This window comes from Capnocytophaga stomatis, assembly GCF_002302635.1.
GTDB classification, from domain to species: domain Bacteria; phylum Bacteroidota; class Bacteroidia; order Flavobacteriales; family Flavobacteriaceae; genus Capnocytophaga; species Capnocytophaga stomatis.
Genome location: NZ_CP022387.1, coordinates 576,715 through 634,385, shown reverse-complemented (window position 1 = coordinate 634,385; position 57,671 = coordinate 576,715). Strand labels below are relative to the sequence as shown.

44 protein-coding genes, 3 tRNA genes and 1 pseudogene (2 of these 48 only partly in view) are annotated in these 57,671 nt (G+C 35.9%); 18 read left to right on the top strand and 30 right to left on the bottom strand.

Going from position 1 to position 57,671, the window contains the following annotated elements; genetic code table 11:
- A protein-coding gene (locus tag CGC58_RS02810; RefSeq protein ID WP_095895023.1) for a hypothetical protein crosses the window boundary here: on the bottom strand, window positions 1-228 show its 5' portion. The gene continues 78 nt to the left of window position 1, outside the view; only the first 228 of its 306 coding nucleotides appear in the window; the start codon lies at window positions 226-228; its stop codon lies off the left edge, out of view.
- Between the two features lie 187 nt (window positions 229-415).
- On the opposite strand from CGC58_RS02810, the gene CGC58_RS02805 reads away from it, so the two are divergent.
- The gene (locus CGC58_RS02805; protein WP_095897084.1) at window positions 416-1,198 is read left to right on the top strand and encodes an endonuclease I family protein; all 783 of its coding nucleotides are present in this window, start codon (window positions 416-418) and stop codon (window positions 1,196-1,198) included.
- Window positions 1,199-1,252: 54 nt separating this feature from the next.
- Here the strand turns inward: CGC58_RS02805 and ftsY are convergent, their stop codons facing one another.
- The 5 genes from ftsY to CGC58_RS02780 all read right to left on the bottom strand — a co-directional run bounded on the left by ftsY (window position 1,253) and on the right by CGC58_RS02780 (window position 3,947).
- The gene (gene ftsY, locus CGC58_RS02800; RefSeq protein ID WP_095895022.1) at window positions 1,253-2,218 is read right to left on the bottom strand and encodes a signal recognition particle-docking protein FtsY; all 966 of its coding nucleotides are present in this window, start codon (window positions 2,216-2,218) and stop codon (window positions 1,253-1,255) included.
- A gap of 185 nt (window positions 2,219-2,403) precedes the next feature.
- Complete coding sequence (locus tag CGC58_RS02795) at window positions 2,404-2,556, bottom strand: DUF4295 domain-containing protein (protein ID WP_095895021.1); 153 nt, start codon at window positions 2,554-2,556, stop codon at window positions 2,404-2,406.
- A gap of 8 nt (window positions 2,557-2,564) precedes the next feature.
- Window positions 2,565-2,747 carry a 50S ribosomal protein L33 gene (gene rpmG / locus CGC58_RS02790; RefSeq protein WP_042007879.1) on the bottom strand — a complete coding sequence of 61 codons (183 nt, stop codon included), beginning with the start codon at window positions 2,745-2,747 and terminating at the stop codon, window positions 2,565-2,567.
- A gap of 32 nt (window positions 2,748-2,779) precedes the next feature.
- Entirely contained in the window at window positions 2,780-3,013 is a 234-nt protein-coding gene (gene rpmB / locus CGC58_RS02785; RefSeq protein WP_095895020.1) for a 50S ribosomal protein L28, read from the bottom strand.
- 142 nt (window positions 3,014-3,155) lie between these two features.
- Entirely contained in the window at window positions 3,156-3,947 is a 792-nt protein-coding gene (locus CGC58_RS02780; protein ID WP_095895019.1) for an HAD family hydrolase, read from the bottom strand.
- Between the two features lie 97 nt (window positions 3,948-4,044).
- Here CGC58_RS02780 and recG point away from each other — a divergent pair, with 97 nt between their 5' ends.
- Complete coding sequence (gene recG, locus CGC58_RS02775; RefSeq protein ID WP_095897083.1) at window positions 4,045-6,162, top strand: ATP-dependent DNA helicase RecG; 2,118 nt, start codon at window positions 4,045-4,047, stop codon at window positions 6,160-6,162.
- 89 nt (window positions 6,163-6,251) lie between these two features.
- Here recG and CGC58_RS02770 read toward each other — a convergent pair.
- From CGC58_RS02770 to CGC58_RS02755, 4 genes are all read right to left on the bottom strand, one after another.
- Window positions 6,252-6,326: transfer RNA gene (locus tag CGC58_RS02770), tRNA-Val, on the bottom strand.
- Window positions 6,327-6,358: 32 nt separating this feature from the next.
- Window positions 6,359-6,433 (bottom strand) — tRNA-Val (locus tag CGC58_RS02765).
- 26 nt (window positions 6,434-6,459) lie between these two features.
- Window positions 6,460-6,534: transfer RNA gene (locus tag CGC58_RS02760), tRNA-Val, on the bottom strand.
- 133 nt (window positions 6,535-6,667) lie between these two features.
- Window positions 6,668-7,855, bottom strand: coding sequence for a pyridoxal phosphate-dependent aminotransferase (locus CGC58_RS02755; RefSeq protein ID WP_095895018.1), 1,188 nt, complete (start codon window positions 7,853-7,855; stop codon window positions 6,668-6,670).
- A gap of 180 nt (window positions 7,856-8,035) precedes the next feature.
- Here CGC58_RS02755 and rsmG point away from each other — a divergent pair, with 180 nt between their 5' ends.
- From rsmG to rplI, 5 genes are all read left to right on the top strand, one after another.
- Window positions 8,036-8,653, top strand: coding sequence for a 16S rRNA (guanine(527)-N(7))-methyltransferase RsmG (gene rsmG / locus CGC58_RS02750; protein ID WP_095895017.1), 618 nt, complete (start codon window positions 8,036-8,038; stop codon window positions 8,651-8,653).
- A gap of 6 nt (window positions 8,654-8,659) precedes the next feature.
- Window positions 8,660-10,294: a DUF6138 family protein gene (locus tag CGC58_RS02745; protein ID WP_095895016.1), complete on the top strand. Its 1,635-nt coding sequence runs from the start codon at window positions 8,660-8,662 to the stop codon at window positions 10,292-10,294.
- Between the two features lie 77 nt (window positions 10,295-10,371).
- Entirely contained in the window at window positions 10,372-10,713 is a 342-nt protein-coding gene (rpsF, locus tag CGC58_RS02740; protein WP_095895015.1) for a 30S ribosomal protein S6, read from the top strand.
- 4 nt (window positions 10,714-10,717) lie between these two features.
- Window positions 10,718-11,011 (top strand): 30S ribosomal protein S18, encoded by a 294-nt coding sequence (gene rpsR, locus CGC58_RS02735; protein ID WP_018278818.1) that lies wholly within the window; start codon window positions 10,718-10,720, stop codon window positions 11,009-11,011.
- 18 nt (window positions 11,012-11,029) lie between these two features.
- On the top strand, window positions 11,030-11,542 hold the full coding sequence (rplI, locus tag CGC58_RS02730) for a 50S ribosomal protein L9 (RefSeq protein ID WP_095895014.1): 513 nt from the start codon (window positions 11,030-11,032) through the stop codon (window positions 11,540-11,542).
- Between the two features lie 66 nt (window positions 11,543-11,608).
- On the opposite strand, the gene CGC58_RS02725 is transcribed toward rplI, so the two are convergent.
- Both CGC58_RS02725 and CGC58_RS02720 read right to left on the bottom strand, forming a co-directional pair.
- Window positions 11,609-12,307: an ABC transporter ATP-binding protein gene (locus tag CGC58_RS02725; RefSeq protein ID WP_095895013.1), complete on the bottom strand. Its 699-nt coding sequence runs from the start codon at window positions 12,305-12,307 to the stop codon at window positions 11,609-11,611.
- A gap of 49 nt (window positions 12,308-12,356) precedes the next feature.
- Window positions 12,357-13,838, bottom strand: coding sequence for a DUF5687 family protein (locus tag CGC58_RS02720; protein WP_095895012.1), 1,482 nt, complete (start codon window positions 13,836-13,838; stop codon window positions 12,357-12,359).
- 293 nt (window positions 13,839-14,131) lie between these two features.
- Here CGC58_RS02720 and CGC58_RS02715 point away from each other — a divergent pair, with 293 nt between their 5' ends.
- Window positions 14,132-15,310 carry a C1 family peptidase gene (locus CGC58_RS02715; protein ID WP_095895011.1) on the top strand — a complete coding sequence of 393 codons (1,179 nt, stop codon included), beginning with the start codon at window positions 14,132-14,134 and terminating at the stop codon, window positions 15,308-15,310.
- An 8-nt stretch (window positions 15,311-15,318) separates the two neighbouring features.
- Window positions 15,319-17,724, top strand: a complete 2,406-nt coding sequence (locus CGC58_RS02710) for a S9 family peptidase (RefSeq protein ID WP_095897082.1) — start codon at window positions 15,319-15,321, stop codon at window positions 17,722-17,724.
- A gap of 62 nt (window positions 17,725-17,786) precedes the next feature.
- On the opposite strand, the gene CGC58_RS02705 is transcribed toward CGC58_RS02710, so the two are convergent.
- Complete coding sequence (locus tag CGC58_RS02705) at window positions 17,787-19,241, bottom strand: lipopolysaccharide biosynthesis protein (protein WP_095895010.1); 1,455 nt, start codon at window positions 19,239-19,241, stop codon at window positions 17,787-17,789.
- A 108-nt stretch (window positions 19,242-19,349) separates the two neighbouring features.
- A complete protein-coding gene (locus CGC58_RS02700) occupies window positions 19,350-20,024 on the bottom strand; it encodes a hypothetical protein (protein WP_095895009.1) in 675 nt (224 codons plus the stop codon).
- A gap of 402 nt (window positions 20,025-20,426) precedes the next feature.
- Here CGC58_RS02700 and CGC58_RS02695 point away from each other — a divergent pair, with 402 nt between their 5' ends.
- From CGC58_RS02695 to CGC58_RS02685, 3 genes are read left to right on the top strand one after another with little or no spacing between them, the layout of a single operon-like run.
- A complete protein-coding gene (locus CGC58_RS02695; protein WP_095895008.1) occupies window positions 20,427-20,759 on the top strand; it encodes a PadR family transcriptional regulator in 333 nt (110 codons plus the stop codon).
- 2 nt (window positions 20,760-20,761) lie between these two features.
- Window positions 20,762-22,645, top strand: a complete 1,884-nt coding sequence (locus CGC58_RS02690) for a PspC domain-containing protein (RefSeq protein ID WP_095895007.1) — start codon at window positions 20,762-20,764, stop codon at window positions 22,643-22,645.
- Between the two features lie 32 nt (window positions 22,646-22,677).
- Window positions 22,678-24,999 carry a TonB-dependent receptor domain-containing protein gene (locus tag CGC58_RS02685; RefSeq protein ID WP_095895006.1) on the top strand — a complete coding sequence of 774 codons (2,322 nt, stop codon included), beginning with the start codon at window positions 22,678-22,680 and terminating at the stop codon, window positions 24,997-24,999.
- Window positions 25,000-25,069: 70 nt separating this feature from the next.
- Here CGC58_RS02685 and tsaD read toward each other — a convergent pair whose 3' ends face one another.
- Window positions 25,070-26,095, bottom strand: a complete 1,026-nt coding sequence (tsaD, locus tag CGC58_RS02680; RefSeq protein WP_095897081.1) for a tRNA (adenosine(37)-N6)-threonylcarbamoyltransferase complex transferase subunit TsaD — start codon at window positions 26,093-26,095, stop codon at window positions 25,070-25,072.
- 1,208 nt (window positions 26,096-27,303) lie between these two features.
- On the opposite strand from tsaD, the gene CGC58_RS02670 reads away from it, so the two are divergent.
- The 5 genes from CGC58_RS02670 to CGC58_RS02650 all read left to right on the top strand — a co-directional run bounded on the left by CGC58_RS02670 (window position 27,304) and on the right by CGC58_RS02650 (window position 31,224).
- Window positions 27,304-27,813, top strand: a complete 510-nt coding sequence (locus CGC58_RS02670) for a hypothetical protein (protein WP_095897080.1) — start codon at window positions 27,304-27,306, stop codon at window positions 27,811-27,813.
- 39 nt (window positions 27,814-27,852) lie between these two features.
- Window positions 27,853-28,068, top strand: a complete 216-nt coding sequence (locus tag CGC58_RS02665) for a hypothetical protein (RefSeq protein ID WP_095895004.1) — start codon at window positions 27,853-27,855, stop codon at window positions 28,066-28,068.
- 45 nt (window positions 28,069-28,113) lie between these two features.
- On the top strand, window positions 28,114-28,335 hold the full coding sequence (locus CGC58_RS02660) for a DUF6140 family protein (protein ID WP_095895003.1): 222 nt from the start codon (window positions 28,114-28,116) through the stop codon (window positions 28,333-28,335).
- An 89-nt stretch (window positions 28,336-28,424) separates the two neighbouring features.
- On the top strand, window positions 28,425-28,643 hold the full coding sequence (locus CGC58_RS02655) for a hypothetical protein (RefSeq protein ID WP_095895002.1): 219 nt from the start codon (window positions 28,425-28,427) through the stop codon (window positions 28,641-28,643).
- A 25-nt stretch (window positions 28,644-28,668) separates the two neighbouring features.
- Window positions 28,669-31,224, top strand: a complete 2,556-nt coding sequence (locus tag CGC58_RS02650; protein ID WP_095895001.1) for a tellurite resistance TerB family protein — start codon at window positions 28,669-28,671, stop codon at window positions 31,222-31,224.
- A gap of 202 nt (window positions 31,225-31,426) precedes the next feature.
- Here CGC58_RS02650 and CGC58_RS02645 read toward each other — a convergent pair whose 3' ends face one another.
- The 12 genes and pseudogenes from CGC58_RS02645 to CGC58_RS02595 all read right to left on the bottom strand — a co-directional run bounded on the left by CGC58_RS02645 (window position 31,427) and on the right by CGC58_RS02595 (window position 48,948).
- Window positions 31,427-31,747 (bottom strand): SusD/RagB family nutrient-binding outer membrane lipoprotein, encoded by a 321-nt coding sequence (locus tag CGC58_RS02645; protein WP_157909180.1) that lies wholly within the window; start codon window positions 31,745-31,747, stop codon window positions 31,427-31,429.
- 4 nt (window positions 31,748-31,751) lie between these two features.
- Entirely contained in the window at window positions 31,752-32,060 is a 309-nt protein-coding gene (locus tag CGC58_RS12945) for a M81 family metallopeptidase (protein WP_232748877.1), read from the bottom strand.
- A gap of 42 nt (window positions 32,061-32,102) precedes the next feature.
- Window positions 32,103-32,240, bottom strand: a pseudogene (locus CGC58_RS12940) (tRNA (adenosine(37)-N6)-threonylcarbamoyltransferase complex transferase subunit TsaD); the annotation flags it as partial.
- Window positions 32,241-32,539: 299 nt separating this feature from the next.
- Window positions 32,540-33,910 carry a DUF1735 domain-containing protein gene (locus CGC58_RS02635; RefSeq protein WP_095894999.1) on the bottom strand — a complete coding sequence of 457 codons (1,371 nt, stop codon included), beginning with the start codon at window positions 33,908-33,910 and terminating at the stop codon, window positions 32,540-32,542.
- A 13-nt stretch (window positions 33,911-33,923) separates the two neighbouring features.
- Window positions 33,924-35,162 carry a BT_3987 domain-containing protein gene (locus CGC58_RS02630; RefSeq protein ID WP_095894998.1) on the bottom strand — a complete coding sequence of 413 codons (1,239 nt, stop codon included), beginning with the start codon at window positions 35,160-35,162 and terminating at the stop codon, window positions 33,924-33,926.
- Between the two features lie 11 nt (window positions 35,163-35,173).
- Window positions 35,174-36,535 (bottom strand): glycoside hydrolase family 18 protein, encoded by a 1,362-nt coding sequence (locus CGC58_RS02625; RefSeq protein WP_095897079.1) that lies wholly within the window; start codon window positions 36,533-36,535, stop codon window positions 35,174-35,176.
- Between the two features lie 10 nt (window positions 36,536-36,545).
- Window positions 36,546-38,213: a SusD/RagB family nutrient-binding outer membrane lipoprotein gene (locus CGC58_RS02620; RefSeq protein ID WP_095894997.1), complete on the bottom strand. Its 1,668-nt coding sequence runs from the start codon at window positions 38,211-38,213 to the stop codon at window positions 36,546-36,548.
- Between the two features lie 18 nt (window positions 38,214-38,231).
- The gene (locus CGC58_RS02615) at window positions 38,232-41,324 is read right to left on the bottom strand and encodes a SusC/RagA family TonB-linked outer membrane protein (protein WP_095894996.1); all 3,093 of its coding nucleotides are present in this window, start codon (window positions 41,322-41,324) and stop codon (window positions 38,232-38,234) included.
- A gap of 550 nt (window positions 41,325-41,874) precedes the next feature.
- Window positions 41,875-43,059 carry a DUF1735 and LamG domain-containing protein gene (locus CGC58_RS02610; protein WP_095897078.1) on the bottom strand — a complete coding sequence of 395 codons (1,185 nt, stop codon included), beginning with the start codon at window positions 43,057-43,059 and terminating at the stop codon, window positions 41,875-41,877.
- A 21-nt stretch (window positions 43,060-43,080) separates the two neighbouring features.
- Window positions 43,081-44,178, bottom strand: coding sequence for an endo-beta-N-acetylglucosaminidase family protein (locus tag CGC58_RS02605; RefSeq protein ID WP_198540743.1), 1,098 nt, complete (start codon window positions 44,176-44,178; stop codon window positions 43,081-43,083).
- Between the two features lie 21 nt (window positions 44,179-44,199).
- Window positions 44,200-45,825: a SusD/RagB family nutrient-binding outer membrane lipoprotein gene (locus CGC58_RS02600; RefSeq protein ID WP_095894994.1), complete on the bottom strand. Its 1,626-nt coding sequence runs from the start codon at window positions 45,823-45,825 to the stop codon at window positions 44,200-44,202.
- Window positions 45,826-45,843: 18 nt separating this feature from the next.
- Window positions 45,844-48,948, bottom strand: a complete 3,105-nt coding sequence (locus tag CGC58_RS02595) for a SusC/RagA family TonB-linked outer membrane protein (protein WP_095894993.1) — start codon at window positions 48,946-48,948, stop codon at window positions 45,844-45,846.
- 582 nt (window positions 48,949-49,530) lie between these two features.
- Here CGC58_RS02595 and CGC58_RS02590 point away from each other — a divergent pair.
- Entirely contained in the window at window positions 49,531-53,922 is a 4,392-nt protein-coding gene (locus CGC58_RS02590; protein WP_095894992.1) for a translocation/assembly module TamB domain-containing protein, read from the top strand.
- Window positions 53,923-54,001: 79 nt separating this feature from the next.
- On the opposite strand, the gene CGC58_RS02585 is transcribed toward CGC58_RS02590, so the two are convergent.
- The 3 genes from CGC58_RS02585 to CGC58_RS02575 all read right to left on the bottom strand — a co-directional run.
- Window positions 54,002-54,610, bottom strand: a complete 609-nt coding sequence (locus tag CGC58_RS02585) for a superoxide dismutase (protein WP_095894991.1) — start codon at window positions 54,608-54,610, stop codon at window positions 54,002-54,004.
- A gap of 44 nt (window positions 54,611-54,654) precedes the next feature.
- Window positions 54,655-56,934 (bottom strand): DUF5682 family protein, encoded by a 2,280-nt coding sequence (locus CGC58_RS02580; RefSeq protein WP_095894990.1) that lies wholly within the window; start codon window positions 56,932-56,934, stop codon window positions 54,655-54,657.
- Window positions 56,935-57,012: 78 nt separating this feature from the next.
- Window positions 57,013-57,671 carry the 3' portion of an ATP-binding protein gene (locus tag CGC58_RS02575; RefSeq protein WP_095894989.1) on the bottom strand. It continues 439 nt past the right edge of the window, so the window shows 659 of its 1,098 coding nt (coding positions 440-1,098); its start codon lies beyond the right edge, outside the window — the gene reads right to left on this strand; it ends in the stop codon at window positions 57,013-57,015.

Here is a 57,671-nt window from a genome sequence, read left to right as displayed (position 1 = left end):
GAAATCATCATCTTCATCAAAATTTTCCATTGTATCAGCCAATCGGGTACTCACTTTCACAAGATAAATAGTGTCCTCAGTTCGTACCTCTAAAGCTTCAACCGTTTCGTTCTTTGCATTTTTAAAGCGGATTACATCATCGTCACCATATCCATCAGGATACTTTTCTACCAACATTGACAAAATTTCATTCGTAAGTTTTTTATAATCAACTATTACGCGTTTCATAATTATCTCATTTTTTCGGAGGCTAATGTAATTCAAATTTTAGAATTACAAAATAAAAAAACAAAATTTTAAAAGTATTTTTATCTTATTATGAAATGTTTTAGTAATTCCGGTTTTTGTGTAAATTCATTTTTTGTTTTATTTGTATGAATTTTATACTTTTGTGAATAAAATTTCAAAAAATGAGATGATTATGGTTATAAAAGGAATAATTTTTACAATAATATTATTTTTATCGATATGTGGTAATTCGTCGTTTCCTGAACAAAAAAGAAATAGAAGCATAAAGAAAAACAATATTCCGTTTGAGTTAAGAGATTATTATAGTAGCGTTGATTTCTCAAAAAAAGGAATGAAACTTTATGAAGATTTGGCGGTATTGACCATTGAGAAGCACTCCAAATTTCTGAAATACTCGGAAAGACATAAATATCTTTATAAAGCAGATCGTTCAGATAACAATTCGGAAAAAGTCGTTTTGATTTACACGGGAGAAGAACGTTTTTGGAAGGAGTATGAAGGAAATAAGGAATATTCGCCCAATACATTCAATACAGAACACGTGTATCCACGCTCAAAGATTATCACACAGGCAGTTACAGATTTACATCATTTGAGAGTTTGTGATTCCAAAGTGAATAACAGACGTGGAAATTATCCTTTTACAGACGGAAAAGGAGTAGCTAAATTGGTGAATAAAAGTTGGTTTCCGGGTGATGAGTGGAAGGGAGATGTAGCCAGAATGGTTCTTTACTTGAATTTGAGGTATGCAGAGGAATTAAATGAAGAAATTTCAACGGGAGGCATTGATTTGTTACTAAAATGGAACGCAGAAGACCCAGTTTCATCAATTGAGAAAAACAGAAATGACGTGATTCAGCAAGCACAAGGAAATCGAAATCCTTTCATAGATAATCCTTACTTAGCAACTTTGATTTGGGGAGGATGCCAAGCTGAAAACCACTGGTAATAAAAAAAGCGTATTCAGAAGAATACGCTTTTTGTTATAAAATGTTCGTAAAATCTAAACATTAAAGAAAGAATCTACAAATTCATATTTATTAAAAATCTGTAAATCATCAATTCCTTCTCCCACACCAATATATTTTACAGGAATTTGGAACTGGTCGGAAATACCAATCACAACCCCGCCTTTGGCAGTTCCGTCTAACTTTGTGATTGCAAGTGCAGTTACGTTGGTTGCTTTAGTAAATTCCTTGGCTTGCTCGAAAGCGTTTTGCCCTGTAGAACCATCCAGAACTAATAAAACATCGTGAGGAGCATCCGGAATTACTTTTTGCATAACACGTTTCACTTTACTTAATTCGTTCATTAAGTTGATTTTATTATGCAATCTTCCTGCTGTATCAATGATTACTACATCTGCATTTTGGCTCATAGCCGAGGTCAAAGTATCATAAGCCACTGAAGCTGGGTCGCTCCCTAATTGTTGCTTCACGATAGGTACTTCAACACGGTCTGCCCATACTTGCAACTGGTCTATTGCCGCAGCACGGAATGTATCTCCTGCACCCAATACAACTTTTAATCCTTTCTTTTTGAATTGATTAGCTAATTTCCCGATAGTGGTAGTTTTTCCGGCTCCGTTAACGCCAACTACTAAAATCACGTATGGTTTTTTATTTGAAGGTACAGAAAAATCGGTTTCTTCTCCCATATTATTGCTTTCTGAAAGTAAACCAGCTATCTCTTCTTTTAAAATGGAATTTAATTCTTTTGTTCCTAAGTATTTATCTTTTGCAACACGTGTTTCAATTCGCTCAATAATTTTTAATGTAGTATTTACCCCCACATCACTTGCTATGAGAATTTCTTCCAAATTATCAAGTACCTCATCATCTACCTTTGATTTTCCAACAATAGCCTTGCCGAGTTTATCAAAAAAACTGTTTTTTGATTTTTCCAGTCCTTTGTCCAGCGTTTCTTTTTTTTCTTTTGAAAAAATGTTTTTTAAAAATTTTAGTGCCATTTTTTATTAATTTGAGATCAAAAAATGATATAAAAGAAAAGGGAATTTAAAAGTACCCTTCAAAAATTTCCGCTAAAATACAAAAAAAAGTATATAAAACGATGATTCTTAAAAATCTTTGCTGATTACAAATGCAAAAAGCTGTCTCACGACAGCTTTCGTTATTATAAATAGAGAAAATTAAATTATTTCTTTTTCAAAAATTCATCTACTAGTTCAGGAGACATAACGCTTTCAACAAAAGTGTAGGCACCTGTTTTAGGAGATCTAACCATTTTAATGGCTTTTGTCAATTTTTTTGATTTTCCCTGTAATGTTGCTACTGTTTTCTTTGCCATGACCCTTATTATTTAATTTCTTTATGAACAGTTACTCTTTTCAAGATAGGATTGAATTTTTTTAGTTCCAATCTATCAGGTGTATTTTTTTTATTCTTTGTTGTGATGTAACGAGATGTTCCTGGCATACCAGATTCTTTATGCTCAGTACATTCCATAATAACTTGTATTCTATTTCCTTTCTTAGCCATTGTACTATGTGTTTTATGTTTTTAAGATACTACTAAATGTACCCTTTGCGTTCAATTTCTTTTAAAACTGCGTAAATACCTTTTTTGTCAATTGTTTTCATCGCAGATGCCGATACTCTCAATGTAATCCAACGGTCCTCTTCAGGAATGTAGAAACGTTTAGTTCTTAAGTTTACGTTGAATTTACGTTTTGTTTTGTTCATTGCGTGAGATACGTTATTTCCCACCAAAGCTTTTTTACCTGTTAATTCACAAACTCTAGCCATTTTTCTCTATTTCTATTATTATAAAATCTTAGTTAATCAAAATCAGGGTGCAAATTAACGCACTTTTTTTGAAACTGCCAAATTATATCTGATATTTTTTGAAGAAAAGGTATGATTTTTGAGCATATAAGCAAAGTTGAGCTTACATATTGTTTAATAATTCCTCAATTTTTCTCATCACACCTTCATTATCGTTGTCGTAGTCTGTTACGAAAGAAGCAATTCTTTTTACCTCTGGTTCAGCGTTTTTCATCGCGTAGCTGAATTTTGCAGTTTGCATCATTTCAATATCATTCATTTGGTCGCCAAAAACAAGAGTTTGTTCAGGAGTTATATTCCATAATTTTTGCAATTCGCTCAAAGCTAATCCTTTATTTACTTTTTGGTTGGTAACATCAAGCCAAAAATTACCAGAAATAACTACATTAAAATCTTTTGAAAAACTTTTCAATTGCGGATAAGAATTCAGTTTGGGAGTTTTTTCATCACAGATTGAGATTTTGAAAACAGTATCGTCAATTGCTGAAAAATCCGTAACTCTTTGATAAGAAGGATAATGCCGAAGGATTTCTTCAAGAATACTATCAGAATTGGTTTTGATATAGGCTTTTTTCTTCCCGCAAACAACCGTTCCAATATTTTTGATTTGCTCGCAAACTTCCAAAATAGGTTTTATTTCATTGATTTCTAACGGGATTTCATACAATTCTTGTCCTTTGAATTTAGCAAGAGCCCCGTTATCCGACACGAAACCAATTTCAGAGGCAATCGGTTCAAAAAGTTGCTCAAGGCTTTGCATTTGTCGTCCGCTGGCGGCACAAAAACGAATATTTTTTTCTTTGATTAGATTGAAAATTCTCCAAAAACTGTCAGGAATTTCTTTTTTGCTATTTACCAAAGTGCCATCAATGTCCGATACAATTAATTTTATCATAAGTTTTTTTTGCAAAGGAACGACTTTTTTCAATAAAAGATATATTTTTGCCACAAGGATTTGCTTGTTTTTACGAAATTTTTTAAAGAATCAAGTTATGAGAAATTCAGAAATTTTACATACTCCTATTGTATGTCTTCGAGGGGTTGGAGCACAACGTGCTGAGCTTCTGAAGAGTGAATTGGGTATTTTTGAGTTTCAAGATTTGTTAAATTTATTTCCCTTCCGATATATTGACAGAACTCGGTTTTATAAAATCAATGAATTACAGAATAATAGCTCCGAAGTTCAGATAATAGGAAAGATAATTCACTTAAAAACAGTGGAATCCACCTCTCGAAAGAATATGAGTCGCTTAGTTGCAACATTTGTAGATGACACAGGCTCAATGGAATTGGTTTGGTTCAAAGGCTTGAAATGGATGCGAGATTCGTTGAAAATCAATGAACCTTATGTTATTTTCGGGAAGGTAAATCCTTTCAATGGTGTTTTTTCAATGGCACATCCGGAAATGGATTTATTGAAAGATTTTGATAAAAACTTAGGAGGAAGCATTCAGCCAGTGTATCCATCTACTGAGAAGCTAACAAAAAAAGGAATTAGCAATCGGATAATGAGGCAGTTGGTGCAAAATTTGTTTGAAGATGTCGGAAATGCATTTTACGAAAGTTTGCCACAAACCATAATTTCTTCTCTCAATTTAGTTTCTAAGTCAGAAGCTCTTATCAATGTCCATTTTCCTAAAAATCAGGAATTACTTACAAAAGCTATCTTTCGGCTGAAATTTGAAGAACTTTTTTATATTCAATTGCAATTAGTTCGGAAAAATATTCTTCAAAAACAGAAAATAAAAGGTTTTCCATTCGATAGAGTAGGGGAGAATTTTACGAATTTTTATAAGAATCACCTGCCTTTTCCCTTAACAAATGCACAAAAACGCGTTTTGAAAGAAATCCGAAATGATTTGGGAAGTAATGCTCAGATGAACAGGCTTTTACAAGGAGATGTCGGTTCGGGAAAAACAATTGTGGCACTGATGACAATGCTTCTGGCGGTGGATAATGGCTTTCAGGCTTGTTTGATGGCTCCTACGGAAATCCTTGCTAATCAGCACTTTCAGGGGATTTCAGATTTATTGAAAAGTACAAACGTTAAAGTAGCATTATTAACGGGGTCAAGCAAAACAAGTGAACGAAAAGAAATTGATAATCAGTTGCAAAGCGGAGAACTTTCTATTTTGATAGGAACACACGCTGTTTTAGAAGATAAGGTGATTTTCAATAATTTAGGCTTAGCAATTATTGACGAACAGCATCGCTTTGGAGTAGCACAACGCTCAAAACTTTGGAGGAAAAATCACATTCCGCCGCATATTTTGGTAATGACCGCCACGCCAATTCCTCGAACGCTGGCAATGAGCGTGTATGGCGATTTGGATATTTCGGTGATTGATGAGTTGCCACCAGGCAGAAAGGCAATAAAAACGATTCATCAATTTGAAAATAACAGAACAAAGGTGTACGAATTTGTTAAAAGTGAGATTGACAAAGGCAGGCAAGCTTATGTGGTATATCCTTTGATTGAAGAATCGGAAGTGCTTGATTTTAAAAATCTTAATGAAGGTTATGAATATATTTCGAGTAGCTTTCCGTTGCCAAAATACAGAGTTTCAATAGTTCACGGGAAATTGAAGCCAGCCGAAAAAGATGCTGAAATGGAAAAGTTTGTAAAAGGTGAAACTCAAATAATGGTTGCGACAACAGTGATTGAAGTGGGAGTAAACGTGCCAAATGCTTCGGTGATGGTTATAGAAAGTGCGGAACGTTTTGGGCTTTCACAATTGCACCAATTGCGTGGACGTGTAGGAAGAGGAAGTGAGCAAAGTTATTGTATATTGATGACTGGCAATAAGTTAGGAAGTGATACACGTACTCGAATAGAAACGATGGTTAATACGAATGACGGATTTGAAATTGCTGAGGTAGATTTAAAGTTGAGAGGGCCGGGAGATTTGATGGGAACTCAACAAAGTGGAGTTTTATCCTTGAAGATTGCCGATATTGTAAAAGATCAAGATTTACTTAAAATCGCTCGTTATCAGGCAATTGATTTGCTGAAATCCGATGCTAATTTAGAGAAACCAGAAAATAGAATGGTGGCTTATACGCTATATCAATTACATAAACATAAAAATATCTGGACGCATATTTCCTAAGAAAAGTTTAATTTTTGATAATCGGAAAGATAAATAGGGAAAGATACTGAAATAAAAAAACTCCAAAGTATGAAACTTTGAAGCTTTTGTGGGTCCTACTGGATTCGAACCAGTGACCCTCTGCTTGTAAGGCAGATGCTCTGAACCAGCTGAGCTAAGAACCCTAAAGAATAACATTAAAAAAATTCTAATCAAGTGGGTCCTACTGGATTCGAACCAGTGACCCTCTGCTTGTAAGGCAGATGCTCTGAACCAGCTGAGCTAAGAACCCCAATGATATGAAAAAATTCGACTAAGTGGGTCCTACTGGATTCGAACCAGTGACCCTCTGCTTGTAAGGCAGATGCTCTGAACCAGCTGAGCTAAGAACCCTTAGTGCTTTATTGCGGGTGCAAATATAGCACAACTTTTTTAAATTACAAATTTTTAATCGTTTTTATTTTCTAAAACAGAAACAAAGTGATTTTTCGTGTTCTTAATAATACTGATTATTAGGGTTTTTTGTTTAGGAACAAACTTCTTTAATTCGTTTTATAGCCTCACGAAGTTCTTTTTCAGAAGCAGCGTACGAAATTCGGATGCATTTATCATCTCCGAAAGCCTCGCCTGTAACGGTTGCCACTCCGGCTTCTTCCAGTAAATAAAGTGAAAAATCGGAGGCAGAATTGATAGCTTTTCCGCGTAATGTTTTTCCGAAGAAATATGAAATATCAGGAAAAACGTAGAAAGCTCCTTCAGGAACATTTAATTTGAATCCTTTTACATCGCTCAGCAAATCTAAAACCAAATCACGACGTTTTTTAAATTCATCAATCATATATTGAATTTTGCTTACAGGAGCTTTTACAGCAGCAATTGTAGCCCGTTGAGCGATGGAATTTGCTCCGCTGGTAATTTGTCCTTGCATTTTCGTACACGCTTTGGCAATCCATTCGGGAGCACCAATGTAACCGATACGCCATCCTGTCATAGCAAATGCTTTCGATACGCCATTAACAGTGATGGTTCTGTCGTACATCCCGTCAATTTCAGCGAAACTTGTATGATTTCCTACAAAATTGATATGTTCGTAAATTTCATCAGAAAGGATAAAAATATTTGGGTATTTTCGAAGTACTTTTGCTAAGCCTTCCAATTCTTCCCGACTATATACCGAACCACTTGGATTACAAGGCGAATTGAACCAAACCATTTTTGTTTTTGGTGTGATGGCTGCCTCAAGTTGTTCCGGAGTGATTTTAAAATCATTTTCGATGGTAGTATGAACTTCAACCGGAACGCCTTCTGCAATTTTTACGATATCTTTATAACTTACCCAGTAAGGTGCCGGAAAAATCACCTCATCGCCGGCATTTATCATTACCAAAGCTACATTCGCCAAGCATTGTTTTGCTCCGGTTGAAACACTGATTTGTGAAGGCTTGTAAATCAAATTGTTATCACGTTTGAATTTCTCACAAATAGCTTCTTTCAAATCAGCATATCCATCCACGGGAGAATATTTGCTGTAATTTTGGTTAATAGCCTTAATAGCAGCTTCTTTAATGAAGTCAGGAATATTAAAATCGGGTTCGCCCAAACTTAGCCCGATGATGTCTTTTCCTTGCGATTTCAGCTCACGTGTCTTTGCCGCCATAGCCAATGTGGCAGAGGTTTCCATATTGTTAATTCGGTCAGATAAAAATTGTTGCATAATTTAAAATATTAGTCTTAAAGTCGCAAAGTTACGTAATTTTTTAAAGTATTTATTTAAAAACATATCAAAAAATTAATACTTTTGCGTTTAGTTTTTTGCAGAAATAATTTAGGTAAGAAAAATCAAAAACACGAAATCTTTTGCCAAATTATATTCTTCTTTTTTAAAATAAATCAAATGGAACTTATCAGCAAATATTTCAAGAACTTAACAGAAAAACAAATCGCTCAGTTTGAAAAATTGAAACCTGTGTATGAGCAGTGGAATGCCAAAATAAATGTGATTTCCAGAAAGGATATGGACTTATTTTACGAGCGACACGTTTTGCATTCGTTGGCAATAGCAAAGGTAATGCCCTTTCTTCCTGATAGTGAAGTTCTTGATGTGGGAACGGGAGGCGGTTTTCCGGGAGTTCCGTTGGCGATTCTGTTTCCGCAGACAAAATTTACTTTGGTTGATTCTATCGGGAAGAAAATAAAAGTAGTGGAAGAAGTTTGTAAAGAGCTTGATATTGATAATGTTACGTCAATTAATAGTCGTGTGGAGCAAATCGATAAAAAGTTTGATTTTGTTGTAAGTAGGGCTGTGACGCAAATGCCTGAATTTGTGAAGTGGGTGAAAGGAAAGATAAAGAAAAGTTCGAAACATTCGTTGGATAATGGGATTTTATACTTGAAAGGAGGCGATTTAACTGAGGAGTTGGCCTCTTTTAAAAATGTACATTTGTACGAAATATCTGATTTTTTTTCGGAAGAATTTTTTCAAACCAAAAAAGTAGTTTACCTTAAAAATTAAAATTTTATGAATCAAGAACAACAAAAAAATATTGTAAAGCAAATATTTGATGGTGTGAAATTTGTCTTCGAAGCAAAGAAGAATCAATACAAAGGTGAAAAACCATATTCAAAGTGTCGTATTCAGGAAGGATATTTTGATTATTTGCGAATTTCAGTCTTAAAAAACGAAGTTAAATATTCGCTTTATGATTTTAGTTGGGATTCTTATGAACATAAATTGAAAATTTCCGAATTAGATAGCATTTTTAAAGCTGATTTTGCTATTATTGCAAAAGAAATTGCGGAAAAAGTACAACATTTTTTCTTGGATTCAACAAATCAACCTCTTTTTCAATATAAATTAAGATTGATTTTGGACTTTGAAAGCAAAATGAATGATGTAAACGGAAAACCTTTACTTTTAGCTGACCGAATTTATTCTGAAACTTTCTATTTTGAGGACATCAATCGTAAAACAGAACTTCAAAATGTACTGAAAGATTATATTCAAAAGTTAGTTTTTGAATCAAAAATAAAGGTAAAAAACGAACGTGAAGTTAGAGTTCTCTGTGATCATTTAACTGATTTTGGTTTGATGGAATGTTCGGAAAGTGAAACCATAGAAATCATTGAAAAATTATTTGGAATAATGCAACTTTCTGAAAATAAATCTCTTTTTTCCGATTTTAAAAGTAGTATCATTTTTAATTTAAGAGAATGGTCGGAAAAGGAATTTTTACCTCTGTATTGTGATGTAGTGGGCAATGATTGGAGTAAGGAATATGTACTGAAAAAAGATTTTTCGTTTGAAAACATAAATGAAAATAAGCTGGAACTTTATGTGTATCAGGCATATTTGAAAATAAAACATAAAGACGGTTATGTTCAGTTTGCTCAGCAAGAATTGCAACGTGCAGCTAAAGATTTTGGTTCGGTAAAAGCTCAAATGTATCTCAAAAAAGGAACAGGAACGCTTCCCGATTCACTCATTTATTTTAAGGATACAGACTTGGAATGCAAAGCTAACGATGTATTTGCACAAGTGGAAATTAAATTGAAAAACGAAACTGCTGATAGTTATGGCAAAGCACTTGATTTTTTGATTAAATTGCTAAAAGGAGGATTTTCAGAGAGTTATTACATCAAGTTTTCGTCCAAAGGAGAGAAGAAATTTTTGCCGATTAAGGGGCTTGCCAAGTCTGCCACACACCGATTTTTTGCTCAAGCTCTTCAATTTGCCGAATTGTATCCGAAGTTAGAACAATACGCTCAAACAGCAATGAAAGAGTTTGAATGGTATGAAGATGTTGAGGAAGGTGAAAAAAGTTGTATGCCAGGTTCTTATGTCGTTTTTGGCTTAGGATTGCAAAGCGAAAAATATTTTCCGTTAGTAAAAAAATATCTTGATGTGGTTGATGATGAACATCAGTTGGTGCATTATGATTTTCTGGAGGCATTTATTGAAAAGTGGGGAATTACAGAAAAATCGTTACCTATTATTTGTAAAGGAGCTTTGTCGGGGCAATTTCAAAAACCTTTCAAAAATATTTCAAAACAAATGAAAGAAGAATATAAAGAATTGATAGATAGTTTTTTATTGAAACGAAAACCTCACGAAAAAGAAATTATTGAATATATGATTTTTGGAAAAAGAAGATAAAGCAACGGAAAACTTTGTAGTTTCAGAAAAAAGTATTACTTTTGCCCCTTGAATTTTTAATATATAATAATAAACTTATGAATCATTACGAAACTGTTTTCATTTTGAATCCCGTTTTATCTGAACAACAGATAAAGGAAGCAGTAGAAAAGTTTGAAAATTTTCTTACAGCAAGGGGAGCAGAATTTGTAGCAAAAGAGAATTGGGGCTTGAAAAAATTGGCTTACCCTATCCAAAACAAAAAAAGTGGTTTCTATCACTTGTTTGAGTTCAAAGTAGCTGGTGAAGTTATTGATGCTTTTGAATTGGAATTCAGACGTGACGAGCGTGTAATGCGTTATTTAACAGTGAAATTGGACAAACACGCTGTTGCGTGGGCTGAAAAAAGAAGAGTAAAGTTGAACACTAAAAAAGCGTAAGGAAATGTCAATCGAACAACAAGCAAAAGGAAAAAAAGATGGAGAAATTAAGTATTTAACTCCATTAAACATAGACACTTCAAAACAAAAAAAATACTGTCGCTTTAAAAAATCAGGAATCAAGTACATCGATTACAAAGATGCTGATTTCTTGTTGAAATTTGTGAACGAACAAGGTAAATTGTTACCAAGAAGACTTACAGGAACTTCTTTGAAATATCAACGTAAAGTTGCTGTTGCTGTGAAAAGAGCACGTCACTTAGCATTAATGCCTTACGTAGCAGATTTATTAAAATAATAAAAAGGAGTAGATACTATGGAGATTATATTAAAACAAGACGTACAAAACTTAGGTTTTAAAGACGATGTCGTAACAGTGAAAAATGGTTACGCTCGCAATTACTTAATACCACAAGGATTCGCAATTTTAGCTACTCCATCGGCTAAAAAAGTATTGGCTGAGAACTTGAAACAAAGAGCTTACAAAGAGCAACATATCGTTGATGAGGCTAAAAAAGTAGCTAAATCATTAGGTGCTTTGACAATGAAAATCATTGCAAAAGTAGGTTCAGGAGATAAATTGTTTGGATCAATCAATAATTCTGACTTAGCAGAAGAATTAGCAAAAGCAGGTCACGCAATTGATAAGAAATTTATCACAATTGCAGGTAATACAATCAAAAGAACAGGAAAATATACAGCTTCTATCCGTTTGCACAGAGAGGTTGTTGTCGATTTCCCGTTTGAGGTTGCTGCTGAAATTCAGAAAGTTGAAAAACCAGCTGAGAAACCTGTTGAAAAATCAGAAGAAAAAACAGAAAACGAATAAGAGTATTATTTAGTTAATATCAAAAAAACACCTACAAGTATTTGTTTTGTAGGTGTTTTTTGGTTTTTAGTCAATTTTGAAAAAAGTTTCCAATTCTTTGAGTGTTTCTTCAGAAGTTTGGATATCTTTAACAATTAGCCCTTTGTTTAAAACTACAATTCGGTCTGAAACTTCTACGGTATGCAGTAAATCGTGGCTCGAAATAAGGATTGTAACTTCTTTATTTTCAGTTAATTCTTTAATCATTTTTTTAAGTCGAATTTGAGTGGTAGGATCTAAATTAGCGAAAGGTTCATCAAGAATGATAACCTGAGGATTCCCGATGAGAGAAGCGATTATTCCTACTTTTTTCTGATTTCCTTTGGATAAATCTCTCAAATATTTTTGTTTTCCTAAAATTTCGTCGTTAAAAAAATCGCTGTATTTTTGGATATGGTTGTCAATATCTGCTTTATTTTGCCCGCGAATTTCTCCTATGAAATAAAAATATTCTTCTGCGGTTAAGTATCCGATTAGGAAACTTTCATCAATAAAAGCTGATGTGAATGGTTTCCAATTTTCACTGATATTGACCTGAATTCCATTATTTGTAATATTGCCAGTTGTGGGCTGAATAAGGTCGAGCAATAAACTGAAAAAAGTTGTTTTTCCGGCACCGTTGTTCCCAACAAGACCAAAACTTTCTCCTTTTTTTATGGTCAAATCAGGAATGTTGAGTACAGTTGTGCCACCGTATGTTTTGCTAAGATTTTTTACTTCAATCATATTTTGTAATTTTTATGAGATGATAATTAAAGGTTGATTCTATTCTAACTTACTGAATTTCTTTGAATCCGCTTATGGCGATGTATTTTCTTGATTTATATTTCTTTACAATGATGTTCATAAAATAATTTCTGAAAACCAGACCTATGATTCCTATCAAACCAAGAACTATGGAAGCAATCGTATTATCAAAGAAAATACTAACAACAAGCCATAAAATTATGGGAATGAGTAGTATAGGTAACGAAACAATCCACTGTGCCATTCCTGTACCTTGATAATTTCCAAAACCACGTTTATCCAAATCGATACGTTTTTTGTTATAAGCTCCTAAGAAAAGAACGGAAGGAACTCCAATTCCAATATTGTAAAGAGCACAAGATGTGTTGATTAGAAAAATATGTTTGCCGAAATAAATGTAAGGAGTTGAAATGATAAATGCAATAATAATTGAAAAATAGAACAATACAGCCTTTGAGTTTAAATATTGCTTTAATGAGATGTTTTGTGACATTAGCATCGAATAATATGCACTGTCCCAGGCGGGTACGAATTGTCCGAAATTAATCAAAAATGTTCCCGTTACGAAAATGCCAACAAAAACATAAAAATATTGCGTATCTTTAAAAGATGGATTTGGATAAAATATCAAGCCATAAAACACGAAAATCAGGCAAGTCCAAAAAACAGATTTGGTGCGTTTGTTACGCCAAATGAGTTTTAAGTCAAGTTGTAAGAAAGGAGCAATATTTCCAAATCGTTTTAGCCATTCAAAGTTTGATGTACTGACTTTCTCGGTTTTTCCTTTTAGGGCGGAATCCAGATATAAAGTTTTTGATAAGTTATTGAAATTCAGTGTGTAAATTCCTAAAGTTGATATTATAGGAATAACAGCCAAAAAAGGATAATCAAGCAATAAATTGAATGATTTTCCAATAAATTTCGTGGTGCTAAATATGTTGAAATATTCTAAAGCTATGAGAATCAGAATGCTTCTTGCATAAGGAAGTAAATCTTTTAGATTTTCACCAAATTTTTTAATCAAAATGAAATTTGTGAAATTTGCTAAAAAAACCAGTGCAAACATTGCAATCCACCAACAAAAAACGGTTAGAAACGAATAATCTTCTGAAAAAATAACCCATATTCCAAACGGAATAAAAATTAAAGGTGCAAACAGATTAAAAGGAGAAAAAATGGTTTTTGCAAGTACGTAGTGAATGATTTTATTGCGATGTATATTGTTTATTAACAAAGGTTTAATGTTCATAACAGGCAACGATTGAAACATAAAACGAATTGTTAATTCCCACAAAAGCCAAATCGCAATAAAATTGTTAAAAACGTGCATTGGTTGTTGTTGTGGAAAAGTCTCTTTCAAAACAGGATAAATGGTGATTCCTATTAAAAGAGCGGCACTCAGAAAGTAAATAGCGACAAAAGCCATAAAAATCTTCAAAGCAAGGCTTCTCCCAAAACTTGCCGAACGCGTGAAAGATTTCCATTCGAGGGTTAAAAAATATTTAAACATAAAAATATTATATTAAAATATGTAAAAGACAAATGTAAATAAAAATTTGAATAAAATGCTTTTCAACAGGAAAAAATATATTCGGAGCCGTTGCGGTTTTTGTTCAATATGCACTCGGATTTATAAAATTTCTTTTCAGTTTAACAAGATTAAAAATTTTGGACAGCAAACGGCTGTTGATTTTTATATTTCACAGTAAAGGTTTAGGGCTAAATGCAGTTATTACTTTAATTCTTTGAATTTTTCAACATTATCTTCTATATTTGTGGGATAAAAAATAAATTTAATTTCAAATGAAAAAAATAGCATTATTTATTGCTTTCGGAACTTTTTTTACAGTTTCGGGACAAGACAATCTGATTAACGCAGTAGCTGGAAATCAGAGTGAAAAGTCGGGATTTAAGTTTACACCCGTGATTAATCTGGAACGAATGGAAGTGAAAGACCAAGGAAGTAGTGGCACGTGTTGGAGCTATGCTGGGGCTTCTTTCTTGGAAAGTGAGATGAGCCGAATGGGGAAAAAACCTGTGGATTTGGCTGAAATTTTTACAGCGAGAAACACATACATCGAAAAAGCCAAGCAATATGTACGCTTTCACGGAAATTTGGACTACGGCGATGGAGGCGAACTGCACGACATTATTAATATGTACGCAAAATACGGAGCTGTACCCCAGTACATTTATTCGGGCTTGAACTACGGAACTACACGCAACAACTTTTCTGAAATGCAAGCCGCTCTGAAAGGTTTTTTGGAAGGATTGGTAAAACGTCCTAAGATTAAAAACCTGACTCCGAATTGGGAAAAAGCCTTTACCGCAGCCATTGATGCGTATCTGGGTGAAGTTCCTGAAACATTTTTATTCGGAAATAAAAAGTACACACCACAAACTTTTGCCAAAGAAGTGGTAGGCATCAATCCTGATGACTATATCGAAATGCTTTCATATGAAGACCAACCAAAATACAAAAACGTACTGATGGCTGTGCCTGACAATTGGAGTTTTGACCAAGCTTACAATGTTCAAATGACTGATTTTGTAAAAATTATAGACAATGCATTGAAAAAAGGGTTTACCATTGCTTGGGCTTCGGACGTGAGTGAACGTTATTTCAGTTGGAAAAACGGAGTGGCATTCGTTCCCGAAAAAAACTGGGAAGAAATGACTATGGAAGAACAAAAAACATTGTTCGACAATCCTCCAATGAAAGAAAGAAATATCACTAAAGAAATGCGTCAGAAAGCATTTGATAATTATGAAACTACCGATGACCACGCAATGCACATCGTTGGGCTTGCTAAAGACCAAAACGGAAGAGAATACTACATCGTGAAAAATTCGTGGGGAGTAAGCAACGACCATCAAGGATATTTGTACGTGACTAAAGCTTTCGTTACCTACAAAACTACGGCTATAATGCTTCATAAAGATGGTGTTCCTGCTGATGTTTTGAAGAATTGGAAAAAATAATCAAGGATATGAAAAAAATTATTTCATTAATGCTCGTTTCTTCAATGAGTTACTTAACAGCACAAGAAAATCTGACATATCAAAAACCGTCAGAAGAAATTTTGCAATTAGCTGATTTTGAAAGAGCTCCATCGGTTATGATGAATAACCAACGTACGTGGATGGTTTTCAGCTATCGTTCTACCTACTTAAGTTTGGAGCAGTTAAATCAAGAGGAAATCCGCTTGGGAGGTTTGCGTATGAACCCGAATATAAATGCCTCAAGTAGTTTGACTTACATCAATAATTTGAAGGTACAAAAAGTAGGAACGAAACAAGCTCAACAAGTGAAAAATTTGCCTGAAAATGCAAAAATTGCTTTCGTGAGTTTTTCTCCTGATGAAAAGAAAATGTCCTTTACTCACACAACTGAAAAAGGTTTGGAGCTATGGATACTTGATTTAGAGACTGCTACGGCAAGAAAGCTGAGCTCTACCTTGTTGAATGCCAATTTTGGAACGCCTTACACTTGGTCTCCTGATGGTTCTTACTTGCTTGTCAGAACGTTGATTGCCAATCGTCCTGCGTTGCAAAATGAAGCTAAAAGTGTTCCGAAAGGTCCTATTGTTTCAGTGGGAAGCGGCAAAGTTTCACAAAACAGAACGTACCAAGATTTGTTAAAAAATAAAATAGACGAGTTTAATTTTGAAGTTTTGGTTACTTCCGAGCTTAAAAAAATAAATTTGAATGGAGAAGAAAATTCTTTCAAAGGTGCGGGAATGTATCTTTCCGAAAATTTTTCTCCTGATGGAAAATATTTGCTGATAACTGAGCTTAAAAAACCATTTTCGTACATCGTTCCTTATCACAGATTTCCGAGAGAATCAAAGGTTTATGATGCTCAGAGACAAGAAGTTGCTAAAGTGAATAGCTTGCCATTGATTGAAAATATGCCAAAAGGATTTTCTTCAACGTACCAAGGAAAACGCTTTATGACTTGGCGTGCGGATAAGCCACATACGTTGTACTTTGTTGAGGCTCTGGATGGTGGAGACCAAAATCAGGAAGCCGATTTCCGCGATGAGGTTTTTCAGTGGGAAGCTCCTTTTGCTCAAGCTCCGGTTTCTTTAATAAAATTGAAACAACGTTTTCAGTCCGTTATTTGGGGAGATGAGGAAAATACATTGGTGTACGAGTCTTGGTATGATACACGAAATCAGAAAACTATTTTGTTGAATTTGAAAGAAAATACACAAAAAGTTATTATCGACAGAAATTCACAAGATGTTTATAACGACCCAGGTTTTCCTCAAATGATTAAAAATCAATGGAATAGATATGTTCTTCAAATTCAAAATGGAAAAACATATTGGTTAGGAGATGGTTACACTAAAGAAGGACAGTTTCCTTTCCTTGATGAGTTGGATTTGAGAACCTTGAAAAAGAATCGTTTGTACACATCAAAGTTGAAAAATCAGCAAGAAGAAATCATCGAACTTCTGGATACTAAAAAAGGTGATTTACTCGTTAGCATACAATCAGCGACGGATTATCCGAATTACTACATAAAAAATTACAAAAAAGGGAAAGCCACACAGCTTACTTTCTTCAAAAATCCGTTTGAATCATTGAAAGGCATTCATAAAGAAGTAATTAACTACACTCGGAAAGATGGTGTTGCCCTTAGCGGAACGTTGTATCTTCCTAAAAATTACGACTTTAAGAAGAAAGAAAAATTACCTTTACTCATTTGGGCGTATCCTCGCGAATATAAAAGTAAAGACACAGCCGGGCAAAGTACGGCAAATCCTAATGAATTTACATATCCGCATTATGGGTCGTTTATCTATTGGGTTACAAAAGGTTATGCTGTTTTGGACGATGCGGCTTTCCCAATTGTAGGCGAAGACACTCAAGAACCTAACGATACTTTCATTGAGCAATTGGTAGCCAACGGAGAGGCTGCAATTGATGCATTGGATAAATTAGGGTACATTGACCGTAAAAGAGTAGCCGTAGGAGGGCATTCTTACGGAGCGTTTATGACAGCTAACTTATTGACTCACTCTGATTTATTTGTTTGTGGAATTGCCAGAAGCGGTGCTTACAACCGTACACTAACGCCTTTCGGTTTTCAGTCTGAACAGAGAAATTATTGGGATTCTCCGGAAGTTTACAACACAATGTCACCATTTATGAACGCTCATAAAATGAAAAAGCCATTGTTGTTAATTCACGGTGCGGCGGATAATAACTCAGGAACATTTACTTTTCAAACCGAACGTTATTTCCAAGCACTCAAAAATTTGGGAGCTCCGGTGCGTATGGTGCTTTTACCGCTGGAAAGCCACGGATACAGAGCAAAAGAAAGTGTCCTACACACGCTTTGGGAACAAGATAAATTTTTGGAAGAAAATTTGAAAAATAGCAAATAATTTTCTGTAAATCAGTAATGTTTTGAAACTTTGGTTATGTGTTTTGTATGGCCAAAGTTTTTTTATTTTTTGATTTTGCGGAACATCATTGTTAAATCTTCGGAAAGCTTGAATTTCCAAAGTACAAAACCGCAGAAAATCAGAATGATACCTGATTTTAAAACGATATTCCAAATTGGATTGAAAGGAAAATCCCAAAAGTAGAAGCCAAACACAGTGATTAATCCGAATAAAGTGATTTTCAAAGTTTCTGAGTAAAAAGGACTTAGTCTATATTTGGAATATATAAACGACAACTTCAAAATGTTATAAACGGAAAAGGCACATAACGTTGCAAGTCCGGCGCCGTTAATTCCATATTCCGGTATTAGCCAGATATTCAGTATGATAGTGCAAAATGTTAGAAATACACCAAAATACAAAACTGTTCTGTAATAAACCGAATTAAACAAAATAGCATTGTTGATGCCTACTAAAGCATCAAAAAGTTTTACAATAGAAATTAGAATTAGTACAGTGATTCCGTTAATGTATTCTTTATCAGGAAGTAAAGTGTAGAATTGCTTTGCGTTGGAAATAATCAGAATGAAGATAATAACGCTTGTTAAATAGATGTTTACAGTGCTTTTCTTGTAGAGTTCATCAAGCTGGGAAGTTTCATTTTTGTTGAGAAATTGAGCGACTAAAGGGCTTACAATCTGATACATAGCTCGGTAAGGTATGGCGATAACCGTTGCGGTGAAAATAGCCACATTGTAAATAGCTATTTGTGAAATGGGCAAGTATTGGTTAATCATAAATTTATCAATATCCATTAGCAAACTTGCTACCGACCCTGACAAAATGCTAAAAAGACTGTATTTCAAAATCTCATTGTTATTTTTTGGCAAACCAAAGTAAAAAGTAGGGCGTTTTATGTGAAAAGCAGAAAGAGCCATAAGAGCCATTCGTAATGAGTAAACTCCAAAAACTCCATACATAAACTGCTTAAAATCAATAATGTTGAAATAAAACAGAATTAAAAGCAACGTAATTCCGATACGCTGAAAAACTTCTTTTAGAAAATTTCCGAAAACTGTTTTAAGCTGAACTCTTGCCCACGAATAGCAAATTTCAAAATAAGCCATCGCAATTGAAGTGATAAAAATCAAAAAAACATAATCACCAACAATTTCATTTTTACCAGAAAGCCATTTTACAATCTGTTCGTGTGCCAGAATTCCCACAACACTCAAAGGTAAAATCATCAGTAGGGGCAAGGCAAAAAGCATAAAATTGAACTTTGATAATTCCTCAGATTCTTTATAGGAAGAGTAAAAGCGAATAAAAGTGTTGTGAACACCGAAAGCTATCAGCGGAGAAAGAATAGTTGCGGTGGAGGTGACGTAGCCTACCAATCCGTATTCTTCTTTTGAAAGAAAATATACGAACAGAAAAAGTGTATTGATAGCTCCGAAAGCAAAACCAAGATACGTGGTTAAGATGTTTTTTACCGATTGCCGAAAAACGATGCCCATTTTTAAAGAATTACCTTGCAAAAGTAATAAAAACTGTAAAAAAGATATTGATGATAAACAAAAAAGGTCGGATTACCCGACCTTTTTTATTACAATATTGTTTAAATCTTAGAAGTAAACGTTGAACAACAATGAAGCTACTCCAATTCCGTTTTCCCCTCCAAAACCGAAACTAAAAACGCTTGTTTTGTTTCCGGCTGCATCTTTACTTGATTGGTGACCGATTCCAACAGAGTAAGAATACTGAGCTCCCAAAGCAACTTTAGGGAAAATGAAATACTCAGCACCTACAAACCCTTGAGCACCAAGAGCAAAGCTGAAAGCGTCTTTTTGAGGAACTCCGAATCCTAAAAGAGCATCAGCTCCGTAGAATCCTTGCAAACGTGTAGAACCTTTTCTCCACTCTTTTCCGTATCCTACTGCAAGTCCGAAAGCTGTTGTAGCATCAACGTCTTTTGGTTTTGCATAATTGAAAATGAAGTTAGCAGTGTAACGGTCAGCAGTGTTATCACTTGTCATTTTTTTACCTAAGAAAGAGTGTCCTTTGTCAAATCCAGGAACAGCGAAAGTTTCATTTTTTCCGAAAGCAGAACCACCAAACTCATTGTTAGTATTGCTATTGAAAGCATTACCGATGAATTTCAAAGCGTTTCCTGCATTGAAACCAAATGACCAATCACCTTCTTTTGGAAGATATTCTTCTCCCTTAGAAGAAACTAACTCTTGTGCAGAAGCAGCTCCGAAAGCGAAAACTGCAGCCAATGATAAAATAATCTTTTTCATCTTTGATATAAAATTAAAATTAGTGGGGGCAAAACTAAACAAATATTTTTAACAAACAAGAAAAAATGATTTAATTTTATTATGTTAATATGTTATATTATTGATAATAAGTTGTTTATAGTTGTTTTATGGATTCGGTTTTAACAAAAGAATCAGTAAAAAGCACGATATTTTGCTATATTTTCTCTAAAAACCTTGGTCATTTTTTTTAAATTTTACCATATTCTTTTCGTATGTAAGGCTTCTAAAATTATAATAATCACTTCATTTTTAGGTTTTTGAGTTGGTACTGTCTGTTCCTTGAATGATATTTTGATAATTGATTTATAAAAAAACAGTACTATGTATTGCATAGTAATATTTATTGTTATATATTTGCCCTAACAAAATACCTTATTATATATGGAGACGATAAACACAGAAAAAACCAAAACACAGATGCGCAAAGGCATACTGGAGATGTGTATTCTTTCCATTATCAGCAAAAATCAGGAGGCGTATGTTTCTGACATTATTGAGGCTCTGAAATCGGCTGATATGATTGTAGTTGAGGGAACATTGTATCCGCTTTTGACACGGCTTAAAAACGAAAAACTGCTCGACTACAATTGGAAAGAATCCACCTCGGGACCTCCCCGAAAGTATTACGTACTGACCGATAGCGGGCATATCTTTTTGCAAGAAATCGTGAAATCGTGGCAAGAACTACAAACAATGGTTAATAAAATTATTTAGTTATGGACAAGACACACAATATCAGTTTGGGCGGATTTTCATTTTTGATTGAAGACAAAGCCTATCAAGAACTTTCAAAATATTTGAACGAAGTACGCAAATCACTCGGAAATACTTCCGATACCGATGAAATTATTTACGATGTGGAGCAACGTATGGCGGAACTGCTAAAATCCGAAATGAAGGGTAGGGAAGTGGTTGTAAGCCAAGATGTTGCTTACTTGATTGGCGTTTTAGGACGACCTGAACAGTACGTTGATGAGGACGAAGAAATTCAGCAAGAAACAAAATTTGGTACAACTCAAAAGCAAAACCGAGTAGTTGAATTCTTCCGACATAAAAAGTTATACAGAGATTTGGAAAACAAATTGTTAGCAGGCGTTTTTGCGGGATTGGGACATTATTTGGCAATTGAAAAAACGTGGTTGCGTCTTGCTTATCTTTGGGTGTTCGTGTTCCCTGCCTTCATTTTAGGAAAACTCTTTTATTATTCAAGCGGACAATATGCGATTCTATTTTTTCTGTGGATGGCAATGTATGCTCTTTTGGCACTCATCATTCCGCCTGCGAAAACCACTGCTGAAAAATTGGCAATGCACGGAAAAGCGGTAAACATCGATACCATTTCTTCTATTAAGGAAATAAAAATGCGAAACGGCTCACAATTAGCACGAAGCGACGCCAACCGAAAACTTTTTGGGGTTTTGGGAGGGCTGTGCAGGCATTACGGTTGGGACGTTACGGGCGTTCGGATTGCGTATGCTGTGCTGACATTGGTAACCATTCCATTTGTTGAAGGGGTGTTTAGTTTTATGCTTGTTTTGCTGTACGTAACGCTCTTACTGTCAATGAATAAAAGAAAAAGCATTTTTGAACCAGAAGAAGACTATTCTTCTGAAAATGAAGATAATACAGAAGGTGATTTTACCGATGAAACCACTCCAAAGCAAAAAACGGAATTCGTGTATAAAAAATCGGATTTCAGTGTTTGGGATATCGTACGCGGGTTTTTGAAAGGGATTTTATACATTATCATTGGTTTTGTGCTGCTGATTTTACTCTTTGTTCTTTTGTCTTTGCTTTTGGCTCTTTTTGGAGTAGGTGTTGCAGGTTGGGGAGTCAGTCTGGGCATCATCACCATAACGGATTATCTTTCGTTTATAGTGGAAGGAGATTGGCAGCTTTGGGTTACGTATTTGACTGGATTTATGTTGCTTATGCTTCCTGTTTCGGTAATGACGATATTGTGTTTGAAGTTATTTTCAAAGAACGGATATAAAGTTCCGAGAGCGTGGATTTTGTTCAATGTTTTCGGTTTCTTTTTCGGAGTGATAGGTATGAGCATTGCAACCATTGACACATTTAAGCATTTTCAGGCTTATAATGCTGTCGAAGAAAGAGTGCCTGTTGTGGTAGCCGACACCCTTTCGCTATCGTATGAAAAACAACCTTACAGACATTATGAGTATGATATATTGAATTTTGGTAGCCCAATTTTAAAAGATGATAATGAACTGATTTCCAAAAGTGATTATATCCGATTTTACGTAAAGGGAACGTCTGAAAATGAGTCATATGCCATTATCAAGAAAAAATCAAGAGGGCGAAACCTGATTGATGCCAAAGCCAAAGCCGAACAAGTTGTTTTTAATTTGAAAACAGATGGAAACCAAATAATTATGCCTGCTACATACTCACTGGGAATCAATCCTAAAATAAGAGACCAGCGAGTAGAAGTGATTTTACACCTACCACAAGGAAAAGTTATTACCAGCCCCAGCGAAGAGCTTTCTGTATTTGATTATCAAACCAAAAGATGGATAAATATCAGCCGTGGCAAACGTGCCAAAATGACTGAAAATGGGCTTATTAAAATTGAAAAATAATTAACTTATTAATTTTTTTAAAAGTATTTAAAATGAAAAATTTAACCATCTTAACCGTGTTACTATTATTTTGTTCGTTAAGTTTTGGACAAAATATATTCAAAGGGAAACTTATTGATGCTACTACCAAGCGAGTTGTTTCCGACGCAAACATCATTTTGATAACTTTACCCGATTCCACATTGGTAAAAGGAGCTATCAGTAATGACGAAGGCGTTTTTGAACTTATCAATTCATCAAATCACAAAGACTTGATGCTGAAAATCCTTCATTTGGAGTACAAAACAAAGGTAATTCCCATAAAAACAAATGATTTTGGTGTTATTTCTTTGGAAAAATCGGTAAATGAGTTGGGAGAAGTGGTGGTTTCTGTTTCTCGCCCTATTATGAAGCAAAAGGGAACCGCTGTGGTTACCGATATTGCGAGCTCCACCTTGAAAGATTTACCTAAAATGGAGATGCTTTTGAACTTTTTGCCGGGAGTATCTACTTCTTATACGGGTGGCGGTTATAACGTTTTTGGTAAAAGTAATCCTATTTTCTATATTAATAAGAGAAGGATTTATGACACTAGTGAAATTGACCGACTTTCTCCACAAGATATTCAAAGCATTGAACTTGAAACACAACCGGGAGCCGAATACGATAATAACATTGGTGCTATCATTCGTATTATTTTGAAGAAAAAGCAGGGTGATGGGCTGAGTGGAAGTGTCTATCAAAATAATGAATTTAAAAAAGGGATTTGGCAAAATTTAGGAACAAATTTAAATTACCGTACAGGAAAAACGGATATTTTCGGAAGTGTTGATGTAAGTTTTCATCAAGCAAAGCGTAGTAATAATTGGCAGGAACTTATCGTGCAAACGCCTTCTAATCAGTGGAAAGTACGCACAGAAGATGTACAAAAGAACAACGGAAAGAATATTCACGGAAAACTTGGCGTAAATCACGAGTTTAACGATAAACATTCTGTTGGAGCAACCGTGTGGGCGTATGTCAGTCCGTTTGCGGGACATACTTTTACCGACCAGCAAACCGAAACTTTCCAAAACGGAGCACTTCTGAGTAAAGGGCTTAATCATTATGACCGTTTTAACCAAGACAAAAAAACAGAAATTAATGCGTACTACGAGGGGCAACTTTCCGACAAAATCAAACTTCATACTGATGTGGATTATTCCATAGCCTATTCCGACCATACTTCGGATATTTTGGAAAAGAATCTGTTGGCAAATTCGCAAAAAAACGTTCATACGCATTCCGATGCTCAAGCTAATTGGCTGCATACCAAAACTACTTTTACACAAAAACTGAAGAAAGCAATATTGAGCTACGGAGCTGAATTTAGCACACTTACACGCGATGAGAATTATACCGATAACGTGCTAACAACTTCATTTGTTGAAAATAAAGAGCTTCGTTCGTCAGGGTTTGTTAGTTTTTCGCGTCCTATCGGGAAAGCAAATGTAAAAGCAGGAGTTCGCTATGAATATGCTGATTTTGAGTACTTCCAGAATCACGTAAAAGACAATGTAAAGAGCCGAACTTACGGGCATTGGCTACCTAATGTGTCGCTTTCTTTTCCTTGGGATAAAACGCAAATGGCAATCAGTTACACCAAGAAAATCCGCCGACCTGCCTTTTATGAACTAAGTGATTATGCTGCTTACGAATCGCCATTTATGTACAATCGTGGAAATCCTGATTTGCGTCCCCGCCTTGACGATGAGTTCAGTTTGTTGGCGACTTATAAAAGCATTTCGGCTTCACTGATTTATTCATTTATAAAAGATGCTTATTATGAGGATTATAGGCTGTTTGCTTCCAATCCGAATGTTGTTGAGCGAACAATCCGTAACTATGCTGATTTTCAAGCCCTCAAACTGATGCTTTCGGTACAACATAAAATCGGAAAATGGATGCCTAAGTTAGATGTTACCTTCGGAAAACAATTCGGAAAAGATGTTTTTTATACTAACGAACCTATTTTTGCAGTGGAAATGATGAATCAATTTATGTTGTCAGACAATTGGTTAGGGCTTATTTATGCAAATTATCAATCAAAAGGAAGTTTAGCAGTTACTTATCGTGAAAAATCTGCAATGTTTTCTGGGATAGCTATTGTGCGAACTTTCTTTAATAAATCTTTAGAAACATATTTGGTAGTAGTACAAGATGTTTTCAATACGTCAAATGCTCCTGTTGTTGTGCAAAATCCTTATATCACCAACAGACGTTTTTTAGATGGAAATAATCAGAGTATTAACATAGGTTTGAGGTACACATTTAATCCTACCCAAAATAAATACAAAGGTAAGAGCGTTGATGAAAACGAAAAAGAACGGTTGTAAAAGCTGAATACGAATTCAAAAATAGGGCGATTTTCAAGAAATTGGAAATCGCCCTATTTTTCGCAGAAAATTAATTTTCAAGGGAAAGCCGTGCTTTGGCGGTGGTTTGTTGGTCGGTAAATTGATTTTCTAAGAATTTGTAATATCCTACGATGCCAATCATTGCCGCATTGTCTGTACAATACTGAAATTTAGGAATGTAGGTTGTCCATCCGTGTTTTTCTCCCAGAGTGAGTAATGCATTGCGTATTCCTGAATTTGCAGAAACGCCTCCACCGATGGCAATTTGTTTGATGCCCGTTTGTTTAACGGCTTTTTGTAGTTTTTTCATTAGAATTTCAACAATGGTATGTTGCACGGAAGCACAAATATCTGCAAGATTTTCAGTAATAAAATTTGGATTTTCTTGGGTTTTCTTCTGAATGAAATACAAAATACCAGTTTTAAGTCCTGAAAAACTGAAATTTAGCCCTTCGGTTTGTGGCTTTGGAAAGGGGAAGGCTTTTGGGTTGCCTTCCTTGGCGTATTTGTCGATTAACGGACCGCCAGGGTAGGGCAGACCGAGAATTTTAGCCGTTTTGTCAAAAGCCTCGCCCACAGCATCATCAAGGGTTTCGCCCAAAATTTCCATTGAAAAGAAACTGTTTACCTTTACAATCTGTGTGTGTCCGCCACTGATGGTCATTGCCAGAAAAGGAAATTGCGGTTTTGGGTTGCCTTCATCAATAAAATGAGCCAAAATATGTGCCTGCATATGATTCACTTCAATAAGTGGAATACCCAAGCCCATCGCCAAAGATTTGGCAAAGGAAGTTCCCACCAAAAGTGACCCCATAAGTCCAGGACCTCGGGTAAAGGCTATGGCTGAAATTTGTTCTTTTGAGATTCCTGATTTTTTCAGAGCATTGTCCACCACAGGAACGATATTTTGGAGGTGAGCTCGTGATGCCAATTCAGGTACAACACCTCCATATTGTTTGTGAACTTCCTGATTTGCAACAACATTTGAAAGCACTTTGTCATTTTCAAGCACTGCTGCTGAGGTATCATCACAGGAAGATTCAATGGCTAATATATAAACATTTGGTTTTATCATTTTGAAAAATTTATTCTGCAACAAAAATATAAAACAATTACCAATAAACAATGAGTGGAAAATAATTAGCTTGTTAGAAATTGATTATAAGATTTAAAACTTCAGGAAAACACTTCGTCACTCCGAGTGATTTGCGTGAACGAAGTGAAGCAAATTGTATCAAGGAGAGTAGTTCTCGATACAAATTTTACTACGCTGTCACTTCGATACAATTTACTCGAACTGACGTGAGTTTAAAATAATCTTGATTTGGAAAAAATATCTGTTTAAATATTTCTCCATATGATTTTCAGGAAAACACTTCGTCACTCCGAGTGATTTGCGTGAACGAAGTGAAGCAAATTGTATCGAGGAGAGCAGTTCTCGATACAAATTTTACTACGCTGTCACTTCGATACAATTTACTCGAACTGACGTGAGTTTAAAATAATCTTGATTTGGAAAAAACATCTGTTTGAATATTTCTCCATATGATTTTCAGAAAATAGCTTGTCACTCCGAGTGATTTGCGTAAACGAAGTGAAGCAAATTGTATCGAGGAGAGTAGTTCTCGATACAAATTTTACTACGCTGTCACTTCGATACAATTTACTCGAACTGACGTGAGTTTAAAATAATCTTGATTTAGAAAAAACATCTGTTTGAATATTTCTCCATATGATTTTCAGAAAATAGCTCGTCACTCCGAGTGATTTGCGTGAACGAAGTGAAGCAAATTGTATCGAGGAGAGCAGTTCTCGATACAAATTTTACTACGCTGTCACTTCGATACAATTTACTCGAACTGACGGAAATCCAAATAATATTTGTTTTTATAAAAATTTAATATACTTTTGCAACTTGAAAGAATACTACAACTACTATGAAATTATACAAGTACATACCTTGCGGTATTTGCTTTTTGGCACTCCCCCAAAAGATGCATTTTTGGTATCAATTTTGTGAAAATGTGCAAAAAAAAGCAAACGAAATCTTGTGTAATTTACATAAAATCAGTATATTTGTATGTGCCTTAGCACAGCACAGCACAGCACAGCACAGCACAGCACAGCACATATTTTTTGGTTAAAAATACGTTATCCACTTCCTTTGTGGGGCGGATGTTGTTTTGTTTGAAAATCAGAAGTAACAGAATTTTTAGGTTCTGCTACTTCTGATTTTTTTGTTTTTGTAATTTTTGAATGTTTAATTTTTTAAATTTTTACACAATGAACAAAAATAATTTAATCTCAACTGAATTTTCATCTGAGGAGATGAAAAAAATTGATGATGCACTAAATGCAATCATTGAAGTACTTGAAAAGAAGGCAGTTAACTTAACGCCTGATGAGCGACGCCAATACGGAAATGTTGCCGATTACAACAAAATGTTTATCGAGAAGGTAAAAGCCAATATGGAGCAAGCCCCTGACACAGTGCCTGCTACGATTGATAAGGCAGAGTTTGACCGTGATTACAGGCTTAGCTCACAGATGACCGAACCTTTGCGAAAAGTAAACCGTGTTTTGGAGATGCTTACCGATACTCGCACGCTGGCAGATACGGATAACTATGTAGTAGGGTTGTTGTACTACAAGTATATCAAATTCCTTGCTGCTCAGAACATTCCGAGTGCAGTAACCATTCTTGCCGAACTTCGCAAGCACTTCAAAAGAGGAAGTAAGGAGCAAACACCACCTCAAGAACCCTCACCAACCACTCCGCCAACGGAAAGTTAGGTAATAATATCCTTTTTAACAGTTAGTTTACCCCTTATTATGGTAAATGTAGCGGTTGAAAGGGATATGTATGCCAAAATTTTGGTAAAAATACCCAAAAAAGGGGCTGGGTTTGCTAAAATTTTGGATAAGCTACCCTTTGCTTTGGCTGAATTATCCTTATATACAATTAATATAACGATTAAAAAGAAAAAAATTAAAAGATGTGCTGTGATTTGGCATAACACCAATTTAATTTTGCAATGTATTAAATAAAGAATTATTAACCAAAGGGAATATCCCTTTATAAACCAATTAATTATGCCGTTATATAGAGTAACAGTTACGAGAACCGTTTTTTCAAACGGAATTCGTGTAGAGTCAGGAATGTCTGTTGATGTTCCTACGCGTTTAGCAACCAATCCTGTTTTTGCCAATGGAGGAGCTGATGTTATTGCAGCTTTTTCCCGAATTTATGGAATAAATGTATCATCAATTTGGGGAAATCTTAGAACCGCACTGCGAGCAGACCAAATTGGGTAAAATCATAGACAACCTTATCTGGGGATAGATAAGGTTGTCTTGTAATGGAAAAAAGTAAATAGAATGTTAATTTTAAAAATATAAAAAATATGTCTTTTAGTAAAAAAGCAGGGAAAATACAAGTAACCTCATCTGATATAGAATCAAGGAAGCAAAGTGAGAAAACAGCTAAAGAGATAGATACTGCAATAGACAACACAATAGATGGTGCTAAAGGTTGTTTTGATGACACTCTGAAAGGATGTGGCTGCGTTTTGGTTTTAATTGGTTTGGGAATAATATACCTGATTTACAAAATTGTATCTTAATTTTTCATTTAAAAATTAGTGTTTTATGGAAAAAGATAAAGAATTATTGGAACTTCAAATTTTGTTAATACAGGACTATTTTAAAAAAATAGCAGGTTATCCTATAAGTATAACTGAAAGTGAGTGTAACGCTCTGTTAAATGAAACAAATGAAGATGAGGAAAAAGCAGCTCAAATACTTTATGCAAGAATACAATCACAAGAAAATTTAGAAAAAAAGCAGATAAATAATAAAATTATTGGTATGGAAAATGTTATAAGACAAGCAATTAAAAAATTCAAGTTAGACAACTTGTTACAATCAGGTATTACAACTAAGAAAATTTATACAAATTTAGATGGCACCTTGAAGGAAAGCGGGAGCAATGTTTTATCAAAAGATAGAGAATCAAGATTTAGAGGTTGGCACGGTATTGATAAGAATATGCCCATATACGCTATTTTTTATCAAACAATTGTAAAAGAGGGTGATTTCTTTACAGCGACACGAACTTACCATTTTTCTTGTTGTGTGTTAGAATCGGGAGTTAGCTTTGCGGGAATTATACAAACGGATGCTTGGGGTAAAGAAGAGGATGGGCATTTATTTATTTCTTGGAGTGAAATTGAGGAAATTGGTTATACCTCTAACATCAATTTAGATATAGAAAATAATAATCCCAATGCTTATTTTGTTCCCAATGACCCAGCTTTTGCGGTTGTAAACATAGTTAATTGTTTGGTTTTCCATTCTGTTGAAGATAGTACTTATATCAATATTCCTAATGTTTATTTTACATATACAGGTGTCGGAATTACAGAAACAGTAAAGCCTTTCCTAGATGAAGTATTGCAAGGGTATGGCAAGTTATATGAGAAAAATGAAGAGTGGTATAATGAGCTGTCGAATGAATTAAAGACTCTTGTAGAAAATAAAGAGTATCAAAAATTAATAGACAGAGTAGAGGAGGTTAAGGAAAGTATATTTACGGAAGTATTCTACTACTATAAAATTTGTGGATTATTAGAGCTTAATTATCAGTATGAAGCATTTAAGTTATTTGATCTTTTTAAGTTAGAATTAGAAAGGATAAAGGACAAAGAATCAGATGAGTATAAGCGTTTTTTGTCTTGGTATTTAATCACAGAAGCAGAGGTTTATAAAGTGAAAGGGGATAGTTATGCGTCAGCTTACTCTTATGATAAACTTGCAAATATGTATAAGGATGATAGTACACAAAACAGAGAAGCCTTGACCTTTTGTGAAACAGAAAAAGAAAAGAGTTACAATAATTTTATAAATGATTTTAATAAAGTAGATTATCAAGACCGTAAGATAATCACAGTCTCTAAAACAGAATCTCTTTTTAAATCAAATCATTTAACCCTTTTAAATATGGGGAATTTACCTAAGATACATTTCCCAATTACCCACCCTAAAATTGACCATACTTACGTATGTCATCCGTATAAAACGGATAGTTATTTACCCATAGAAAATTATGATTATGAATTGCTTAATGACAGAATCAATGAGTATTGTTATTTGTTACAATGTTTGGGGGCAACTTCCATTACAATTGAAAATAGTAGGGGAGAAAGTAAAGATACTCAGACACACAGTAATACTAAGTGGGAAGGAGAAGCAAGTCTTAGGGTAAATTCCGTAAAGTTTAATTCAGAGAATGACAAGAGAGCAGGTGACTTATCAAAAAGTACATTAAAAATAGGAAGAAACCAGTCATTTAATCCAACTAAAAAGCCCTTTGTACCTGAAAATTTAGTGTGGTTGGCAAATGAAATAGGTTGGCAACGCCTTATTGAACAAAGAATGTCAGGTAACATTTTAGAGCATAGTGAATTTATGTCTTCAACACAAAGTCAGGTACTTACAAATTCTGAAATATCAGATATAAATGCCGAGCTAAATCTATTATTTACTTCTATAAAAGGAGGAAGAAGAAAAGAAAATGAGCAAAAAATAGAAACAAATAGTGAAGTAGAATGGAAAATTAATGTGGTTTTTAAACCGATGGAAGCTTTTGATGAGGTTGTTGTAGTACCTGTGGAAGAGAAAAAGCAAATAAAAGAAATTTCTCAAAATTCATTAAGTGATGAGGAGCAACAATATCTTGAAGAAGTTAAATTTATGCTTGAAGATGACGGACTTATTGATGATAAGGAGCGTATAGGATTAGATGAGATGTACAAGATGTTGAAAATTAGTTCTGAAAGAGCTAAAGAATTAGAGGAAAAAGCTATAGCACAGATACATACATTTACAGAAACTGAGCTCAAATATATTGAGGAAATAAAATTTATGCTTGAGGATGATGGTGTAATTGATGTCCAAGAACAACAGATGCTTGAGGAAATGAGAAAAACTTTAAACATTAGTGTAGAAAGAGCTAAACAATTAGAGAATATTGTTATAAATCGAGGAGATTTATCCAAAGAGGAAAAAGAATATTTAGAAAAATTTAAAACATTCACTATAGATGTTGTCGTAACAGAACGAGAGCGAAGAATACTAAATCGTTTAGCGAATTTGTTAGGCATCAGTGAAGAGCGAGCTATTGAATTGGAAAAGAGAAGCTCATAAGTATTGTTTTGAAAATCATTCAAATTAAGATTAAACACATAGTTTTTGAGATTTACACACAAATAAAAAAATCAATGATTTAATTTAGTTAGCTTTTAAGTGATAGTGTAAGTGACTTGTATGCTATCTCAAAAAAGTTTAGAAAAAAGATAACCCCATTAGTTTCAAGCTAATGGGGTTATGTTTATTTAAAGATAAAAGATTATTTTTTTTGCCAGATAAGCGGTGTTTCGGGTTTGTCCTCTCCGCCAAGTAATTGCAGGGCTTGTTCGTATCCTGTTGGGTTTTTGGTTTTCAAACTAATAGGATAACGTACTCTTCGGTACACATTTCTGATGTCCGCTTTCGTAGGGTCGGTATAGAAAGGCATAAACGGTAACAATCCCTCCAGATAAGGATTTTCAAAGAAAGGCAAGCCCGTACGGCGGTAATCGTTGGTAACTTCAAAGGGTTGCCACGGATTTTGAGCCAAATATTTTTGAGTCATAATCTTTGAAAGAGCGTCATTATTAGTAGGATGCACTCCTTTAGGGTAGTTGTAAGTTATGGTTTCTTCCGTTTTTGATGAATAGCAAATTGGTCAACGCTCGTTTTTTTGAAATCATAGCGTCCTCGTGTGGAGCAAGCCGATAGCAGGTAATCATATCAATGTTTTGTGCCAATCGAGGAGAAACGCTTCCGTGTAAATCCATACACGACGATACAAGTACATCATTACCAATCACTTCTCGAATTCGGACGATTAAATCGCCTTCGGGGTCTTCCAGTCCTTGTACGCTCATCGCTCCGTGTATGTCAAAAAAAAGTCCGTCAATAGGAAGGGCTTCCTTGAGCATTTCAAGAGTTTTTCCGACCATTTTTTCGTAAGTTTCACGCTCAACAATACCGCCGTACTGCTTATGCACTTCCTGATTTGCAACAACATTTGAAAGCACTTTGTCATTTTCAAGCACCGCCGCAGAAGTATCATCGCAGGAAGACTCAATGGCTAATATGTAAACGTTTGCTTTTGTCATTTTGAGAAATTTATTCTGCAACAAAAATATAAAACAATTACCAATAAACAATGAAAGGATGATAATTAGCTTACTTGAAGTTGGTTATGAGATTTAAAAATGAAAAACAGAATAAAGATTTTTAAACACCATTTTATATCATATAGTCAAATTTAAGATCATACAAAAACTAATAAGAATATAATGTTTAAATTTTTTAAAAGATATTATAGATTTTTACATAGGTTTCTTGTAAAAAAGAAAGCTGATCGAACAAATCAGCTTCCTTTTTATTTTAATATATGAAAATTACTTTTGACCTATTCTTCATAAAGGTCAATCTCTGAAAGTTCAATCCAATTACCTCCACTTTTTTGAATATTTTTTATCAACAGTTTTTGAGTGTGGACAGGTACTTTTAAAAGTGCTATCAGAGAATTTCCTTCTTCTTTGGAAAAATCAACCGAACCTAACATAACCTCTTCGCCCTGATTATCAACAGCATAAACATCTCCACCTTGAAAACGGGCTGCATACAGTGGAGTAGGAATTGTAAATTTCAACGAACCAATTGTTTTAGCCGATGGCAATGTTATTTCCATAGTTGCATCTCCTGATATGGGAACTCCGAATTTGTATTGCCCGTCAAAAATATTTTCATCATAGAATTCCGGAAAAAGTGTTCCTGTAAACACAAGACCTTCTTTATCTATGGCTTTTCCTTTTTCTTTTTTGCCCGCAACAACATTTTCATCTGCTGGAACGGACGTATCTATTACAAGGGTAATGGTATTAGGCAGTACATACCTTTGCCCGTTCATTGTAGCGACAATTTGAAGCGGAAGCTGTGAAACACTTCCCTCCTCAATGGAGTTTACATCAAGGGTCAACCCGAACACCCCTGCTTGCTCCCCTTCCATATTGATAGGTGCGGGAAGCTGTCCTTCAACACCCTCTGGTGCTAGGTTGGGAAGCCCCTTGCCATCTGCTCTTTCTACTGAGAACTCAATTGGTTGTGAAACAACATCCGAAGCCTCAATGTTCAATGAAGCACGAGGAGGAAATAAACTTTGATTGCTTAAAATTAAGAACTTGTTAATTCGGTTTGGATAGTTGTACGTAATTTCTTTTTTGAAAACCTTGGCAAGGAAATGTGTTCTCCCTTCCAATAATTTGATACTATCATCATTTGTGGTAAAAGAAAAAGGAACAACAACACTTTTGCCGAAACGAGAATCGTTATCAACTGCCAACCGAAATTTCACAGAAGTTTCTCCTCTGGGGATTACTTTTTGTTTTTCAGCAATTTTAACTACATTTTCTGCACCTAATTCGTAATCACTGTACTTTTCTTTTACCTTTTCGAACATTGCCGCATCGTAGTTAAGCGTTACGGTCAGGTCTTTATCCAAGGGATTTAGAATTTTAACTTCAAACTCATTGGTTCTTTCTCCTGTAATTTGAAAATCACCTAAATGGAGCATTGAGAAATCAAATTCATTAACCTCTGACAAAGCGTAATTGTAACGAGGGTCAAGCCCAAAACGGTTACGCAAATCCTTGTCTCTTATACTTTTATCAACCTCCCACGAAGTATCAAGATTTTTAAGCACTTCTATCTCGTCTTTCGCACAAGAAAATAAACTTCCTGCAAGAGCAAAGCCGATTACTGTTTTAATTATATTTTTCATCTGTAAGTTAATATTAAGGTTCAACTTGTTGTAATGTTTGTGACGGGAATATCACATTATCATACCACTTATCAATACCGTACTGTTCATAAGGCACCACCTTGTGGTATTTGTTTCCGTCTTGAATACCAAATTTACTTCTTGAAGTAGCTTCGTGAAACTCCACAACGTTTTCATATTTGGTGATGTCTTTGTATCCGTTTTCTTTACTATCAATCGGGATATAGGCAATCAATCCTTCGGTATTGGCATCTATCGGGCTATACAAATCGGCATTAATTTGAGCCTCAGTTAAAGCCCTGTTCCAAAAGCGTACTTCCCGCAGGATATGTGGCACGGAATATGATTTTTGAGGGTTGAAAATGCTTACCGTAGCCCCTCCTTTCAGCACCACATTAGGCATTATAAACGTGCGGATATGTTTGCCATCAAGATATATTTTAGTTCGGTGATCTTTTGTTCGCACGTAAGTTACCTGATACCAAGTACCTGTCTTTAATTGCACTCCATCAACGGAAAGCTCTCGCTGTTTGTCCGCTAAATTGATATCCGTTTGATTAATACGGCTGTACCAACCGTAGTTCACCAATGACATATTGTAGTTTCTACCCGAATAGGCTCTAAATTCATCAAACATAAAAAACACTTGGAAACTGAACTCTTCCATTTCAGGCAAACTCTTATCCAGTATTATCTTTGGAGCATACCCGTCCTTTACGTGAGCCACCGAAACGATTACCGGACGTTGAAGCGTCAGTACCGTTTCCTTATTAGAAAGCACCTTAACCGATGAAGAGGAGATTGTCAGCGGAACGGCATACTTGTTCCCCAACGGAAACGCTCTTGAACCCAATGTATCTATTTTTACACGTATTTTTGAGGAAACCTTCCCTTCTTTTACTTTTACCGTAAGCGTTCCGTTAGTTGACGAATTGGAAGGATTTTCCAACTCGTAAAGTCGTACCTTCTCCACGGGCAATGCACGATAGCCTGTGGCATTTTTTTCGTTGTACTTTTTGAGAAAATCACTCACCGAAACCGTTATGGTTTCGTCTTTGGTTGCTACCGAAGCAAGACGAGGCTCTATTTCTGCCTCTCCGCCCGTTTTACGGTCAATATCAACAACAGACGACCCCGTTGACATATAGGCTGAATTGCTAAACCCACGTGCATTTTCATCCAGCTTTTCCTGACACCCCACACCTGCCAAAAGCAGTAATGCAAGTGCTATATTGCTAATTATTTTTTTCATTGTTTAAAAGTTTAAGGTATTACAATTAATGGTTCAGACTCCACATAGTTTGCGTATGACTCGCGAGGATCAGCAATTCGGATAATCTCCCGAAGAATTGCGTGATTATGATAATTTCGCGTCCCGCCTATCTGTTGTAAATAATTCTTTATTTCAGAAGTTTTATGTGTGCTATCATAATCCAACTCCCCGTGATAGAAACCAAATCCCCAAATTTCTTTATTGTAGATGGCTCTACCTTTTTCATAAAAATGTTGAAACCCAGGCGTATGTCTTTTAGTTTGAATATCCAAACTTGTTGAATTATAAAATTCTCCTCCTAACTGCTTGATGTGTCCACCCACACCAACTGTTCCGTAATCTTGCATAAAGTGTTTATCAAAATATTTTTTGAACTCTTGGTCAGTGTTAAACACTTCGGGATTCCAACCACAAGGAAGGTCAGCACATAAATAATAACGTTTGGTTAAATAATTTTTGGGCAAGTGCGGTTTAAACTCATCAATAAAAACTCTTTCATTTGGATGAAAGCCCTCTGTGCTTGACTCAAATAAGGCTTTCAGGTTAGCTTCTCTTTCAGCTTGGGTTTTTACATAAAAATTCTCACCGACAGGTCCAAAATATTTTCCTATTTCCTTTACAAAATTGGAAATATTTTCATAGTTATTATCCTTAACATATAAATTATGTCCCTCTTTTTCTACTTTACCGTGATCTCCGCAAGTCAACTCCCAGTCAATGTCATATCCATCAAAATCACAAGCAATGATAAAACGAGCCAGTTCACGGGCATAGATTTGAGACCATCTTTCGTATTCGGTAGCAAAAGGATATTTTTTGCGAAAATCCGTCCATCCTCCTGTGTTTTCAACAGGGTCACCCGGAAGTCCCTGACCTACCGCCCCAGTTTGCCAACACAAAAGCACAGCACTCCCTTTTTTATGAAAAATTTCAAGATCTTTTTTCATATTATCAGGGATTTCTCCGGGTCTTTTTCCGAAGCCTCCCCAAAGCGAAATACACGCCACGGAGTCTGGAATGGCTTGCAACCACGATGAAGCGATGCCAGGCGTAGCCTGCCATCTACCACTGCCGTACCACATATAGAACATTGGTTTTTGCCCTACTTCATCTCCTCCATTAAGCCAAGCACGTCGCTTGTACTCACGAAGTTGTGCCCAATAAGCCTCCATAATTTCTTTTGATTCTGCACTTATTTCGGCTTCTTTCTGCCACTTGGCATTGTCTCGTTTTTCACGCAAATCAGCCAATGCCACTTCTTCAAACTTATCGGCATTCGATTCTGCTTCAGTCCATTTCTCGCAAGCCACTAATGCTAATGACGCTGCAACGATAGTTATGTATCTTTTCATATCTTTAAATTTACTGTTTTGACTTTTTATCCCACCACACATTAGTTGCCGCATTATCAGCTCCTCCTAATAAGGCTCTGGCAGCACTTACGTTGGCATTATTATTTTCAAATTCATTTTGAGGAAAAGGAAAACGACGTACCCCGTAATCTTTTCCGTTATCCGTTACATCTCTTGCTCCTTTGTTGGTTAAATTGAAAGGCACTTTAAACATACGCGGATATCCTGTTCTGCGCCATTCACTCCAAGCTTCAAAACCATTAGGATATATAGCAAGATATTTTTGAGTGATGATACGCTCAAGTTTTTCTTCGTTAGATGCTGCCTCGTCCCATTTTTTGTCAATAGTGCTTACAGGAAAAGCATTATAATTAGCGTCTTTTGGGTCGTTATAAAAAGTTGGTACACCAGATGAAGCGAGGTATTTATCAGCTTCTGATACAGAAAGTCCGTTTTCTTCAAATGATACTTGAACTCCTTTTTTGTAAAAACCTTCGGCACTACCAGAAATATATTCTGCTAAAGCAGCCTCAGCCAAAAGGAAATACACTTCCGAGGCTCTCAACCAATAGGTTGGCGTATCAAGGATTACCGTAGGTTCAGAGTAATTTTGATATTTTCCTGTTCCTGTAGTTGGGTCAATTCCTGAACGAACAGCGTAATAATCGTCTGACAAATCTTCTTCCGAAGTTGATTTTCCTTTGGTGAAATATTTTTCAATACGAGGGTCATCATATCCTTTTAGATAAGAGTAAATAGTAGCACCCATTTTTAACTCTCCGTATCCTTTCATTGTAACTAATGAGTTGTTCAGGATATATTTACCATTGGAAGCAAGTTTCGCTGATTCATCAACAAGCTGTATAAGCCCGCCAGAGTGACTGGTTGCTTTTGTGATGTAAGTTTTAGCTAAAGCTTCATCAGCATAACGAACACGCATTGCCAAACGGAGCATTAATGAATTTCCAAGTTTTACCCATTTAGCAACACTTCCTTGATAAACAGGATCATACTCTTCCAATATTTTATTATTAACCCCGTATGAAGTAAGTTGAGATACGGCAGCGTCCAATTCTGCTAAGAAAGTGCGATAAACAGTTTCTTGCGAATCGTATTTAGCTTGTTGTTTACCCGGCTCCATATCCGTGTATGGGATAGGTCCGAAAAGGTCTGTAGCTCTGTGTATTCCCATTATTTTGGTAATCTGAGCAACTGCATATGCTGTTTTTGAAAGCTCATCTTTTTCTTTGAAAATGAGTTTTCCGTCCACAACCTCTACTGTATGCAAAGCCGTTTTTATTCGGAAAAACTGGTTCATTAAAGTACCTATCAAGGTGTTAAATGTTCCATTAGCTCTACCATCACTAACATAATAGCTTGTTTGGTTTCTTCCGCTATCCCAGTGATTACGTCCGGGCGAAAAATACCCAACCCAGTTATCGGTTGACATATTTTGAACCACTTGGTAATCATTTGCAGGATTTACCCCTGTTCCCGTAGGAATAGGTCTTTGCATAAGGTTAGGGAATAAACCTCCTGATGATAAACCATCTTTTTCAGCTTGTTCGTCAGTAGGGTACAGCTGATTTGTATTGACATCTTCAAAGTCCTTGATACACGATGTGGACATCACGATAGCCAATCCAGCCAAGAAAATATTTTTATGTACTATCTTCATTTTTGTATCGTTTTAAAATTAGAATTGAATTTTTAGACTTGCTCCGTAGGTTTTCATCGCAGGTGTCATAAATAACTCTGTTGAAGCATAAGTTCCTACACCAAAAGTAAGTTGTGGGTCAAACGGAGCTTTGTTGTAAATCATCCAAAGATTCGTACCGATTATACCAAAAGTTATGCGTTTTATTTTGTCAGAGATTACTTTTCCGTCTAAAGTATAGTTAAGAGAAGCCTCTTGCAAACGAACGCTGGTTGCATCGTATGAGTAGTAGCCAGGTAAGTTTTGTATGGTATTGTAGTATTTTTCTGTATCATACTGCTTGCCATTTACCCAAACTCCACCTGCATCACGAGCATCAGCAGATATTTTGGAAACTCCGTAAGCATCTAAATATGGTTGTGTTCCTGATAAAACAACACCACCGAAGCTACCGTTAAACAGTACGTTAAGGTCAAAACCTTTGTATGCAAACGAATGTTTCCATCCTAATTGGAAATCAGGTGTTGAGCGTCCTAATCTGATTTCTTGCGTGGTATCAAATTTGAATTGAGCAGCTTCTTCTATCAAATCACCATTTACATCACGAAGTAAAACTCCTTTTACTACGATATCTGCCATACTGCCACCTTCTCTTAAGATGGAACCGCCTTTTCTAACCTCTTTGATGTCGAAAATTTCTCCTGTAAAAGGATTTTTATATCCACGAACTAACTCTTTAATTTCGTTAACGTTACGAGAGTATGTTAAAGAAGTACTCCAGTTAAAGTCTTTCGCTAATTCTTTATTGAATCCTAAAGCCAACTCAACTCCTCTGTTTTCAACATTTCCTGCTTGTAAATAGAATTTTGAATAAGCAGACGAAGCTGATAATTCTTGTTCAAAGAATTGGTTAAATGTATTTGATTTATAAAGTGTTAAATCAAGAGAAAGTGAATTGTTGAAAAATTTACCATTCAAACCAAATTCCAAAGAGCGAGTTCTTTCAGCTTTAAATTCCGGATAAGGATAAACTCTGTTAGCAATTAAACCACTTGAATTCAAGCTATGTGTGATGGTTCCGGGAGTAAGACCGGTTTTGCTGATAGGTGACCCTACTTCGGTGTAAGAACCTCTGACTTTAAGGTAATCCACAAAATCAGGAAGTTTTGTCATTTCTGTAATCACACCTGAAAGCCCCACTGATGGATAGAAGAAAGAAGGCTCTTTTGAATTGACTAACTGTGAAGACCAGTCGTTACGTCCTGTTAATGAAAGGTAAAGCATACCTTTATATCCTAACTCCGCACTGGCAAAAATAGCTACGTTTTTATTACGCCCGTATGATTGTCCCACGCCGGAATGTTGTGATGCAAAATTCGCTGCTGAGAAAAGGTTCGGAACGTTTATAAGAATTCCACTACCTCCAACGCTGGTGCTATAACGGTCATTGTAACTTGCTCCTAAGTTGGCAGTTAGGCTGAAATCCTCACCAAAGCTCTTATTCGCATTTAACATAATATCCGCATAGGTTTGCTCATCTTTTGAGTTGTTGATTGAGTATCTACCTTTGTTGTGCGGACCTAATTCAGTAGCCCAACCCACCAAGAAGTTAGTTGTACTTGCATAGAATTTCTCTTCGTTAACGCCATAGTCATTGTCCAAACGAACACGTCCTGTGATGTTCAACCAGTCCAAAATATCATATTTTAATGATGCAGACATCATATAACGTTTTTTGTTAAACAAGAATAGCTCTCGGTTAACTACCCAATAAGGGTTTTCAGAAAAGTAGCTTCCTACTTGTTCAGGATATGGCTGATATTTTTCATAAATACCACGCTCAGCATTGTAACGTTCGTAAATTTCTACATCACGATAGTCAACACTTCTTGGCATAAGATAAAGAGCCACAAGAGGGTTGAAATATCCACCTCCTGAAATCATATTACGATTTCCTTGACGTATGAAACTTCCGCTAACGTCCAAATGTAATTTGTCATTTAAGAAAGAAGATGTATTTCTTACATTCACATTGTAACGATAGTAATCATTATTTGGGATAACTCCACCGCTATTGGTTTGTGCCATCGAAACAAATGTTTGATTTTGTTTTGTACCTGTAGAAAGTGTTACTGCATTGGTTATATTTGTTCCCGTATTGAAGAATTTCGCAGGATTGTAACCCGATGGGGCATCAAGCTTAGCACCCCAGCTTTTTTGTCCAACACTGCCGTAAGTGTCTTGTAAATCAGGCAGAAGAGTTGGAGTTACAAGTTCAACACTGCTTGAAAGATTTACTTCCATCTTACCTTCTTTACCTTTTTTGGTGTTGATTAGGATAACTCCGTTTGCCGCTTCACTACCGTACAAGGCAGCCGCTGAAGGACCTGTAAGAACGTTGATACTTTCAACATCTTCCGGATTCAGGTCGGCAATACTTTCACCTCCGGCAGGACGACCGAATGCACCAGCTCCGTCTTTTTGTCTGTTAAACATAGGCACCCCATCAATCACGTAAAGCACCCCATTGTTTCCGTCCAATGATTTCAAACCACGCATTACTACTTTGGTTGCACCTCCAACTCCTGAAGAGCTTCGTTGGATGTTTACCCCGGCAACCTTACCGTTAAGGCTATTTACGATGTTGGTTTCTTTTACCTTAGTAAGGTCATCTGATTTTACTTGTTGTACGTTGTAGCTCAGGGCTTTTTCTTGTCGTTTGATACCCAAGGCTGTAACCACAGTACCTTCAAGTTCCATAACTTCCTCTTGCAAAACAATTTTCAAACCTGATTGTGATTTGCTAACTTTGATAGTTTGCTCTTTGAACCCGATGTATGAGAACACCAAGTCGGTTTTGTCCTCAGGAACATTGATTTCAAAGTTACCATCGAAGTCGGTAGCTACTCCAACGCTTGTACCTTTTACCAAAACACTAACTCCCGGTAGAGGAACACCAGAAGCATCAGTTACGGTACCGCTGACTTTTTTTGTTTGCTGTTGAACAAGAATGTCTGTGGATGTAGCCTCAATTTTTTCAGAGGCAGAGACTGTCCAAAAACCTTGTGTAAGCAACGCAAGCAAAATCCATCTCGTACCTGCACGTCCAGATTTTCTTAATAAGTTTATCATATCTACGTCTTTAAATTAATAATTTTATTGTTAAAGTTTTGAATTATTGTTAGTTTTGTTTGGTTTTTAGATTTGTGTTTTTAACTCCAAGGCGATTTTCTTTGTTTTTTTTGTGAAACCCTTAAAAAAAATATGATAACAAATGTACGGCATCTAAAAATAAAAAACAATCTTTTATATATATTTTTTTAAATTTTTATGAGAAAATTTTATTATTACTAATTTCAAAAGATATTATTAACAATCAAAATATTCTATATTTTTCTTGTATATCAGTTTTAATTATTTGAATTATAATTTGTTAAATAAATGGTTAAAGATGTCTTAATGATTTTTGTCAAACATAAATACATATAAATATTTTTTAACCTTTTTAGGTTTTCTGCCAATTTGAAAAAATCTTCAAAAAACAAACTTATTGATTTGTAGAAAAATATAAATCTTTCAATTGTATTTTGGTGAAATAAAATATCTAAAGAGATAAAAAAGAAAAAGCTACTACAAACCAAATCAAGTTTGCAGTAGCTTTAAACTCTTGACAAAAAGTTAATTATTTTTTAGGAGGATAGAAAATATAGTTTTGCCCCCCATTATCATCAAATCTTGAGCTCTGAGGTCTATTCATATGAGCTTTTGTAGGTGACCAATCCCATATTTTGCTTTCATCTTCGGTAATTTCGCCCGTATCGTGGTCGTATTTTTTACCATTTAGCGGATAGTAGAACAACAATCCTTCTGCTTTTTTGGGGTCAAGCACTTTCCAATAATTTTCCTTCAATTCTTTGGCTGGAACGGCTCTTTTCCAGAAGCGTACCTCTCTTATCAGTTCATTTGCTCCACCTATCCAAAGTCCGTTGAGGGTGTATGCTCCGTCACGGATTTCCCTTGCGGCAACCTCTTCTCCATTTACGAAAACTCGTGTTGTTTTTCCGTCGTAGGTAAACGCCAAAGAGTACCATTCATCAGGTTTTGCGGCAAACTTATCTTTGGGTATGTCTATCTGCGAAGCTCCCGTTTTTATCTGCAATTGATTAGGATCAATGGTTACGTCCCCAAATCGGGTAAATATCTCATTTTTAGGATTACCGTCAGCACTCTTGGTTCCGCCTATTGAGCGATTGGCAGCGTTGTATCTCGAACGATTAACCATTGCTTCCAAAGTCCATTGCTCTACTGAAATGTCTGAACCTCCAAAAGCATTGGAAACGCTCGCTTCATATCCGCCCATACGGTACACTTTGGTTACAATCGGCTCCAATTCCTTTTCTATAATCAATATAGCATTATCACGCCCTTGAACCGAAGCAGGATTCCCTGATGTGATTTTCACAGGAAGAGCATAAGCTTCTTTATCTCCAAAATTAACCTGATTAATTTTGAGAATGATTTTTCCTACAAGCTCTCCTTTTTTCATTGTAACCTGATTTGAAACAGAATACATAGAAGTTGGGAGAAGCGTATACTCCGTATTGTTTTTACTGTTATACTTGTCTAACTGAGCCTTATCGGCAGCCATTACGGAAATGCTTGTCTCTCTATCCAAAGGCGTTACAGCACGAACCGATATAGCAACCTCCTCAGAATGAGCCTCTTTTAACGAATATTTAAGCACAGGGTCATTGGTTTCCAAATAAACAGCCTGAGCGGTCAAGAATTTTTTTGTTTCGTCCTCGTATAATTCTTCTTGGCACGATGAAATCATCAGTAGCCCGAGGCACCATATTATTTTTTTCATACGTAAATTCATTTTTAAATATTATTGAAAATTACCTGGATATTTTTGATTCCCGTAATACAAAGCCTTGCGTAACCATTTGTACTCTGGTTTGTTAGCATAATCGTACTCCATATGGTACGTTCCGATACCGCCTATACGTTTTCCGCTTGGCAAGTCCATTACGGAATAGTCCAAAATTTGTTTCCCTTCCCTAATTTTTTGGATTTCAGGATGGGTACTGTAATAATACCTGATGCCTCCCGTTCTCCAACCCTGCTCAAACTCAACAGTAATGATGGTTTTCCTTTCCCAGTCAACCAAATGAGGCATTGTAATTTTTCTTATTACGGAATTTGTTCCTGACTCCCAATATGCCTGATAGATGTAATGGTCAATTAGTTTGGAAGTCTCTGTTGAAAGAAGATAAGGCTCTCCATCCATTACAAGCATTCTTCCTTTCGGACGAAGCCTGCCACTAAGTGTCTCAATAAATATCTGCATTGGGTGATCTCCTTCAATGGTGTCATCATTTGCTAAATCTCCATAGTGCCCATATCCTGGCTCATAGTCAATATCAAATCCATCAAGATTGTATTTTTCAATAGTGTCAGCAATCGCATTTGCATAGGCTCTTACTCCTTCATTGAAATTTCCTCCACCTTTTTCATTTACCCAATATTGCATTCTTTCTTTACCAACGGGAGTTAATGGACCACCAAGGTCTTCTACAATCCAACACAAAAGGGCTTTTCCTCCTTTTACGTCTTGGAAGAATTTGAGGTCTTTTTTCTGTTCACTGGAAAGAGCCCCTCGTGTTCCCCAAAGAGACACGAAATCAACACTATCAGGCAATGCTCGTAGGTAATTCTGAGGATTATCTCCCTTACCTGACCAATTCCCGAACCAACCAAATCCCTTCACGCGGGGTTTGTTTCGGTATTCCTCACGGATTTTTTTGTAATATTCTCTTACGTGAGGATTTAAGTCCTCCTCTGTTTCGGCTTCCATCAGGTGTACTACCTTATCCACGTTTTGATTGTCAAAGGTAATACGCTCGGTTTCTGTCCATTTCTGGCAACCTACCGCAGAAACCGCCGTAACAAGTGTTCCTAAAATTATTTTATGTAGTTTCATCATTACTTTTTTTTTATTAAACTTTTATCGTTGTTGTGGTCTGTTAGGACGTACCCACCATAGTTTTGTTCCTCCTTGGTCTTCTCCTCCCAAAAGCGACGGCAATTCCGCTAAATTCGGGTTTTTCAGGTATTCATCTTCTGAATATTTGAAACGCTCAGGGGTAAAGCAATCAGGGCAGTTAATTCTGGCAGGAGCGTCTGTGTCTTTGTATTTTAATATAAGCGGATAACCTGTTCTTCGGTACTCTGTCCAAGCCTCCACAGCGTTAGGATACATAGCCAAATACTTCTGAGTGATGATTTTTTGAAGCTGTTGTTCCTGTAATGTACGACTTCCTGAACGGTGTTCCCAGTTAGGAGAAACGTTGTTTTCAGAAATATCTGCTGTATAGCTAACATACCAATTTCCAGGAATGGCTTGATGTTTAGCTTCTTTCTGCAAGTACGCTTCTGCATCAGCAAGAGGAAGCCCGTTTTCTGCAAACGACATTTTCACTCCCTCTTCGTAAAAATCTTTAGCTTGTGTCGGAGTTAATCCTCCTAAGCTATATAAAGCTGCTTCTGCTTTTAAGAATAGGATTTCGGAAGCACGCATCCAGTAAACAGGCGTACTTTCGTTAATTTTGGGTTTAGAGGCAAATTCAGCTGTATTTTCTCCTGTTTGTTTAGCTCTGTCTGATGTAGGAACAACGGCGTAGTAACTCTCTCTTCCGTTGTATTCGCCTTTTGTGAAATATTTTTCAATTCGAGGGTCATCATATACAGCTAAGTAGTACCATATGGTGAATCCCATACGAGTTTCAGCATATTCCTCTACCGAAGCCATCATTGGGTTTAATAACTTCATTTTGCTTGTGCTTCCCATTTTTGCCTCATCCGAAACATCTGCCATTACACCTCCTGTAAGTGCTTTTGCCACGTATTCAGAGGCTTTTTGTGGGTCATTAAAATGCATTCTGACAGCGATTCGCAACATCAAAGAATTAGCAAACTTCGCCCATTTTGATAAATCTCCGTTATATACATTGTCATAAGAAGAAAGGATATTTCCGCCTGAGCTAATAACTGCCAATGACTTTTCCAAATCGGAAAGCATTGCATAATAAACCTCTTTTTGGCTGTCTAATTTAGGTTTGATATCGCCGTTTCCTGCCGAAGTGTAAGGTATAGGACCAAAAACGTCAGTAGCTCTAAGCCAAGCAGTTACTTTTAAGATATCTGCTAATGCAACTATCTGTTTATCACGCAAATCCTCCGAATCGCCAAGGGCTTTTTTTACTTCAACCCATTGTTGGAAGAAATTAGAATAAAAATTCTCGTATGCGTAGTTCATCCTGCCTTTTTCAAAGTTCCAAGAAGGTTCTATTCTGAATCCCCAGTTGTTGTTATTTCCGAAATAACCAATGTAGTTTCCTGATGAAATCAAATCGGTATTTTGTAGGGCATTACCCGGTCCGGTGGTTGCCTCAGGAGGTCCTATAGGAATTACCAATTGTTGCATTTTCACAAAAGGAGCTCCGTATGAAATACCGTCTTTTGCCTCATCAGATTTTGTAACTCCATAAACGTTTGTGTTTATTTCCTCAAAATCAGATGTACACCCAACTGCAGCCGAAAGCAGTAAAGATGCGAATATTATTTTTTTCATTTTTCTACTTTTATTAAATTAAAATCCCATTTTTATACTTAATCCGTAGCTTCTTAAACTTGGAAGCATAAAATAATCATATCCTTGACCAAATGTACCTGTAGTTGAAGCCAATTCAGGATCGAAAGGGGCTTTGTTATAAATCATCCATAAGTTATTCCCTATCAATGAGATACTCAAATCAGAGAATGTTTTGCCCAATGCTTGTTTAGGGAAACTGTATGTAAGGCTCACTTCTTGCAGACGAACATTCGTAGCCGAATAAGTATAATAAGCATCTAATGTGTTGATTGCATTGTAGTAAGCTCTTGGATCTACTTTGAAGCTTCCTAATTGAGCATATCCTAAATCACGTGCATCGGCACTTGCTTTTGAAACCCCGTAGTAATCCAAAGCTTGTTGAGTTTTTGATACTACAACTCCGCCTAATCTGGCTTTGAACAAGAAATTTAAAGATAGATTTTTGTATCCTAAGTTTCCTTGCCATCCTAATAACCAATCAGGATTTACAGACCCTAACATATAAGGCTCAGTTGCCTCAGTAGCAATTGTTCCGCTTGAAATATCAACCAATCCGTATTGGTCTCTTTTAATCCAATCGTTTGCATAAATATCTCCTATGCTACCTCCTTCTCTTAAATAGAAATTACCTACGGTCATTTCCGTTATATCAATCGGAGAAGAAGCATCAAACGGGTTAGGAATTCCTGAAGCCAATCGGATAATCTTGTTTTGGTTTGCTGTAGCAGTGACGTTCGTACCAAAGTTGAAATCTGTCACTTCCTGATTGTATCCTAAGGCAATTTCCAAACCTTTGTTTTCCACATTCCCTGCTTGAACATACATTGTTTGATATCCAGAACTTTTTGGTAATCCGGCCAACAACAACTGATTGTAAGTGTTAGATTTGTAGGCTGTTACATCTAAAGAAAGTCTGTTTTTCAACCATTTTGTGCTGATACCTACTTCATAAGAGCGAGTTCTTTCAGCTTTTAAAGGTGCTGTTAATGGATAAAAATCATTTGCCTTTATGCTTCCTCCTTCAATTTTTTTGGTAATTGTTCCCGGAGTAATTCCTGTCACGCTGATAGGAGAACCTACCTCTGTAAATGAAGCTCTTACCTTAGCAAAGCCTAAATATGGGTATAACTTGTTTTTTGTCTCGGGAGATAATAACTCCGTAATAACAGCAGAAACCCCTACTGATGGATAGAATATGCTTTCTTCGTCACTGTTTACCAACTGAGAAGCCCAGTCATTACGCCCTGTAAGAGTTAAGTAAAGAGCTGATTTCCATCCTAATTCTGCAGATGCAAAAACTGCAATATTTCTACGTCTGTCGTTTCCTCCTTCATCAGAAACTACCGCTGTACTTGTATCAGTGTTAGCAATAAAGAACTTGTTGGCAATGTGTTTTATTTCACCTCTGTATGATTTGCCTTTATTGTCATAATCCTCAAATGAAGTACCTGCGTTCACAACCAAGTTGAAATCATCTGCAAAACTTGTGTTATAATTCATAATCAAGTCTGCATATTTTTGCTTGAATGTTCCTTGTGAATATGCGTATCGTCCTTTTTCTTTCGCAAAAGCTCCCAAAGTACCTGCATATCGTTTGTCTTCTGATTTTGAATACGTATTATCCAAACGTACACGCCCGGCTATGTTCAAGTTTTTCAAGATGTTGTACTTCAACTGCCCTGAGAACATATAACGGTCTCTTACTTTTGGACGAATATTTCTGTACATTATCCAATAAGGATTTTGAACGTCTTTTCCTAAATCTCCGGGGATACGATTCTGGATAGCGTTGTACCCTTTTTCTATATCGTACAATTCAAATGATTTCATCCATTCAAAGTTTTCTCCTCTTGGGAATAAATAAACACCTACTATTGGGTTGAAATATTCTCCAAATGAAATCATATTCTTCTCAAATTGACGAACATAGCTTGCCGATACATCCAATTCTAACTTATCATCCAAGAAAGATGACGTGTTACGGATAAGCACATTGTGTCTTCTGTATTGGTTGTTAGAAACGATACCTTCCGAAGTGATGGAAGAAGCAGAAACAAAAGTTTGATTTTGCTTATTTCCTACAGAAAAATTCAATGCATTGTTATAAGTTGTTCCTACATTGAAAAATTTCTTAGGGTCAAGAGAAGAAGGAGTATCTAATTTATTTCCCCAAGAAAAGAATGAATCACTCGTTCCGTACGTATTTTGGAATTCAGGTAAAATAAGTGGGTTTGAAAACTCCACTGAAGAAGAAAGATTTACTTTCATTTTTCCTTCTTTCCCTTTTTTAGTGTTAATCAAGATAACACCATTAGCAGCCGCAGCACCATACAACGCTGCTGCCGAAGGACCTGTAAGCACGGAAATACTTTCGATATCTTCAGAGTTGAAGTCCGCAATTCCTTCTGAAGAAGCAGGCGTTCCAAATCTTTGGTCACCACGCTCTCTGTTAGTGTTTTCTCCCATAGGAACACCATCAATTACGTAAAGAACGTTGTTTCCCCCCAAAATAGATTTTGCTCCTCGCATTACCACTTTAGTTTGTCCTCCAACCCCGGAAGAACTCTTTTGGATATTAACCCCAGCAACTTTACCGTTAAGGCTGTTTACGAAGTTAGCATCTTTTACACGAGTAAGCTCTTCTGATTTTACTTGTTGTACGTTGTAGCTCAGGGCTTTTTCTTGTCGTTTGATACCCAAGGCTGTAACCACGGTACCTTCAAGTTCCATAACTTCTTCTTGCAGAACAATTTTCAAACCTGATTGCGATTTGGTAACTTTAACAGTTTGTTCCTTGAACCCGATGTATGAGAACACCAAATCAGTTTTGTCCTCAGGAACATTAATTTCAAAGTTACCATCGAAGTCAGTAGCCACCCCAACGCTTGTGCCTTTTACCAAAACACTAACTCCTGGTAGAGGAACACCAGAAGCATCGGCTACAGTACCGCTGACTTTTTTTGTTTGCTGTTGAACAAGAATGTTTGTGGATGTAGCCTCAATTTTTTCAGAGGCAGAGACTGTCCAAAAACCTTGTGTAAGCAACGCAAGCAAAATCCATCTCGTACCTGTACGTCCAGATTTTCTTAATAAGTTTATCATATCTACGTCTTTAAATTAATAATTCTTTGTTTTTTTGTGTTTTTGTTTTGCGTATTTCTTTGTTAAATATATTTTTTAGTTGTATTTTTTTGTGATTTTTGAGTTTTTTAGATGTTTTTTTGTTATACCCTTAAAAATTAAGGAGCACAAATGTACGAAATATAAAGTTAAAAACCAATTTTTCGCTTGTATATTTTTGAGTCTTTCTGTTTACTAATAAGCTGGAAAAGGATCAACTTTTATGAAAATGATTTGTTACATTATTTTTTGTTGTTTTTTTATTCATAAAAGTTCTAAATATCTGATTTACAAATTTTAAAATTTATTAAAGAACAAAATCTTGAATTGAAGTGAATTTTTATTATTCTTCCAGAAATGTGTCAATAAAACCAAAGTTCTGTGACTTTTTGACGATAACAACTTAAATGTATTCTACATCTGAGGATTCAAATTTCTTGTAAGGTTTAAAAATTTCAAAACTTAATCAATAGATTTGCAAATACTTAAAAAAAAACTTGTACCTGTTAAAGAATAAATCTAAATTTGCGGTCTCTAACACATAATTGATAAAAGAAATTTTTGATGCTCAGAATCAAAAGATTTGGTAAAATATTATTTCGATTTATATGGATTACTCTCCTAATTTTGGGAGTAATTGCTGTGCTTTTGGCTTTACCTGTAACTCAGACGTTTATAGCTAAAAAGGTAGTAAATTGGCTTAATAAAGACTACGATGTAGATATACAAATAGAAAAAGTACATTTAAAAATTAACGGAAATGTAGCCGTAAAACAATTGCTAATCAACGATTTCAAAAAAGATACTTTAATCGCCGCGAAAGAGTTGCAGACTTCCATTTTGAATTTCAGGCAACTTACAGAAGGGAATTTGTACTTTGGAAAGGTTGAAGCTGATGGATTGATTTTCAATATGAAAACTCATAAGGGAGACACAATTTCCAATTTGGATGTCTTTGTTTCCAAGTTCGATTCGGGTAAGCCAAGCTCTGGGGGCTTTATAATGAAAGCCAAGTCCGTTAATCTGACAAATAGCAATTGTTACATTTCAGACGAAAATAAAGAAGACCCTTCTATTATTAAGGTAGAAAATTTGAATATCAACCTGAAAGATTTTAAAGTTCTTGATTCGGAGGTGTTTTTTGATGTTCAAAAAGCCAATTTTGTGTATGATAAAAATCTGTATGTGAAAAACTTAGAAACAAATTTTGCTTTCACAGATTCACTTATGAGTGTTGATAATTTAGTTTTTGAAACTGATAAATCATCACTCGAAGGATATGTAAAATTGTTTCCTACTGAAGATGGTTTCGATGATTTTGAAAATAGGGTTCTTTTTGATGCCAAGATTTCAAAAGCAAGTTTGGAAACTACGGATTTGAATACTTTTTACAATGCATTTGGAGTGGGTAAAACTCTGAATATTAAAAATTTATCAATTCAAGGGGTTTTGAATGACCTCAAAGTATCTGAAGGCGAAATCGCTTATCAGAATACCATTATCGAAGGTAATTTTAATTTCAAAAATTTGCTTGATGACCAGAAAAAAATTATTGTAAAGGGAAAAGATGTTTATTTGGAGTCCATTTACAATGATTTGGCGACGTTAATGCCTGTGCAATTGGGGCAAAATATCCCATCTGAAGTGCAGCGTCTGGAAATGTTTTCGGTTCACGGTGACCTTTTATACACAACTTCGGCTTTGGAGGCAAATTTGGAATTACGTTCCAACAAAGGAAATGCATCTCTTGACGGAATGCTCGACAATTTGGAAAATATTAACGATATGATATACAAGGGAACGGTAGCAACGCAAGGGCTTGATTTCGGGGCTTTGCTTGCAGACCGTTCTTTTGGTAAATTAACCGCACATATGACTGTAAAAGGAAGCGGATTTGACTTGGCTTCTTTAAAAATGCAAGCATACGGAAAAGCAGAATCATTTCATTACAATGGATATGATTATAAAAATATTTCAGTTGATGGAGAGTTCAAAAACAAGGTTTTTAACGGAAGAATTTCTGCCAATGACATAAATCTGAAGATGAATTTTAGTGGTCTGGCGGACTTTTCAAAGAATAATTCAAAATTTGATTTTCAAGCCAATATTGACGTAGCAGATTTGCACGCTCTCAAGTTTATGGAATCGGATTCAATTTCAAAGCTGAAGGGAAGCATTGTCTTTGATATTCAGGGAAATAATTTGGATGATATTGTTGGTACGATAAGCTTTAAAAATGCACAATATACCAATTCTGCCGATGTATTTTCTTTTGATGATTTTGAGGTAACTTCCACAATTTCAAAGGAAGGAGTAAAGAAAATCACTATCAATTCACCCGATATTATCAGCGGAAAAGTAGAAGGGAAATTCAAAATGGCAGAAGCTAAAAAAATTCTGCAGAATGCCTTTGGAAGTATTTACGCACATTATAAGCCTTATAAAATAACTGAAAATCAGTATATTGATTTTAATTTTAACATATATAACAAGATAATTGAGGTTTTTGTTCCTAAAGTCAAAATCGGTAAAAATACAATATTGAAAGGGAAAATAGTTGCCGATGAAGGAAGTTTTAAAATGCAATTAAAATCTCCTGATATTAATGCATATGATTATCAGATAGATAATGTTGATTTGCGAATTGATAATAAAAATCCGCTTTACAATGCCTTCTTCGAGGTAGAAAAAGTGGATTTGGGAATGTACACCATAAGTGATTTTAACTTAATCAACGCAACAATTAAAGATACGCTTTTCTTCCGAACAGAATTCAAAGGAGGAGACACAGGGAAAGATGTTTACGAATTGAATTTCTATCATACACTTAACGAAAAACAAGAATCCATAATTGGATTGAAGAAATCCTTATTCAATTTCAAAGAAAGTGCTTGGTTTATCAATCGAGATAATTCTGATAAGCAAAACAAAATTATCATCAATCGTACCGCTGACACTATCAAAATTGATAATTTCAGAATGGCTCACCGCAATCAGCATATCAATTTGAGTGGAATAGTAACCAAAAACGATTACAAAAACATTCATATTGTAGCTAATAACGTTTCGCTGGAAAAAATTACGCCCGAAATGAAAGGGTTGGATTTGAGGGGAACGATGCACGGGCATTTGTCTCTGGTTCAGAAAGGTAAGTTATTTTATCCGTCATCTGATTTGTTTATTCGGTATTTTCGTTTGAATGGATACGATTATGGTGATTTGGAAGCGAGCATTTTCGGGAATGATGATTTATCGTCCTTCGATGTTTCCGCTCATTTTGTTAATGGAAAAACGCGAGGTTTCCAAATGGGAGGAAAAATAAATTTGGACGGGAAAGAAGGAACTTTATTGGATTTGAAAGCCAAATTTCACGATTTTAACTTAGCACCTTTTAATCCGTTTGCAGAAGGAATTTTATTCGACTTAAGAGGTTGGCTTTCAGGAGGGATTGATATAAAAGGGAAAATCGAAAATCCGAAAATGGACGGAGAACTTTCAATTCATAAAGGAGGAATGGGAATCACGTATTTGAATTTGAATGCTGATTTTCAGGATAATGCAAAGATAAAAGTCAATAATCAAACTTTTGAGCTTGAAAATTGGACACTTACCGATACAGCTTTCAAAACCCAAGCTTTGTTTGATGGTTCCATACGTCATAATAAATTATCCGATTGGTTTTTTGATTTAACACTGAAATCTCAAGGAAAGCGATTTTTGGTTTTAAATACGAAATACACAGACGATGCACTTTTCTACGGAACAGGATTCATACAAGGAGAAGCTACCGTTAAAGGAGCTATAGATGAGCTTGTTATATCGGTAAATGCTAAAACAGAGGAAGGCACTCAGTTTAAAATTCCGCTTCCTGATTCAGAAGGAGTTGGTGATGATTCATTCATAACTTTTATTGAAAAGGGAAATAAAAACATCAAGGTAGAACGCACTTTGGAATCAGTCAAAGGATTGGAACTCAGGTTCAATATGGATGTGATGCCTAACGCTGAGGTTGAAATCATTATGGATAAGAAAACAGGTAGCAATCTTGTTGGTCGTGGGGAAGGAACGCTTCTTATTGAAATCAATACCAACGGAAAATTTAATATGTGGGGTGACTTTATCACATATTCAGGCTATTACAATTTTAAATTTGAAAATATTATAGATAAAAGGTTTACAGTTCTTCCCGGAGGTTCTATTTCTTGGAGTGGTGACCCTTTGAAGGCAAGTTTGCGTGATTTGAAAGCGGCTTATACTTTGAATGCCAATCCGTCAGTGTTGTTGGAATCATCACAATATAACAGAAAAATTCCTACACAAGTGATTATCAAACTTGAAGGAGAACTAATGCAACCCGAAACGCTATTTGATATCACATTCCCGGATAGTAACCCGAGTTTAGTTTCCGAATTGAATTACAGAATGGCAGATGAAGACCGTAAGCGATTGCAGGCTTTCTCGTTATTGGCTCAAGGTTCGTTTATGAGTGAGCGAAATACGGATAATCGCTTGGTTGCACATAACTTGTTTGAAACAGCTGCGGGGCTTTTCAATCAGCTACTTTCAGATGAAGACAATAAACTAAATTTAGGGGTTTCGTACGAAGCCGGAACGATAGACAGTGCTTCAGAAATAAATAATAGTGACCGTTTGGGCTTCACTTTTTCTACACAGATTACAGAATGGGCTTCGGTAAATGCTAAGGTAGGAATTCCTGTTGGTGGAGTAACTCGAACGGCTGTGGCAGGAAACGCCGAAGTTGTACTTCGTTTGACGGAAACAGGAAACTTAACAGCGAAATTCTTCTTCAGAGAGAACGAATGGCAACAATATTTATTGGACAGAATCGGTTACACGCAAGGGGCGGGTATTACTTATTCGGTTGATTTTAGTACCTTTAAAGAATTGATACACAAAGTTTTTGGAAAAGGAGGTAAAATCATAGAAAAGCCTTAAAAGAAGAAAAAAAAACAGAAAAATAAAAAAGCTCAAAAATCGGTAGATTTTTGAGCTTTTTTGATAATAATTTCTCGAATTATTTGTGTTTAGCGAATAATTCGGCTACTTTTTCCCAATTAATTACATTAAAAAATGCTTGAATGTAATCAGGACGACGATTCTGATAATTCAGATAATAAGCGTGTTCCCAAACGTCCAACCCAAGGATTGGTCTTCCTTCGCATCCTGTATTAGGCATCAAAGGATTGTCTTGGTTTGGAGTAGAGCAAATTTCTAATTTTCCGCCTTTGTGAACACAAAGCCAAGCCCATCCTGAACCAAAACGAGTAGCCGCAGCTTTGGCAAATTCTTCCTTGAAAGCGTCAAAACTTCCGAATTTCTCGTCAATGGCTTTAGCTAAATCCCCAGTAGGTTTTCCGCCTCCGTCCGGAGACATCACTTCCCAAAATAGGTTGTGGTTATAAAAACCGCCTCCGTTATTACGTACCGCACCATTGTTCATATCCAAATTTTCAAGGATTTCTTCAATGGTTTTTTCTTCCAAATTTGTGCCGGAAATAGCTGTGTTTAAGTTAGTTGTGTAAGCGTTATGATGTTTGGTGTGATGGATTTCCATTGTACGAGCATCGATGTGAGGCTCCAAAGCATCATAAGCATACGGTAATTTAGGTAATGTAAATGACATAGTCTTAATCTTTTAAGTTAGAGTACAAATATAGGATAAAAAAATTAAAAATCAAAGTCGAAGTCGTTTAACTCATCCAGCTTTGAGGTTTCATCTTCTGTTAATTCGGTTTGCAGAGCTTCGGCAGTAGCTTCAGAACCAGTTCCCCAGAGGTCGCCCAGAAGTTCCGCAATGCTGTTTTTCTGATTGGGTTCAAAGTCGGCAAAAGCTCTTCGTAAAAATACTACCGAGCGGAGAAATTCATCATTATCCAATTGTTGTACATAAAGGTCAAGTTCTTTCCAAAGCGACACTCTTGAAAGCAAAGCATAACGATTTCTGCCCGAAAGCCCTTCGAACCAACTTGCTCCCAAATCGGCTGGAATTCCTGGAGAAAGCCTTCTGGAAACTTCCTTGGCACAATCTTCTTCCGAAGCTAAGTTGTGTTCTAACAAAATGGAGAAAGCAACTCCTGAAAGCCGAGCATTCAAATCATCACGCCAAGCAAGATGTGAAAGTTCTTTTTGCCAAGTTTCAACATCTACCAAATCATATTGTTGCTGTGAAATAAATTCCATCGTGTTGATTGCTTGTAGTACATTTGTTGAGGCTTTATCATCACAAGATGAGGCATCTACAAGCAAAAGAGAAGCTCTCAAAAACAGTTGTTGGAGAATAGGTTTCAGAGGCTCCAAATCAAATTGCCGAAGGTCACCGTATTGCACCAGTACAGCCAATTCGTGTGCAGCATTTGCGATTTGCGTAAAGCTGTTTGAATCAACAAGTAAACGCTGAAGTGTGCTAAGAGCATTTTCAAATAGGCTTGTTAGATGGCATTCGCACGCTTGTCGGACAATGGTTGCTACAACTGATATATCATCAGATTCGTTTAGCAATTCCTTTAAGTGAAAAGCCGCTGCAATTTCAATGGTTTCTCCTTTTAAGTTAGCTTCCACAATTTGGATTTCCACTTCGGGAGACCATTGTAATATCCATTTTTCAGCCCAAGTGGCACTATCTTGTGATGTTCTTTGTTCTTCCGCAAAAAGAATTCCTAAAACTCTTAAACGATGCAAGAAAATAGAACGATTCAGGTCAATAAAGGCAGCTTCTTTGGTTTTTACTTTCAGATTTTCACGAAGGTCAAGAGCTAATTCCTGAGCCACAGCCGATTTGTACTGAGTGAGTTTCAGGCGTTTTAGTTCCTGATTCATATTCTCCTGTACTGGTGTTTGACTAATACCTTCTGGCAGACTTCCGATAGCTGTTCCAATATCCACTTTATTAATGGCTTCCGCAACAGGAGATAATTCTCCGCCACCAAAGCACGTGGTTACAGCATCGTGTAAATCCTTCAGAACAGGCATTGTGCCTCCACGCATTGCAGTTAAGGCATTTGCCAAGCGGATAGCTTCGATAACACTCGCCGACGAAGCATTGTCACCTTTTTCTCGGAGTTCTTTCGCTACTTTTGAAAGATACACAGCTGATAAATTCTGCAAATTATTACTTTGCATAGCTTGCCACATCAACTCGAAGTAATACGGAGCTTTATTTCCTGCTCCGTAGCCTGTTCTGCTACTCAAACGCAAATAGGAGTAGGGCATAAGAGTAAGCTGGGAGGTGGCTCGGGGTAGCTTTTTAAGCTCATTATCAGTCATAGCAGGCAAATCACTATGGATACCTGCCAGATGGTACGCCCCAACAATCACAACAACTTCTTCGGGTTTGTATGAAGTTAGTGCTTTTTCAATTTCTCGCTTCATATAAGATTCCCGAATCAGATTGTAGGAGAAATCGTAAGGAACTGATTCATATTCTTTTTCTATGACAAGTTCCCGAATTTGTTCAGACTGATAGCCCAATCCCTGACGAAAAATATCTTCATTTAAATTGTGTTCAAAGTTTCTCTCCCAGTAACTTTCATAATCTGTTTCTTCGTAGCGTTTGGCGAGTTGGTCGTATAATCCGTTGTGAAAAGAATAATAATTTGCGATTTTTTCATTGTCCTCTTCCTGATTGCGTTCTTGTCGGAGTTTTAACATAATTTCCGAAGGCAAGTCAATAAAACGCACATCAAGTTTTCTTTTTGCACCCCAGCAAATGGCTTGATATTCGGGAGAATAACTCGCAAAAGGATACAAAACAGTTTCAATGGGCAACTCTGTAGTGTAACCAAGCATCGCAATGGGCGGTTTCACACCTTTTTCGGCAATATGTGAGATTAGATTTGTAGCATCGGACGGACCTTCAATCAAAATGCATTTTGGCTTGTGTTTTTCCAAAAATTTCAGAAGATGAAAAGAAGCTCCAGGCGACAAATGGCGAACTCCAAAAGTATTCATATTGAATTACTTATTATGATTTACAATTGAAAATAATTTTCTTTTAAAAAATATAAAATTCTGAATAAAGAGCAGTTTTTACCCGTTCATTTCTGTACATCGGTTATAAAGTTCTCGCCACGACGCACCCCGTTTTTTCATTACATTTTCAAGATATTCTTTCCAAACAAGTTTGTCTTTGTCTTCATCTTTCACGATAGCTCCTTGCAGTCCTGAAGCTAAATCTTCATCTGTTACTGAACCACTTCCAAAACTTCCGGCAAGAGCCATACTGTTGGTGATGAGTGATATAGCTTCTGCGGTGGAGATAACACCACTTGGAGATTTTAATTTTTGTTTTTCATCCAAGGTCATTCCTTTTCTCAATTCTCGGAAGATAGTAACAATTTTTTCAATAGCTTCGTTAGTTGGCAAACTTGCTTTTAGTTGATAATTGTTAGAGATTTCCGCAACACGTTTTGTAACGATGGATACTTCGGTTTCGAGCGTTGCCGGAGAAGGTAACACGATGATATTGAAGCGTCTTTTTAAGGCAGAAGACATTTCGTTTACGCCTCGGTCGCGTGTATTTGCTGTGGCAATAATGGAAAATCCGCGTTGGGCAGAAAGTTCTTTGCCGAGTTCGGGAATTGCAATTGTTTTTTCGGACATAATTGAAATTAAGGCATCTTGAACCTCTGAAGCACATCGTGAAATTTCTTCAAATCGGGCTACGGAACCTGTTTCCATCGCTCTGT

Bases quoted from the DNA above. Each gene is read 5' to 3' on its own strand.
- rsmG (WP_095895017.1), top strand. From the start codon at position 8,036: ATGGAACTTATCAGCAAATATTTCAAGAACTTAACAGAAAAACAAATC.
- CGC58_RS02690 (WP_095895007.1), top strand. From the start codon at position 20,762: ATGGACAAGACACACAATATCAGTTTGGGCGGATTTTCATTTTTGATT.
- CGC58_RS12945 (WP_232748877.1), bottom strand. From the start codon at position 32,060: ATGCTCAAGGAAGCCCTTCCTATTGACGGACTTTTTTTTGACATACAC.
- CGC58_RS02635 (WP_095894999.1), bottom strand. From the start codon at position 33,910: ATGAAAAATATAATTAAAACAGTAATCGGCTTTGCTCTTGCAGGAAGT.
- CGC58_RS02685 (WP_095895006.1), top strand. From the start codon at position 22,678: ATGAAAAATTTAACCATCTTAACCGTGTTACTATTATTTTGTTCGTTA.
- CGC58_RS02780 (WP_095895019.1), bottom strand. From the start codon at position 3,947: ATGATAAAATTAATTGTATCGGACATTGATGGCACTTTGGTAAATAGC.
- CGC58_RS02720 (WP_095895012.1), bottom strand. From the start codon at position 13,838: ATGTTTAAATATTTTTTAACCCTCGAATGGAAATCTTTCACGCGTTCG.
- CGC58_RS02710 (WP_095897082.1), top strand. From the start codon at position 15,319: ATGAAAAAAATTATTTCATTAATGCTCGTTTCTTCAATGAGTTACTTA.
- ftsY (WP_095895022.1), bottom strand. From the start codon at position 2,218: ATGGCACTAAAATTTTTAAAAAACATTTTTTCAAAAGAAAAAAAAGAA.
- CGC58_RS02660 (WP_095895003.1), top strand. From the start codon at position 28,114: ATGCCGTTATATAGAGTAACAGTTACGAGAACCGTTTTTTCAAACGGA.
- CGC58_RS02670 (WP_095897080.1), top strand. From the start codon at position 27,304: ATGAACAAAAATAATTTAATCTCAACTGAATTTTCATCTGAGGAGATG.
- CGC58_RS02725 (WP_095895013.1), bottom strand. From the start codon at position 12,307: ATGATTGAAGTAAAAAATCTTAGCAAAACATACGGTGGCACAACTGTA.
- CGC58_RS02655 (WP_095895002.1), top strand. From the start codon at position 28,425: ATGTCTTTTAGTAAAAAAGCAGGGAAAATACAAGTAACCTCATCTGAT.
- CGC58_RS02755 (WP_095895018.1), bottom strand. From the start codon at position 7,855: ATGCAACAATTTTTATCTGACCGAATTAACAATATGGAAACCTCTGCC.
- CGC58_RS02795 (WP_095895021.1), bottom strand. From the start codon at position 2,556: ATGGCAAAGAAAACAGTAGCAACATTACAGGGAAAATCAAAAAAATTG.
- CGC58_RS02665 (WP_095895004.1), top strand. From the start codon at position 27,853: ATGGTAAATGTAGCGGTTGAAAGGGATATGTATGCCAAAATTTTGGTA.
- CGC58_RS02590 (WP_095894992.1), top strand. From the start codon at position 49,531: ATGCTCAGAATCAAAAGATTTGGTAAAATATTATTTCGATTTATATGG.
- CGC58_RS02695 (WP_095895008.1), top strand. From the start codon at position 20,427: ATGGAGACGATAAACACAGAAAAAACCAAAACACAGATGCGCAAAGGC.
- CGC58_RS02700 (WP_095895009.1), bottom strand. From the start codon at position 20,024: ATGAAAAAGATTATTTTATCATTGGCTGCAGTTTTCGCTTTCGGAGCT.
- CGC58_RS02585 (WP_095894991.1), bottom strand. From the start codon at position 54,610: ATGTCATTTACATTACCTAAATTACCGTATGCTTATGATGCTTTGGAG.
- recG (WP_095897083.1), top strand. From the start codon at position 4,045: ATGAGAAATTCAGAAATTTTACATACTCCTATTGTATGTCTTCGAGGG.
- CGC58_RS02595 (WP_095894993.1), bottom strand. From the start codon at position 48,948: ATGATAAACTTATTAAGAAAATCTGGACGTACAGGTACGAGATGGATT.
- CGC58_RS02650 (WP_095895001.1), top strand. From the start codon at position 28,669: ATGGAAAAAGATAAAGAATTATTGGAACTTCAAATTTTGTTAATACAG.
- rpsF (WP_095895015.1), top strand. From the start codon at position 10,372: ATGAATCATTACGAAACTGTTTTCATTTTGAATCCCGTTTTATCTGAA.
- CGC58_RS02745 (WP_095895016.1), top strand. From the start codon at position 8,660: ATGAATCAAGAACAACAAAAAAATATTGTAAAGCAAATATTTGATGGT.
- CGC58_RS02705 (WP_095895010.1), bottom strand. From the start codon at position 19,241: ATGGGCATCGTTTTTCGGCAATCGGTAAAAAACATCTTAACCACGTAT.
- CGC58_RS02630 (WP_095894998.1), bottom strand. From the start codon at position 35,162: ATGAAAAAAATAATTAGCAATATAGCACTTGCATTACTGCTTTTGGCA.
- CGC58_RS02620 (WP_095894997.1), bottom strand. From the start codon at position 38,213: ATGAAGATAGTACATAAAAATATTTTCTTGGCTGGATTGGCTATCGTG.
- CGC58_RS02805 (WP_095897084.1), top strand. From the start codon at position 416: ATGATTATGGTTATAAAAGGAATAATTTTTACAATAATATTATTTTTA.
- rpmB (WP_095895020.1), bottom strand. From the start codon at position 3,013: ATGGCTAGAGTTTGTGAATTAACAGGTAAAAAAGCTTTGGTGGGAAAT.
- tsaD (WP_095897081.1), bottom strand. From the start codon at position 26,095: ATGATAAAACCAAATGTTTATATATTAGCCATTGAATCTTCCTGTGAT.
- CGC58_RS02625 (WP_095897079.1), bottom strand. From the start codon at position 36,535: ATGAAAAGATACATAACTATCGTTGCAGCGTCATTAGCATTAGTGGCT.
- CGC58_RS02600 (WP_095894994.1), bottom strand. From the start codon at position 45,825: ATGAAAAAAATAATATTCGCATCTTTACTGCTTTCGGCTGCAGTTGGG.
- rpmG (WP_042007879.1), bottom strand. From the start codon at position 2,747: ATGGCTAAGAAAGGAAATAGAATACAAGTTATTATGGAATGTACTGAG.
- rpsR (WP_018278818.1), top strand. From the start codon at position 10,718: ATGTCAATCGAACAACAAGCAAAAGGAAAAAAAGATGGAGAAATTAAG.
- CGC58_RS02715 (WP_095895011.1), top strand. From the start codon at position 14,132: ATGAAAAAAATAGCATTATTTATTGCTTTCGGAACTTTTTTTACAGTT.
- CGC58_RS02610 (WP_095897078.1), bottom strand. From the start codon at position 43,059: ATGAAAAAAATAATATGGTGCCTCGGGCTACTGATGATTTCATCGTGC.
- CGC58_RS02605 (WP_198540743.1), bottom strand. From the start codon at position 44,178: ATGATGAAACTACATAAAATAATTTTAGGAACACTTGTTACGGCGGTT.
- rplI (WP_095895014.1), top strand. From the start codon at position 11,030: ATGGAGATTATATTAAAACAAGACGTACAAAACTTAGGTTTTAAAGAC.
- CGC58_RS02615 (WP_095894996.1), bottom strand. From the start codon at position 41,324: ATGATAAACTTATTAAGAAAATCTGGACGTGCAGGTACGAGATGGATT.
- CGC58_RS02580 (WP_095894990.1), bottom strand. From the start codon at position 56,934: ATGAATACTTTTGGAGTTCGCCATTTGTCGCCTGGAGCTTCTTTTCAT.